This is a genomic window from Streptomyces sp. JJ36 (assembly GCF_021696945.1).
In the GTDB taxonomy this organism is placed as follows: Bacteria; Actinomycetota; Actinomycetes; order Streptomycetales; family Streptomycetaceae; genus Streptomyces.
Genome location: NZ_JACYHE010000046.1, coordinates 1 through 46,473 on the forward strand (window position 1 = coordinate 1; position 46,473 = coordinate 46,473).

The 46,473-nt window shown below is 74.5% G+C and carries 46 protein-coding genes and 1 tRNA gene; 22 read left to right on the plus strand and 25 right to left on the minus strand.

Annotated elements, in window-relative coordinates; genetic code table 11:
• Both HOY81_RS17570 and HOY81_RS17575 read left to right on the plus strand, forming a co-directional pair.
• The coding region (locus tag HOY81_RS17570; RefSeq protein ID WP_237321385.1) for a class E sortase at positions 1-789 on the plus strand (789 nt) is incomplete at its 5' end.
• Positions 790-814: 25 nt separating this feature from the next.
• Positions 815-1,651 carry a class E sortase gene (locus tag HOY81_RS17575; RefSeq protein WP_237321386.1) on the plus strand — a complete coding sequence of 279 codons (837 nt, stop codon included), beginning with the start codon at positions 815-817 and terminating at the stop codon, positions 1,649-1,651.
• Positions 1,652-1,856: 205 nt separating this feature from the next.
• Here HOY81_RS17575 and pknB read toward each other — a convergent pair whose 3' ends face one another.
• From pknB to HOY81_RS17605, 6 genes are all read right to left on the minus strand, one after another.
• Positions 1,857-3,875 carry a Stk1 family PASTA domain-containing Ser/Thr kinase gene (gene pknB / locus HOY81_RS17580; protein ID WP_237321387.1) on the minus strand — a complete coding sequence of 673 codons (2,019 nt, stop codon included), beginning with the start codon at positions 3,873-3,875 and terminating at the stop codon, positions 1,857-1,859.
• A 134-nt stretch (positions 3,876-4,009) separates the two neighbouring features.
• Entirely contained in the window at positions 4,010-5,479 is a 1,470-nt protein-coding gene (locus HOY81_RS17585; protein ID WP_237321388.1) for a penicillin-binding protein 2, read from the minus strand.
• Positions 5,476-6,873, minus strand: a complete 1,398-nt coding sequence (locus tag HOY81_RS17590; RefSeq protein ID WP_237321389.1) for an FtsW/RodA/SpoVE family cell cycle protein — start codon at positions 6,871-6,873, stop codon at positions 5,476-5,478. The genes HOY81_RS17585 and HOY81_RS17590 overlap by 4 nt, the downstream gene beginning before the upstream one ends.
• Before the next feature lie 15 nt (positions 6,874-6,888).
• Entirely contained in the window at positions 6,889-8,508 is a 1,620-nt protein-coding gene (locus HOY81_RS17595) for a Stp1/IreP family PP2C-type Ser/Thr phosphatase (protein WP_237321390.1), read from the minus strand.
• A gap of 27 nt (positions 8,509-8,535) precedes the next feature.
• Entirely contained in the window at positions 8,536-9,045 is a 510-nt protein-coding gene (locus HOY81_RS17600; protein ID WP_237321391.1) for an FHA domain-containing protein, read from the minus strand.
• A gap of 10 nt (positions 9,046-9,055) precedes the next feature.
• Positions 9,056-9,862, minus strand: coding sequence for a DUF3662 and FHA domain-containing protein (locus tag HOY81_RS17605; RefSeq protein ID WP_237321392.1), 807 nt, complete (start codon positions 9,860-9,862; stop codon positions 9,056-9,058).
• A gap of 375 nt (positions 9,863-10,237) precedes the next feature.
• Here HOY81_RS17605 and HOY81_RS17610 point away from each other — a divergent pair.
• Together HOY81_RS17610 and HOY81_RS17615 are read left to right on the plus strand one after the other, a co-directional pair.
• Positions 10,238-10,324, plus strand: a tRNA-Leu gene (locus HOY81_RS17610).
• 234 nt (positions 10,325-10,558) lie between these two features.
• Positions 10,559-11,437: a universal stress protein gene (locus tag HOY81_RS17615; RefSeq protein WP_237321393.1), complete on the plus strand. Its 879-nt coding sequence runs from the start codon at positions 10,559-10,561 to the stop codon at positions 11,435-11,437.
• Between the two features lie 139 nt (positions 11,438-11,576).
• Here the strand turns inward: HOY81_RS17615 and HOY81_RS17620 are convergent, their stop codons facing one another.
• Together HOY81_RS17620 and HOY81_RS17625 are read right to left on the minus strand one after the other, a co-directional pair.
• The gene (locus HOY81_RS17620) at positions 11,577-12,029 is read right to left on the minus strand and encodes a cyclic nucleotide-binding domain-containing protein (protein WP_237321394.1); all 453 of its coding nucleotides are present in this window, start codon (positions 12,027-12,029) and stop codon (positions 11,577-11,579) included.
• A 370-nt stretch (positions 12,030-12,399) separates the two neighbouring features.
• A complete protein-coding gene (locus tag HOY81_RS17625) occupies positions 12,400-13,083 on the minus strand; it encodes a CBS domain-containing protein (RefSeq protein ID WP_237321395.1) in 684 nt (227 codons plus the stop codon).
• A 350-nt stretch (positions 13,084-13,433) separates the two neighbouring features.
• Between HOY81_RS17625 and HOY81_RS17630 the strand changes: the two genes are divergently transcribed.
• Positions 13,434-14,441 carry a nitroreductase family protein gene (locus tag HOY81_RS17630; RefSeq protein WP_237321396.1) on the plus strand — a complete coding sequence of 336 codons (1,008 nt, stop codon included), beginning with the start codon at positions 13,434-13,436 and terminating at the stop codon, positions 14,439-14,441.
• A gap of 228 nt (positions 14,442-14,669) precedes the next feature.
• The gene (locus HOY81_RS17635) at positions 14,670-16,394 is read left to right on the plus strand and encodes a GAF domain-containing sensor histidine kinase (RefSeq protein WP_237321397.1); all 1,725 of its coding nucleotides are present in this window, start codon (positions 14,670-14,672) and stop codon (positions 16,392-16,394) included.
• A gap of 118 nt (positions 16,395-16,512) precedes the next feature.
• On the opposite strand, the gene HOY81_RS17640 is transcribed toward HOY81_RS17635, so the two are convergent.
• From HOY81_RS17640 to HOY81_RS17655, 4 genes are all read right to left on the minus strand, one after another.
• The gene (locus tag HOY81_RS17640; protein WP_237321398.1) at positions 16,513-17,670 is read right to left on the minus strand and encodes a hypothetical protein; all 1,158 of its coding nucleotides are present in this window, start codon (positions 17,668-17,670) and stop codon (positions 16,513-16,515) included.
• Positions 17,671-17,892: 222 nt separating this feature from the next.
• Positions 17,893-18,600 (minus strand): response regulator transcription factor, encoded by a 708-nt coding sequence (locus HOY81_RS17645; RefSeq protein ID WP_237321399.1) that lies wholly within the window; start codon positions 18,598-18,600, stop codon positions 17,893-17,895.
• Positions 18,601-18,744: 144 nt separating this feature from the next.
• Positions 18,745-19,440 carry a CBS domain-containing protein gene (locus HOY81_RS17650; RefSeq protein ID WP_237321400.1) on the minus strand — a complete coding sequence of 232 codons (696 nt, stop codon included), beginning with the start codon at positions 19,438-19,440 and terminating at the stop codon, positions 18,745-18,747.
• Positions 19,437-19,913: a Crp/Fnr family transcriptional regulator gene (locus HOY81_RS17655; RefSeq protein ID WP_237321401.1), complete on the minus strand. Its 477-nt coding sequence runs from the start codon at positions 19,911-19,913 to the stop codon at positions 19,437-19,439. Before HOY81_RS17655 ends, HOY81_RS17650 begins: the two co-directional genes overlap by 4 nt.
• Before the next feature lie 330 nt (positions 19,914-20,243).
• Here HOY81_RS17655 and HOY81_RS17660 point away from each other — a divergent pair, with 330 nt between their 5' ends.
• Together HOY81_RS17660 and HOY81_RS17665 are read left to right on the plus strand one after the other, a co-directional pair.
• On the plus strand, positions 20,244-21,155 hold the full coding sequence (locus tag HOY81_RS17660; RefSeq protein WP_237321402.1) for a universal stress protein: 912 nt from the start codon (positions 20,244-20,246) through the stop codon (positions 21,153-21,155).
• Positions 21,156-21,289: 134 nt separating this feature from the next.
• Positions 21,290-21,910: a hypothetical protein gene (locus tag HOY81_RS17665; RefSeq protein ID WP_237321403.1), complete on the plus strand. Its 621-nt coding sequence runs from the start codon at positions 21,290-21,292 to the stop codon at positions 21,908-21,910.
• 87 nt (positions 21,911-21,997) lie between these two features.
• On the opposite strand, the gene HOY81_RS17670 is transcribed toward HOY81_RS17665, so the two are convergent.
• A complete protein-coding gene (locus HOY81_RS17670) occupies positions 21,998-22,648 on the minus strand; it encodes an FMN-dependent NADH-azoreductase (protein WP_237321404.1) in 651 nt (216 codons plus the stop codon).
• Positions 22,649-22,945: 297 nt separating this feature from the next.
• On the opposite strand from HOY81_RS17670, the gene HOY81_RS17675 reads away from it, so the two are divergent.
• The 4 genes from HOY81_RS17675 to HOY81_RS17690 all read left to right on the plus strand — a co-directional run bounded on the left by HOY81_RS17675 (position 22,946) and on the right by HOY81_RS17690 (position 26,469).
• Positions 22,946-23,311, plus strand: a complete 366-nt coding sequence (locus HOY81_RS17675; protein WP_237321427.1) for a helix-turn-helix domain-containing protein — start codon at positions 22,946-22,948, stop codon at positions 23,309-23,311.
• Positions 23,312-23,550: 239 nt separating this feature from the next.
• Entirely contained in the window at positions 23,551-24,939 is a 1,389-nt protein-coding gene (locus HOY81_RS17680) for a DUF2252 domain-containing protein (protein WP_237321405.1), read from the plus strand.
• 136 nt (positions 24,940-25,075) lie between these two features.
• Positions 25,076-26,122, plus strand: coding sequence for a hypothetical protein (locus HOY81_RS17685; RefSeq protein ID WP_308341097.1), 1,047 nt, complete (start codon positions 25,076-25,078; stop codon positions 26,120-26,122).
• A 5-nt stretch (positions 26,123-26,127) separates the two neighbouring features.
• A complete protein-coding gene (locus HOY81_RS17690; protein WP_237321406.1) occupies positions 26,128-26,469 on the plus strand; it encodes a rhodanese-like domain-containing protein in 342 nt (113 codons plus the stop codon).
• A 177-nt stretch (positions 26,470-26,646) separates the two neighbouring features.
• Here the strand turns inward: HOY81_RS17690 and HOY81_RS17695 are convergent, their stop codons facing one another.
• From HOY81_RS17695 to paaA, 5 genes are read right to left on the minus strand one after another with little or no spacing between them, the layout of a single operon-like run.
• Positions 26,647-27,708 (minus strand): 2Fe-2S iron-sulfur cluster-binding protein, encoded by a 1,062-nt coding sequence (locus HOY81_RS17695; protein ID WP_237321407.1) that lies wholly within the window; start codon positions 27,706-27,708, stop codon positions 26,647-26,649.
• Between the two features lie 4 nt (positions 27,709-27,712).
• Positions 27,713-28,273: a 1,2-phenylacetyl-CoA epoxidase subunit PaaD gene (gene paaD / locus HOY81_RS17700; protein WP_237321408.1), complete on the minus strand. Its 561-nt coding sequence runs from the start codon at positions 28,271-28,273 to the stop codon at positions 27,713-27,715.
• A complete protein-coding gene (gene paaC, locus HOY81_RS17705; RefSeq protein ID WP_237321409.1) occupies positions 28,267-29,034 on the minus strand; it encodes a 1,2-phenylacetyl-CoA epoxidase subunit PaaC in 768 nt (255 codons plus the stop codon). Before paaC ends, paaD begins: the two co-directional genes overlap by 7 nt.
• Positions 29,031-29,315, minus strand: a complete 285-nt coding sequence (gene paaB, locus HOY81_RS17710) for a 1,2-phenylacetyl-CoA epoxidase subunit PaaB (RefSeq protein WP_237321410.1) — start codon at positions 29,313-29,315, stop codon at positions 29,031-29,033. The genes paaC and paaB overlap by 4 nt, the downstream gene beginning before the upstream one ends.
• Positions 29,312-30,277 carry a 1,2-phenylacetyl-CoA epoxidase subunit PaaA gene (paaA, locus tag HOY81_RS17715; protein ID WP_237321411.1) on the minus strand — a complete coding sequence of 322 codons (966 nt, stop codon included), beginning with the start codon at positions 30,275-30,277 and terminating at the stop codon, positions 29,312-29,314. Before paaA ends, paaB begins: the two co-directional genes overlap by 4 nt.
• 142 nt (positions 30,278-30,419) lie before the next feature.
• On the opposite strand from paaA, the gene HOY81_RS17720 reads away from it, so the two are divergent.
• The 3 genes from HOY81_RS17720 to HOY81_RS17730 all read left to right on the plus strand — a co-directional run bounded on the left by HOY81_RS17720 (position 30,420) and on the right by HOY81_RS17730 (position 33,374).
• A complete protein-coding gene (locus HOY81_RS17720) occupies positions 30,420-31,091 on the plus strand; it encodes a DUF5819 family protein (RefSeq protein ID WP_237321412.1) in 672 nt (223 codons plus the stop codon).
• Between the two features lie 119 nt (positions 31,092-31,210).
• Positions 31,211-32,464, plus strand: coding sequence for an HTTM domain-containing protein (locus tag HOY81_RS17725; RefSeq protein WP_237321429.1), 1,254 nt, complete (start codon positions 31,211-31,213; stop codon positions 32,462-32,464).
• A gap of 115 nt (positions 32,465-32,579) precedes the next feature.
• Positions 32,580-33,374, plus strand: coding sequence for an RNA methyltransferase (locus tag HOY81_RS17730; protein ID WP_237321413.1), 795 nt, complete (start codon positions 32,580-32,582; stop codon positions 33,372-33,374).
• 153 nt (positions 33,375-33,527) lie between these two features.
• On the opposite strand, the gene paaN is transcribed toward HOY81_RS17730, so the two are convergent.
• Positions 33,528-35,219: a phenylacetic acid degradation protein PaaN gene (gene paaN / locus HOY81_RS17735; RefSeq protein WP_237321414.1), complete on the minus strand. Its 1,692-nt coding sequence runs from the start codon at positions 35,217-35,219 to the stop codon at positions 33,528-33,530.
• A 148-nt stretch (positions 35,220-35,367) separates the two neighbouring features.
• Between paaN and HOY81_RS17740 the strand changes: the two genes are divergently transcribed.
• A complete protein-coding gene (locus HOY81_RS17740; RefSeq protein ID WP_237321415.1) occupies positions 35,368-35,976 on the plus strand; it encodes a TetR/AcrR family transcriptional regulator in 609 nt (202 codons plus the stop codon).
• Between the two features lie 116 nt (positions 35,977-36,092).
• On the opposite strand, the gene HOY81_RS17745 is transcribed toward HOY81_RS17740, so the two are convergent.
• The 4 genes from HOY81_RS17745 to HOY81_RS17760 all read right to left on the minus strand — a co-directional run bounded on the left by HOY81_RS17745 (position 36,093) and on the right by HOY81_RS17760 (position 40,864).
• Positions 36,093-37,904, minus strand: coding sequence for a putative PEP-binding protein (locus HOY81_RS17745; protein ID WP_237321416.1), 1,812 nt, complete (start codon positions 37,902-37,904; stop codon positions 36,093-36,095).
• Positions 37,901-38,527: a dihydroxyacetone kinase subunit DhaL gene (gene dhaL / locus HOY81_RS17750; protein WP_237321417.1), complete on the minus strand. Its 627-nt coding sequence runs from the start codon at positions 38,525-38,527 to the stop codon at positions 37,901-37,903. The genes HOY81_RS17745 and dhaL overlap by 4 nt, the downstream gene beginning before the upstream one ends.
• Positions 38,528-38,672: 145 nt before the next feature.
• Positions 38,673-39,716: a dihydroxyacetone kinase subunit DhaK gene (gene dhaK, locus HOY81_RS17755; protein WP_237321418.1), complete on the minus strand. Its 1,044-nt coding sequence runs from the start codon at positions 39,714-39,716 to the stop codon at positions 38,673-38,675.
• Positions 39,717-40,051: 335 nt separating this feature from the next.
• On the minus strand, positions 40,052-40,864 hold the full coding sequence (locus tag HOY81_RS17760; protein ID WP_237321419.1) for an IclR family transcriptional regulator: 813 nt from the start codon (positions 40,862-40,864) through the stop codon (positions 40,052-40,054).
• Positions 40,865-40,955: 91 nt separating this feature from the next.
• On the opposite strand from HOY81_RS17760, the gene dhaM reads away from it, so the two are divergent.
• Positions 40,956-41,348, plus strand: coding sequence for a dihydroxyacetone kinase phosphoryl donor subunit DhaM (gene dhaM, locus HOY81_RS17765; protein WP_237321420.1), 393 nt, complete (start codon positions 40,956-40,958; stop codon positions 41,346-41,348).
• Positions 41,332-41,592, plus strand: a complete 261-nt coding sequence (locus tag HOY81_RS17770; protein ID WP_237321421.1) for an HPr family phosphocarrier protein — start codon at positions 41,332-41,334, stop codon at positions 41,590-41,592. The genes dhaM and HOY81_RS17770 overlap by 17 nt, the downstream gene beginning before the upstream one ends.
• A gap of 149 nt (positions 41,593-41,741) precedes the next feature.
• On the opposite strand, the gene HOY81_RS17775 is transcribed toward HOY81_RS17770, so the two are convergent.
• The gene (locus HOY81_RS17775) at positions 41,742-42,152 is read right to left on the minus strand and encodes an organic hydroperoxide resistance protein (RefSeq protein WP_237321422.1); all 411 of its coding nucleotides are present in this window, start codon (positions 42,150-42,152) and stop codon (positions 41,742-41,744) included.
• A 178-nt stretch (positions 42,153-42,330) separates the two neighbouring features.
• On the opposite strand from HOY81_RS17775, the gene HOY81_RS17780 reads away from it, so the two are divergent.
• Entirely contained in the window at positions 42,331-42,840 is a 510-nt protein-coding gene (locus HOY81_RS17780) for a MarR family winged helix-turn-helix transcriptional regulator (RefSeq protein WP_237321423.1), read from the plus strand.
• Between the two features lie 76 nt (positions 42,841-42,916).
• On the opposite strand, the gene HOY81_RS17785 is transcribed toward HOY81_RS17780, so the two are convergent.
• On the minus strand, positions 42,917-43,456 hold the full coding sequence (locus HOY81_RS17785; RefSeq protein ID WP_237321424.1) for an Lrp/AsnC family transcriptional regulator: 540 nt from the start codon (positions 43,454-43,456) through the stop codon (positions 42,917-42,919).
• A 190-nt stretch (positions 43,457-43,646) separates the two neighbouring features.
• Between HOY81_RS17785 and pdhA the strand changes: the two genes are divergently transcribed.
• From pdhA to HOY81_RS17800, 3 genes are all read left to right on the plus strand, one after another.
• Positions 43,647-44,876, plus strand: a complete 1,230-nt coding sequence (gene pdhA, locus HOY81_RS17790; protein WP_237321425.1) for a pyruvate dehydrogenase (acetyl-transferring) E1 component subunit alpha — start codon at positions 43,647-43,649, stop codon at positions 44,874-44,876.
• Entirely contained in the window at positions 44,873-45,925 is a 1,053-nt protein-coding gene (locus HOY81_RS17795) for an alpha-ketoacid dehydrogenase subunit beta (RefSeq protein WP_237321426.1), read from the plus strand. Before pdhA ends, HOY81_RS17795 begins: the two co-directional genes overlap by 4 nt.
• On the plus strand, positions 45,925-46,473 hold a 549-nt coding region (locus HOY81_RS17800; protein WP_306423501.1), incomplete at its 3' end, for a biotin/lipoyl-containing protein. The genes HOY81_RS17795 and HOY81_RS17800, both read left to right, overlap by 1 nt.

Consider the following 46,473-nt stretch of genomic DNA (forward strand, 5'->3'; position numbering starts at 1 on the left):
GACGGCACGGCGGCAGCGGGTGCCACGGCCACCGCGAGCCCGCCGGGCGCGGGCACGCCCCCGCGCCCGGGTTCCCGGCTGGAGGCGCGGCGGGCGGCGCGGGCGGCGAAGGACGGCCCGGCGGTGCTGCTGAGCCGGTTCATCGGTGAGGTCTTCATCACCTGCGGGGTGGTGATGCTGCTCTTCGTGGCCTACCAGCTCTGGTGGACCAACGTGCTGGCGGACCGGGCGGCGGGGAACGCCGCGCACGATCTGACGGAGAAGTGGAAGGAGAACCCGGAGCGGAAGCCGGGGAGGTTCTCCGCCGGCCAGGGCTTCGCCCTGATGTACATACCCAAGCTGGACGTCCGGGTGCCGGTGGCGGAGGGCATCGACAAGGAGTCCGTGCTGGACCGGGGGATGGTCGGGCACTACGACGAGAAGTCGGGCCTTCCCACGGCGATGCCCTGGGACGAGAAGGGCAACTTCGCGGTGGCGGGCCACCGCAACACGCACGGCGAACCGTTCCGCTACATCAACAAGCTGGTCGCGGGCGACGAGATCGTGGTGGAGACGGCGGACACCTACTACGTCTACGAGATGCACAGCAGGCTGCCCTCCACCTCGCCCTCGAACGTGAGCGTGGTCGAGCCGGTCCCGCCGCAGTCCGGCTTCGAGAAGCCCGGACGGTACGTCACCTTGACGACGTGTACGCCCGAATTCACCTCCAAGTACCGTCTGATCGTCTGGGGCAAAATGGTCGAGGAGCGTCCGCGGAGCAAGGGCAAGCCGGACGCCCTGGTCGAGTAGCGGAAGCGGGAACAGGCGGTCGAGGGTGGCAGAGCAAGCGCAGGAGGCCGGGGCGGACCGGTCCACGGAGGACCCGTACCTCGCGGAGGCTGCGGAGACTGCGGAGGCCGCCGGCGACCGCGACGGTCCGCCCGCGCGCCGGGCCCGCCCGGTCCGTACCCGCGCCGGGCGGGGCCGTGGCCGGATAGCCGCCACGGTCAGCGTCTTCGGGGAACTGCTCATCACGGCGGGCGTCGTGCTGGCGCTGTTCGTGGTCTACTCGCTCTGGTGGACGAACGTGATAGCGAACCGGGCGGCGGAGCGGCAGAGCGACGAGGTCCGCGACACCTGGGCGGCCGACCGCACGGAGCCGGGCGAGCGCGGCCCGGGTGAGCGGAACCTGAGGAACGGCATCGGCTTCCTGCACGTGCCGGCGATGACGGACGACGACATCCTGGTGACCAAGGGCACCGACACCGACCACCTCAACAAGGGCGTGGCGGGCTACTACACGAAGCCGGTGAAGTCGGCGCTGCCGTGGGACCGGTCCGGGAACTTCTCGCTGGCCGCGCACCGGGACGGGCACGGCGCCAAGTTCCACGACATCCACAAGATCGAGGAAGGCGACCCGATCGTCTTCGAGACCGAGCACACCTGGTACGTGTACACGGTCTACGCGATCCTGCCGGAGACCTCGAAGTACAACGTGGACGTGCTGGACGCCGTGCCGGAGGAGTCGGGGAAGACGGAGCGCGGCCGCTACATCACGCTCACGACGTGCACGCCCGTGTACACCTCCAAGCACCGCTACATCGTGTGGGGCGAGCTGGAACGTACCGAGCGGGTGGACGGCGACCGCACCCCGCCGGAGGAGCTGCGCTGACGCGCAGCCCGGCAGGCGACGGGGCGCACGGCGCTCCACGCCACGGAGCGCACGGCACACCAGGCCACGGAGAGCCGGCGCTCCACGCGGCGCAGCACCCGGCCGCTGCGCGAGGCACCGGGCACGACGGAGGGGCGGCCGCCCCGGGCGCCCGCCCCTCCGTCGTGCTCACCGCCGTCCGGCCCGCGGCCGCCCGGCGGTCCGCTCAGTCACGCCCGCGGAGGCCGCCGAAGAACCCGCCGTCGTCGCCTCCGCCGCCGGCGTCACCGCCGCCGTCACCGCCGGTGGGCGGGCCCGGGCGGGCGACGATGGTGACGGTGTCGCCCTTCTTCCCCTGGGTGCCCGCGGGCGGGTTGGTGGCGATCACGGTGGCGTTGTTCTCGTCCGGCGCGTTCTGCACCTGGACGGTGAAGCCGGCTTGCTGCAGGGTCTTCCGGGCGTCCTTCACGAGCTGGTTGGTGACGTCCGGCACGGTGGCCGGCTGGGCTGCGGGCGCCTTGGCCACGGTCAGGGTGACCTGGCTGCCGTCGGCCGCCTGCGCGTTGGGCGCCGGGCTCTGCTCCAGCACCGTGCCGGGAGCGGTGTCCTGGCTCTCCTTGTCGATCCGGGCGACGGTGAACTCCAGAGCCTTGAGCTGCGCCTCGGCCTCCGTGAAGGACTTGCCGACGACGTTCGGCACCGTGCTGGTGCTCTGGGTCGCCACCGTCAGGGTGATCGTGGAGCCGCGCTTGACCTGCTCGCCGCCGGCCGGGTCCTGCTCCAGCACGGTGTCGGGCTCCGCCTCGGAGGTCTCCTCGTCGACGCGCTTGACCTCGAACCCGGCGTCCTCCAGCTCGTCCTGTGCGTCGTCGAAGGTGTCGCCCTCGACGTCGGGGACGTCCAGTGGTGCGGTGCCCTTGGAGATCAGGGCGGAGACCTCCTGGCCCTCCTCGATCTCCTCGCCGGCCGGCGGGTTCGTCTCGCAGATGGTGCCCTTGTCCTGCTTGCAGTACTTCTTCTCGCCCTTGACCAGGGTGAAGCCGCGGTCCTCGGCCTGCTGGGCGGCGTCCTGGTAGCTCATGCCGGCGTAGTCCGGCAGGTCGAAGCGGCCGTCGTCCTTGTCCCCGAAGATCGCCTGGCCGATGAAGATCGCGCCGATGAGGACCAGCACCAGGGCGACGACGAGCAGCACCGTGGAGGTGTTGCTCTTCTTGGGTGGGCGGCGGCGCCCGCCGCGCCCGTCGTCGTCGTAGTAGCCGCCGTCGTCCTCCCGCATCGGCGGGAGCATGGAGGTGCGGGCGTCCTGGGCGCGGAGCGCGGTGGTGGGCTGGTCGTCGGCGTGGCCGGCGTAGCCGCTGCCGCCGGCGTAGCCGACGGAGCCCATGGCGGCGGTGGCGGCGACGGGCTGCCCGTCGAGGCTGGCCTCGATGTCGGCGCGCATCTCGTCCGCGGTCTGGTACCGGTAGTCCGGGTCCTTGACCAGGGCCTTCATCACGATGGCGTCCTGGGCCGGGGTGATCTCCGGGTCGAAGACGCTGGGTGGCTGCGCCTCCTCGCGTACGTGCTGGTAGGCGACGGCCACCGGGGAGTCGCCGACGAACGGCGGGCGGACGGTCAGCAGCTCGTAGAGCAGGCAGCCGGTGGAGTAGAGGTCGGAGCGGGAGTCGACCTGCTCGCCCTTGGCCTGCTCGGGGGAGAGGTACTGAGCGGTGCCGATGACGGCCGCGGTCTGCGTCATGGTCATGCCGGAGTCGCCCATGGCGCGGGCGATGCCGAAGTCCATGACCTTGACCTGGCCGTTCCGGGTGAGCATGACGTTGGCGGGCTTGATGTCCCGGTGCACGATGCCGTTGCGGTGTGAGTACTCCAGGGCCTGGAGGATCCCGATGCACATCTCCATGGCCCGCTCGGGCAGCAGCTTGCGCCCGGAGTGCAGCAGCTCACGGAGGGTGGAGCCGTCGACGTACTCCATCACGATGTAGGGGATGGAGACCCCGTCGACGTAGTCCTCGCCGGTGTCGTAGACCGCGACGATGGCGGGATGGTTGAGCGAGGCGGCCGACTGGGCCTCACGGCGGAAGCGGGCCTGGAACGTCGGGTCGCGGGCGAGGTCGACGCGCAGCGTCTTCACCGCGACCGTGCGGCCCAGCCGGGTGTCGTGCGCGATGTGGACCTCGGCCATGCCTCCGCGGCCGAGCACCGTGCCCAGCTCGTACCGGCCGCCGAGGCGACGCGGCTCTTCCATAGTCTCCAGCCCTCTCCGTTCGTCCGGTGCCGCGCCTGGCGTGCGGGCGCCGACGGTGTGGTGCTCGGGATACCGTACCCGCCCCACCGGACGGGCCCGGCGTGACCGGGCTCACGCGGTGGTGTGCCGGGTTTTCACTGCTTTCCTTCAAGTACGGTCTGCATGACGGCCTTTGCCACGGGTGCGGCCTGTGCGCTGCCCGCGATCTCGTCCCGGGCTGCGTCGGAACTCTCAATCACGACGGCCACGGCGACCGGCGAGGAGCCGTCCTCGGCCTTGGCGTATGAGATGAACCACGCGTACGGCTTCTCGCTGTTGTTCTCACCGTGCTGGGCGGTACCGGTCTTGCCGCCCACGGTGACGCCGGGAAGCTGGGCCGTGGTTCCGGTGCCCTCCTCGACCACGGTCTCCATGGCTTCCTGGAGCTGCTGGGCGGTCTCCGAGGACATCGGCTCGCTGTACTGCTCGGGCCTGGTCCGCTCGACGACGTTGAGGTTGGGCGCGACGAGCTTGTCCACCATGTACGGCTTCATCAGCGTGCCGTCGTTGGCGACGGAGGCGGCGACCATGGCCATCTGGAGCGGGGTGGCGCGGTTGCTGGCCTGGCCGATGCCGGCCATGGCGTTCTGCGGGCGGTTGTCCTCGGGGTAGACGCTCTCCGCAGCCCGGACCGGGATGTCCAGTTCGTCCTCGTTGTACCCGAACTGCTCGGCGAACTCCTTCATCTTCTCGTTGCCGAGCTCGTTGCTCATCTTGGCGAAGACGGTGTTGCAGGACCACTGGAGGGCGACCCGGACGGAGGCGTCCTCGCAGGGGTGGTTCCCGTCGTTGCCGAGGTCGACGGTGGAGTCCGGCAGCGGGTACGGGTCCGGGGTGTCCGTCTTGCCGTCCAGCGTGTACTCGCCGCTCTCCAGGCCGGCCGCCGCGGTGACCACCTTGAAGGTGGAGCCGGGCGGGTAGGTCTGGCGCAGCGCCCGGTTCAGCATCGGCTCGTCCGGGTTGTTCTCCTTCTGGAGGGACTTCCAGGCCTCCTGGTCCTCGTCCGACATCCCGGCGAAGCGGGACGGGTCGTAGGAGGGCTTGCTCACCATCGCGAGGACGGCCCCGGTCTGCGGGTCGAGGGCGACCGCCGCGCCCTTCTTGTCGCCCATCGCGTCGTAGGCGGCCTGCTGCACCTTGGAGTTGATCGTGGTCACCACGTTGCCGCCGCGCTGCGGCTTGCCGGTGAGCATGTCGATGGTGCGGTTGAAGAACAGCCGGTCGTCGTCGCCGGTGAGGATGCCGTCGTAGAGGGCCTCCAGCTTGGAGGTGCCGAAGATCTGCGCGGCGAAGCCGGTGACGGGCGAGTACAGCTCACCGTTCTTGTAGGTGCGCTTGTACTGGAAGTCGCTGCTCTCGGTCTTCTTCGAGCCGGTCATGGGCTTGCCGTCGGCGGTGAGGATGTTGCCGCGCGGCTGGCTGTAGCGCTCGATGAGCACCCGGCGGTTGTGCTTGTCGTTCTGGAGTTCGTCGGCGCGGACGAACTGGATCCAGTTGTCCCGGATCATCAGGGCCATGATGAGCAGCCCGCAGAAGACGGCGATGCGGCGCAGGGGTTTGTTCACGGTCGGACCACCTGGGTCATCTCGGCGTCGGGTGACGGGGCCGGGGACGGTGCGGGCCTTCTGGCCGCGTCGCTGATCTTGAGCAGCACGGCCACCAGCGCCCAGTTGGCGATCACGGAGGAGCCGCCCTGGGCGAGGAACGGCATCGTCATGCCGGTGAGCGGGATGAGGCCCATCACACCGCCGGCCACCACGAAGACCTGGATGCCGAAGGCGGCGGAGAGCCCGACCGCGAGCAGCTTGCCGAACGGGTCGCGGGCGGCCAGCGAGGTGCGGATGCCGCGTTCCACCAGCAGGCCGTAGAGCAGCAGGATCGCCATCACACCGGTGAGGCCCAGCTCCTCGCCGACGGTGGCGAAGATGTAGTCGGACTTGGCGGCGAAGCCGATGAGCCGGGAGTAGCCCTGGCCGAGTCCGGAGCCGAGCACGCCGCCGGAGCCGAAGGCCCACATGGCCTGGGCGGGCTGGTTGGCGTTGCCGGTCTCGCGGACGGTGTGGAAGGGGTCGAGCCAGTCCTCCACGCGCTGCTGGACGTGCGGCTCGAAGCTGGCCACGGCGACGGCGCCGACGACGGCCAGGGTGAGGCCGAAGACGATCCAGCTCGTGCGCTCGGTGGCGACGTAGAGCATCACCACGAAGAGGCCGAAGAAGAGCAGCGAGGTGCCCAGGTCGGTCTCGAAGACCAGGATCAGGATGGACAGGCCCCAGATCACCAGGATCGGGCCGAGGTCCCGCCCGCGCGGCAGGTACAGGCCCATGAAGCGGCGGCTGGCCAGGGCCAGCGCGTCCCGCTTGACCATCAGGTAGCCGGCGAAGAAGACCGCGATGATGATCTTCGCGAACTCGCCGGGCTGCACGGACATGCCGCCGATGGTGATCCAGATCTTGGCGCCGTTGACCGCGGGGAAGAACATCGGCAGGACCAGCAGCACCAGTGCCACGGCCATGGAGATGTAGGTGTAGCGCTGCAGGATGCGGTGGTCCTTGAGCAGGACCAGCACCGCGACGAACAGCGCGATGCCCAGCGTGGACCACATGAGCTGGGACGGCGCGCTGGCGGAGCCGAGGGTGGGCTCCAGGTCCAGCCGGTAGATGAGCACCAGGCCGAGCCCGTTGAGGAGGGTGGCGACGGGCAGCATCAGCGGGTCGGCGTACGGCGCCCAGCGGCGTACGGCGAGATGCCCGACGCCGGCGAGCAGGCCGAGCCCGAGGCCGTAGCCCAGCATCCCGGCGGGCAGCTCGCCCTCCTTGGCCAGGCCGACGTTGGCGTAGGCGAAGACGGGCACCAGCACGGCGAAGACGAGCATCGCCAGTTCGGTGTTGCGCCGGCTGGGCAGGCCGCCGGAGGAGACCGTGGTGTTGCTGCCCGTGTTGAGGTGGAGATTACTGCTCATAGGCTGCGCGGCCCCCTACGGCGCGGTGCACTGCTTGGCGAGCTCACGCTGCTTCTCCGAGAGGCTGGGCCCGGGAGAGGGAGCGTCGGGGCTCGGGCTGGTGGTGGGGTCGGCACGCAGGCCGGCCTGGTCCCCGGCCGCCGCGCCGTCGCCCTCGCGGCCGCTGTCCGGGCCCTGCGACTCCCGCGGGTCCTTCTGGTCCTGCTTCTCGTCCTGCTGCTTCCGGTCGCGGTCCTGCTCCTGCCGGTTCTGTTCCTGCCGCTCGCGCTCCGCGACCATCCGGCACACCTCCGCCTGGGCGCGGAGTTCGCCGATCTTGTCCTTCGCCTGGCCGAGGCCGTCGGCGGCGATGGTCTCCTCGACCCGCTGGCGCTGGAGGAGCGGGAGGTACTCGAGTTCGATCTCGGGGTGGTCCTGGTGCACGCTGCTGAGGCTGATGCCGGCCAGTTCCTGGCTGATGCCCTGGTAGAGCGCGACATGGTCGCCGTTGACGCCCACGTAGTACTGCTTCTGGGTCCACGACCAGCCCGCGTAGAGGCCGCCGCCGACGACGGCCAGGGCGACGACGAGGAGCAGCGTCGTCCGGAGCCATCTGCCCTTCTTGCGGGGCTTGACGAAGTCCTGGTCGGTGTAGGGCCCGAAGGCGCCCGCGGCGGGCGGTGCGCCGGGGCCGCTGCCGCTGCCGGGCGGGCCGAAGCCGCCGGCGGGGGGCTCCTCGCCCTGCTGCTGCGGGGGCACCTGGCGGCCGAGCTCGGCCGCGCGGGCCGCGGGGGTCCGGGCGTCGCCGCCGAGCGGCTGCTGGTTCTCGGCGACCGCGCCGACGATCACCGGGGTGTCGTTGAGCTGCGCGGCGTGGGCGTCGCCGGCGTCGACGTCCAGCACGTCGGCGACGATGCAGGTGATGTTGTCGGGGCCGCCGCCGCGCAGGGCGAGCTGGATCAGCTCCTCGACCGTCTCGTGCGGGCCCTGGTAGGTGCCGAGGGTGTCCTCCAGGGTCTGGTGGGAGACCACTCCGGAGAGCCCGTCGGAGCAGACCAGGTAGCGGTCGCCGGCGCGCACCTCGCGGATGGAGAGGTCCGGCTCGACGTGGTCGGAGCTGCCCAGGGCCCGCATCAGCAGCGAGCGCTGCGGGTGGGTGGTGGCCTCCTCCTCGGTGATCCGGCCCTCGTCGACGAGCTTCTGCACCCAGGTGTGGTCCTGGGTGATCTGGGTGAGCTGCCCGTCCCGGAGCAGGTAGGCGCGGGAGTCGCCGACGTGCACCAGGCCGAGCCGCTGGCCCGTCCACAGCAGGGCGGTGAGGGTGGTGCCCATGCCCTCCAGCTGGGGATCCTCCTCGACCATGCCGCGGAGCTGGTCGTTCGCCCGCTGCACGGCGCCGCCGAGCTCGGTGAGGATGTCGGAGCCGGGGATGTCCTCGTCGAGCTCGACGATGGTGGAGATCACCTCCGAGCTGGCGACCTCGCCGGCGGCCTGGCCGCCCATGCCGTCGGCGACCGCCAGCAGCCGGGGCCCGGCATAGCCGGAGTCCTCGTTGTGCTCGCGGATCATGCCGTCGTGCGATCCGGCGGCGAAACGCAGTGCCAGGCTCATGCGCACCTCGCCTGTCGGCTCCGGGTACATCCGCACGGTGCCCACCCTCCGGTCGTCATGTCGTCGGCCTGTCTATTTCCGCAGCTCGATGACCGTCTTGCCGATACGGATCGGCGCTCCGGGCGGAATCGGCGTCGGTGTGGTGAGTCGGGACCGGTCCAGGTACGTGCCGTTGGTGGACCCGAGGTCCTCGACGATCCACTGGCCGTCCCGGTCCGGGTAGATCCTGGCATGCCGGCTGGAGGCGTAGTCGTCGTCGAGGACGATCGTGGAGTCGTGCGCCCGGCCCAGGGTGATCGTCTGGCCCTGCAGCGCCACGGTGGTGCCGGTGAGGGAGCCCTCGCTGATCACCAGCTTGGTGGGCGCGCCACGCCCGCCACGGCCGCCGCGGCGGCCGCCCTGCTGCTGGCGCGGCGGTGCCTGTTGCCGCTGCTGCGGTCGTGCCTCGGTGCGCCGTGCGGCGCGCTGGGTCACGCGGGTGCCGAAGAGGTCGCTGCGGATGACCTGGACGGCCACGATGACGAACAGCCACAGAACGGCGAGAAATCCCAACCGCATGACCGTCAGGGTCAGCTCTGACATGGCCCCCGCTTCACCCTTCGGCTTGCCGGTAAATGATCGTCGTGCTGCCCACGACGATGCGTGAGCCGTCGCGGAGCGTAGCGCGAGTGGTGTGCTGTCCGTCCACCACGATGCCGTTCGTCGACCCCAGATCCTGCACGGTGGCGGCGCTGCCGGCGGTGCGGATCTCGCAGTGCCGCCGGGAGACGCCCGGGTCGTCGATGCGGACGTCCGCCTCGGTGCTGCGGCCGAGCACGAGGGTGGGCCGGGACACCTGGTGCCGGGTGCCGTTGATCTCGATCCAGCGCCGGACCTGGGTGCTCGGCATCGGGCCCGCGCCGCCGGGGGCGTACGACGGGGGGGCGGGCGCGGTGGACGGCATGGGCGGGGCGCCGGCGGGGCGCGGGGGGAAGCCGCTCTGGCCGCCCGCGGCGGCGCCGCCGGCCGGCGGCGCCTGCGAGGCGGAGGCGGCCAGGGTGCGGCTGCGCACCCGGTAGAGCCCGGTGTCCAGGTCGTCGGCCTTCTCCAGGTGCACCTTGATGGTGCCCATGAAGGTGTAGCGCTGCTGCTTGGCGTAGTCCCGGACCATGCCGGCGAGCTCGTCGCCGAGCTGGCCGGCGTAGGGGCTCAGGCGCTCGTAGTCGGGGGCGCTCAGCTCGACGATGAAGTCGTTGGGGACGACGGTGCGCTCGCGGTTCCAGATGGTCGCGTTGTTGTCGCACTCGCGCTGCAGGGCGCCCGCGATCTCGACCGGCTGCACCTCGGATTTGAACACCTTGGCGAAGGTGCCGTTGACGAGACCTTCGAGTCGCTGCTCGAAGCGCTTCAGAACTCCCACGGTGCACCTCCTTCCCAACGGCTGCCGCTCGGGTACGGCGCCTGCGGCCACGCTCCAGTGTGACGGAACGCGCGCATACCGCTCTGCGGTACTGCTTACTGATCGTATCCACGCTCGGGGTGAACGCCTGGTTCCCCATCCTGCCCCCGTGCGCGGGTGTCACCCCTCACAACACCCTCACACGATGATGGTAGAGCCGCCGGTGCGGGTTCCGGTGCCGGTCCCGCCTTCGCGCTCCGTCCCGCGGCCCGCCGGCGGCCTGCGGGCGGCCCGGGGCGGGCCCGCGGGAAGCGGATGTGAGGACGGCTCCGGCAGCGTGTTAGTCTTCTGGATGTCGGCAGGCGCCCGGGCGGGTGCCCACCGGCCAGACCCGATGCGCGGGTGGCGGAATAGGCAGACGCGCTGGATTCAGGTTCCAGTGTCCGAAAGGACGTGGGGGTTCAACTCCCCCCTCGCGCACCACACAGGCGGCGGGCCGCTCCGGGTGAGGAAACTCACGGGAGCGGCCCGCCGTCGTGCGTACGCGCGTACCCGCGGCCGTGCCCGCCGTCCTCCGTCTCCGCGGCCGGGGCCGGGGGCCGTTCGGCCCGGACGGGTGGCCCCGGTGCGGAACCCTGCCGGGGACCTGTGGCCCTGCCCCGGCGCGGGGGTCGCACCGGAGGGTGGGAAGCGTCACCCATCCGGCAGGAGGACACCATGACCGCATTCGTGACCGCGGGCCTGGACGGCTCGCCGGAATCCCTCTCCGCCGCCGACTGGGCCGCGCGTGAGGCGCTGCTGCGCGATGCGACCCTGCGCCTGGTGCAGGTGCGGGTGCCGCACTCGTCCCGGTACGCCCCGGTGCTCGACGCGGAGACCGAGCAGCACTGGGCGGAGCGGGTCTCGCGGGAGACGGTCGAGGAGCTCACCAGCCGCTATCCGTCGCTGCGGGCCACGACCGAGACGCCCGAGGGCCAGCCGCCGCGGGTGCTCACCGAGGCCGCCGCGGACTCCGCGCTGCTGGTCGTCGGCTCCCGCGGGCTGGGATCGGTGCTCGGCTTCCTCGTCGGCTCCGTGGCGCTGCCGACGGTGGCGCACGCTCCGTGCCCGGTCGTGGTGGTACGGGCGCACAAGCCCGGCGAGGACACCACGGACGCCCCGGCCGAGCCCGGCGACATCGTGCTCGGCCTGGACCTGGAGCACCCGGCGGACGAGCTGCTCGGCTTCGCCTTCGACGAGGCCGGTCGCCGGCAGGCCCGGCTCCGGGTGCTGCACGGCTGGGACCTGCCGCCGGCCTACGGCGTGCGGCCCATCGCCGCCCAGCCGGGGCTCACCACCGACCTGGCGGAGGAGAAGACGGCGGCGCTGAACGGCATGCTGCAGCCGTGGCGGGAGAAGTACCCGGGGGTGGAGGCGGACGCCCAGGCGCTCATCGGGCGCCCGGCCCGGCACCTGGTGGAGTCGGCCCCCGCGGCCTCGCTGGTGGTGGTGGGGCGCCGTATGCGGCGCCATGTGTTCGGCACGCACATCGGTGCGGTGGCGCACAGTGTGCTGCACCACGCCGACGCTCCGGTCGCGGTCGTGCCGCACGGCTGAACGGGCCCGGCCCCGCTTGCGTGATGTGCTCCGGCGCCCGCGCCCCCGTGCGGGCGGCGGAGCGCGCGCAGTGCGCCTGCCTGCCGCGGCCCGGCTCGCCGGGGTGCCGGGAGGCACCGGGCTGCCGGGGCGAGCGGCGTCAGAGGATCCCGTGCGCGGCCATCAGGTCGAGCAGCCGGTTCCGGGAGGCCCGGAGCCGGTGGGCGACCACGCGGGAGACGTAGTGGCAGAGCGCCAGGTCCAGCTCCGGGTCGGCCGCGCAGAGGCGGCGCACGGCCTCGATGTCGAACTCCTCGGCCCGCACCGGGCTGGCGGCCTCCGCGCCCATGTGCCACTGGTGCGGGGGCACCAGCGCCGACCAGCCGAGCAGCTCGCCCGGGCCGAGGCTCTCCATGACCACCGGAAGCCGGCGCCCCGGCACCCGCAGGTCCAGCGAGACGGTGCCGCTGTGCACGGTCCAGAACCGGTCTGCCGGTCCGTCCTCCTCGAAGATGCGGGCCCCCATGGGGAAGAACCGCTGTCGCGCCAGCGCCGCCAGCTGCTCCCGGTGGCCGGCCGGCAGGCCACCCATCACTCCGCTCCTGGTGTGCATGGCGGCGCTCCTTTCCGTACGGCGTCCCGTACGCGTCTCCGGGCGGCCCGGCGACGCACCGCGTCCGCGCCACCGTGCGGTCGTGACGGGTGCCTGGCGGAGGACCGTGGTGGGCGGTGCGGCGGCGGGGCGGGCGCACACCCGCTCGTACGTACGTTCCCCCGTGCTCTCCATCGTCGGCGCGTCCCGGTGCGGTGGCAAGCGGATCGTGAGGGGTGCACCGGTGAAAGTCCGCGCGAGGGCCGGGTGAGGACCGGGGGGCGAAGGCAGGGCGCGGTGCGCCGCAGTGGGGCCCCGCCCGATCGGGGCTCCCCGTCGCGGCTCCCCACCCGGTCCCGGCGCGGAGCCCCGACCCGGGCGGGCTTCCCACTCACCCCGGACCGGCGGTTCCGGCGCCCCTGGTGTCGTCCGTCCGGTACCCGAGGTGCCGCTCGTCGACGGAGACCACACCGTCCACCGACCGGCAGAGCCGGGCCACCACCGGGACCATGCTGCGGGTCTCGACGGTGCCGTACAGCTCCACCCGGCCACCGGACACCTCCGCCGTGACCTCGTAGCGGCTCAGGCCCAGCGTCCGCCGCAGCACGTCCAGGTCGATCTCGTCGCGGATCGCCTGGTCCCGGCGGAGGAAGACCCGCAGCAGGTCGCCGCGGCTGACGATGCCCAGCAGCCGGTCCGTCTCGTCCACCACCGGCAGCCGCTTGAGCCCCTGCACCTCCATGAGCTGCGCCGCCTCGACCACGGTCCACTCCGGGCGGGCGCAGACCGCGGGCGCGGACATCAGCTCCTCGGCCCGGGCGCCCTCGGCCCTGGCGCGCTCCCACGCCTCCAGGTGGGGCAGCGGGGCACCTCCCGAGGGGTCGGACAGGTCGCTCGCCTTCCGCAGCAGGTCCGCCTCGGAGACCACGCCCAGCGGGCGGCCGGCCCGGTCCACCACGGGCACGGCGGTCACCTCGCGCTCGGCCAGCAGCCCGACGAGTTCCTTGAACGGCATGTCGTAGGGGGCGGTGACCACGTCCCTGGTCATCAGGTCCCGGACCGTCCGGTGCTGCACGGTGAACCTCCTGGTGGCGCTGGGCCCGGCGGGGCGGCGGCAGGCACGGCCGGTGCGTCCGGGCGCGTCTTTCCGCTGTCCCGCCGGCTGCGGTCGTACGGTCCAGGCTCGTACCCGGCCCGGCGCGGGGCGAGGGCCGGGCGGGCCGGGTACGGGGCCGGACGGCCCTTGCCGTCGCGTTCCACCCGGTATGTACTGGAACCGGGTCGAGGGTCACCGAGAGACGCGGAGCAGCGGCCCCGCAGCCGTTCACCGCGCAATCCGGGTCCGCGAGAAGCGGGCGGCCCTCGGCCCGCCCCCTGCGGCGCGGTAGGCGGGACCGTACGAGAGGCCGTACGAGAGGAAGTCCGGTGACCACTCCGCTCCCCGACACCATGGCCCGGCTGCTCGCCGACGCCGCGGCCGCGGCCCCCTCGCTGCACAACGCGCAGCCGTGGCGTTTCCGCCACCACCGCGGCAGCGGGGTCTTCGAGGTCCACGCGGACTTCTCCCGGGCCGTGCCGGAGGCCGACCCGGACCAGCGCGAGCTGCACCTCGGCTGCGGCGCGGCGGTCATGAACCTGCGCGTCGCCGCCGCGCACCACGGGCTCGCCGCCGCGACGCGGCTGCTCCCGGACCCCACGGAGCCCGGGCTGGTCGCGGCCGTACGGCTCCGGGCGGCCGGGGAGGAGGACGGCGAGGGCGTGGTGGAGCAGGACCTGGTGCCGCTCTTCCCGGCCGTGCACGAGCGGCACACCAGCCGCTACCCGTTCGCGGAGGCTCCGCTCCCGGAGCGGGTGCGCGCCGCGCTGACCGGGGCGGCAGCCCGGGAGGGCGTCTCGCTGAGCTTCCCCTCGCCCTGGCACCTGGAGTGGGTGCTGGAGCTCACCGAGGAGGCGGAGGCACGTACCCGCGCGGACGCGGACCGGGAGGCGGAGCTGGCCCGCTGGACCCGGCTGGGAGCGGCCGAGGCGGACACGGCGGCGGACGGCGTGCCGGAGTACGCCTTCGGGCCGCGGCGGCGCGGCGGCCGGGCGCCCGTACGGGAGTTCGGCGAGGACCGGCGGACCGCCGACCTGGGGAGCGTCCCCTTCGAGGAGCACCCGCAGCTCGCGCTGCTGACGACCCCCGAGGACCGCCGGGAGGACTGGCTCCGGGCCGGGCAGGCCGTGCAGCGCGTGCTGCTGCTGGCCACCCGGGAGGACGTGGCGGCCTCCTTCATGACCGGGGTGCTGGAGTGGTCCGAGACCCGGTGGCCGTTGCGGGACCCGGCGTCCTCCGAGGGCTTCGTGCAGATGGTGCTGCGGCTGGGCTACGGGCCGCGCGGGCCGAAGACCCCGCGGCGGCCGAGCGGCGAGGTGCTGGATATCCTGCCCTGAGGGCACGGGCGACCGGACGGGGCCCACGGGATCCCGCCGGGCCGGTGCCGTGAGCCCGCGGAGGGCGGCCGGCCGCAGACCCCGGCCGCGTGCCCTCCGTACGGGCACCGACGTCCGCGGCGACACTGCACGATCACCTCTTCGGCACAGAACGCCCCCTGCTCCGTCGCACCCGGGTACCGTGGGAGGGGAATCACGGGCCGTTTGCCCGGACCCGAGGAGGACCCGGTGGGCGACCAGAGCGGTGCCGCGGCGTCCGAGCCCCTGCCGCGGCTGCATCTCGACGAGCTCCTGGACGAACTGCAGACGCGCATCGACGCGGTGCGCGGCACCCGCGACCGGGTGCACAGTCTGCTGGAGGCGGTGCTCTCGGTGGGCAGCGAGCTCGACCTGCCGCACGTGCTGCGCCGGATCGTCGAGGCCGCCACCGTCCTGGTGGACGCGGAGTACGGGGCGCTCGGGGTGATCGGTGAGGACGGCCGGCTGGCGCAGTTCGTGCCGGTCGGGATGGCGGAGGAGCAGGTCCGCGAGATCGGTCCGCTGCCGACCGGCCACGGTCTGCTCGGCGAGCTGATCCGGCACCCGGAGCCGCTGCGCATCCCGGATCTCTCCCAGCACCCGGTCTCCAGCGGCTTCCCGCCGCACCACCCGCCGATGCACTCCTTCCTCGGGGTGCCCGTCCGCATCCGCGGCGAGGTCTTCGGCAACCTCTACCTGACCGAGAAGCGCGGCGGCCGTGAGTTCGACGCCGAGGACGAGACGGTGCTCTCCACCCTCGCCGTCGCGGCCGGTGTGGCGGTGGAGAACGCCCGGCTCTACGAGCAGACCCGGAACCGCGAGCGCTGGCTGGCGGCGAACGCCGAGGTCACGGCCAGCCTGCTGTCCGGTTCCGGTGAACCGGAGGTGCTCCGGCTGATCGTCGAGCACGCCCGCCACATTCTCCGCGCCGACCTGGGCGTGCTGGCCACCCCGGTGAACGGCCGGGACGGGCTGCGGGTGGCGCTCGCCTCCGGTACCGCGGCGGAACTGCACCAGGGGCTGCTGCTGCCCCGGGACGGGTCGTTCGTCGGCGCCGCCGTCGCGGCGTCCGGGCCGATCACCAGCCCCGACATCTCCCGCGATCCGCGGATCACCGCCGGTCCGCCCCGCTGGGAGGGCCTGGGCCCGGCCGTCGCGGTGCCGATGGGCACCCGGGACGGCGTGCGCGGGGTGCTGCTGCTGGCCCGCGAGGACCCGCTGTCCCCGTTCACCGGGACCGAGACGGCACCGCTGCTGGCGTACGCCGGGCAGGCCGCACTCGCGATGGAGCTGGCCGACCGGCGCCGGGACGCCGAGCAGATCGCGCTGCTGGAGGACCGCGACCGGATCGCCCGCGACCTGCACGACCTGGCCATCCAGCGGCTGTTCGCCACCGGGATCTCGCTGCAGAGCGCGCTGCGCTTCGTGGACCATCCGCAGGCGAGCGAGCGGCTGCTGCGCGCGGTGGACGACCTGGACGAGACCACGAAGATCATCCGCTCGACGATCTTCGGTCTGCGCAGCAGGGAGAACGCGCTCCGGGGGCACGGGCTGCGGGTGCGGGTCGCCGAGGAGGCGGAGAAGGCGGTGCACGCGCTGGGCTTCACGCCCGCGTTGCGCACCGAGGGCCTGGTGGACACGGCGGTGCCGTCCGCGGTCGGCGACGACGTGGTGGCCGTCCTGGGCGAGGCGCTGAGCAACGTGGCGCGGCACGCCCGGGCCACCGCGGTCGAGGTGGCGCTGGCCGTCGGCGAGGGCCGGGTCACGCTGACCGTGCGGGACAACGGGGTCGGCATCCCGGAGGGCGGCCGGCGCAGCGGTCTGGCGAACCTGGCCGAGCGGGCCGAGAAACGCAGCGGCTCCTGCACCACCGAGGCGGGCGCCGAGGGCGGCACCCGCCTGGTCTGGTCGGTGCCGCTGCCGCGGGAGGAGTGAGCCGCGGGCGGAGCGCGGCGGCACCCGGCAGCCCCCAGCGGGGCGGGCCCGCACACCGGGGCGGGCCCGCACACCGGCGAGCGGAGTCCCGCGGAGCCCCCCTCGGAGTCCCTCGCGGTCAGGACGCGGGTGGGCGTGGGGTGCGCCGCGTCACCCGGTCCGGGACGGGGTGGCCGTTGGCCCAGGCGGGGGCCGAACCGTTCACCGCCGGCACCTCGCGCACCGTGCGGTGGGGCGTCGCCGGGCCCTCCGGCCCGTACCCGAGGCGGATGAGCATCTGCGGGTGGTGCACGAGACCGTTGTGCCGCGGGTGCAGGGCCATCCGCAGGTCCGGCCACTCCACGGCCTGGTGCAGCAGCGAGCTGCGGATCCGGTGCGCGGTCGCGACCAGCAGCACGTGCTGCACCGCCTGCCCGGCCCGCAGCCAGTCCGCGCGGCGGTCGTGCGGAGTGGTCAGCAGGGCCAGCGCCGGCGGGTGCTCGAGAGGCACCGGACGGGGACGGTCACCGGCGTCCGGGCCGGTGTCCGGTGCCGCCTCCAGGCCGGTGTCCGGGGTCGCCTCCGCGCCTGCGTACGGGCCGGCGTACGCCGCCCCGGGGCCCCGCCCGCCGCCGCCCCGGGCGCGGGCGGGGACGCCCGTCGGGCCCCAGTCGGGTCGCCCGTCCCGCACCCGGGAGCGGGTCTCCGTGTGGTTCCGGCGCTCGGCGCCGGCACGGTTTTCCGCCGCCTGGTGCCCGGCGGCGGTGCGGCGCTCGGCCTCGGCGGTGAGCTGGAGCAGCCGGACGGACTCCTCCCGCCCGGGGAGGAAGAGCGCGGCCCCCTCGGTCTGCGCCGCGTCGGCCAGCTCCGCCAGCACGTCCGGCGGCACCGGCGGCCCGGAGAACGGCAGCGGGCTGCTGTGCTGCCGCCACAGCACGTCGTACAGGTCCGGGCGGCCCCTGCCACGCCGTCGCCGGGACCGGGGCGTCAGCCGTACGGTGGCCAGCAGCCCGGGCTCGCCGGGATCCGGGACCAGCCGGATCAGCGGCTCCCAGCCGGCGTGCACGGCCGCCACCCGCAGGTTGAGCAGCGCCGCGCCGGCCGAGACGTGCAGCGCCCGGCCGCTCGGGTCGGCTGCCCGGCGCGGGGCCCGTTCGGCGGCCGCGTGCAGCTCCAGCTCGACGGTGTCGGGATCGAGCCGGTAGCGCCAGGGCTGGACGTCGTGGACCGAGGGCGCGGCGCAGGCGGCGGAGATCAGGTCTTCCAGGGTGGCTGCGGTGAGTGTGGTGGGCGGCATTCGGTGGCCTCCCGTCCGGCAGGGGAGCGGGTCGTGCGTTCCCCACGGTGCGGCGGGGAGCGGGGGCGCGGGCAGGGCCCGAGGGGGTCGTCGTGGGGGCCGACCGGCCCGGGCGGGGCGGTCCGTTCGGCCGCCTTCCCTCCCGGCTCCGGTGCGCCGACCGGTGCGGGGGGCCGGGTCTCGTGCCACGTGGCCGCGGTCACCCGTGCCACATGGCCGCGGTCACCCGTGTCCGGGGCGTTGGTCCTCCGGGGCCGACGCGCCGGTCTGGGTGGCGAGGACGGCGGCCTGCACCCGGCGCTCCACCCCGAGCTTGCTCAGCAGCCGGGAGATGTTGTTCTTCACCGTCTTCTCCGACAGGTACAGCCGCCTGCCGATCTGCCGGTTCGTCAGGCCCTCGCCGATGAGGGTCAGGATGTCGCGCTCCCGCGGTGAGAGCGAGGCCAGTGCGGCGTTCTCCGGCTCCGGCTCGCCGCCCTCCCCGCGGAGGCTGCTCATCAGGCGCGCGGTCGTCGCCGGGTCCAGCATGGACTGCCCGGCGGCGACCGTCCGTACGGCCGCGACGAGGTCGGACCCCTTGATCTGCTTGAGGACATAGCCGGCGGCGCCCGCCAGGATGGCGTCCAGCAGCGCGTCGTCGTCGTCGAAGGACGTCAGCATGAGACACGCCAGCTCGGGCATCCGGGAGCGCAGTTCGCGGCAGACGTCGATGCCGTTGCCGTCCGGCAGGCGCACGTCCAGCAGCGCCACGTGCGGCCGGAGCGCGGGCCCCCGCGCGAGCGCCTGTTCGGTCGACCCGGCGTCGCCGACCACGGTGATGTCGGGTTCGGCGTCCAGCAGGTCGTGCAGACCACGCCGGACGACCTCGTGGTCGTCGAGCAGGAAGACCCGGACGGGGTTCTCCGCGGAGAAGGTGTCTTTCTCGGGCATCTGATGTCCTCACGACGCTGCGGTCCGGCCCGTGGACACGGGGGACGTCACCTTCATGGTGGGGGCCCGCCGGGGCCGCTGCCAGGGGCCGTCCGGCCCTGGCCTGCCGGCGTCCGGCCGCGGCACCGTCGGGGCGATGCGGCGTCAGGCGGGCTGCCGTCCCGCGGGGGAGCCGCCGGTGTGCTGCGGGACCGGCGGTCCGGTGAGCTCGAAGGCCACGTCGACCACTCCCTCGACGGAGCGGGCCATGCGCGCGGCCAGCGGCACCAGCGCGGTGTCCCGGAAGTGACCGGTGAAGGTCACCACGCCCTCGGTCACCCCGACGCGCACCGTCGGGGACCCGTTCGGGAAGAGGGGTTCGACGACCTGCCGACGCACCTCCCCGGCGATCTCCTCGTCGTCGCGCAGGAACACCTTCAGCAGGTCGCTGCGGCTGACGACGCCCGTCAGCCGTCCCTCGCCGTCCACCACGGGCAGCCGCTTGACCCGCCGCTGGGCCATGGCGCGGGCCGCCTGTGCCAGCGTGGTCCCGGCACGGACGGAGACCGCCGGGGCGGTCATCAGCTCGCGGGCCGTCACGGCGCTCGCCTTGCCCAGGTCCTCCAGGCGCCGCTGCCGCTCGAAGAGGCCCGGGCCGCCCTCCCGGTACTCCTCCTTGGGCAGCAGGTCGCCCTCGGAGACCACGCCGACCACCCGGCCGTCGCCCTCCAGCACCGGCAGGGCGCTGACCTGCCACTGTTCCATCGTGCGCACGATCTCCTTGAAGGACGCGCCGAGCCCGACGGCCACCACGGTGTGCGTCATCACGTCCTCGACGGTGTGCGGGGAGTCGCTGTTCATGCCGGTTCCTCCAGAGGGGTGCCGGGGCTGGTTCCGTACGGGCCGTAGAGGTCGAGGAGCCGCCGGTGCGCCTGCTGCAGGCGGCGCGCGAGCACGGCCGCGACCTGCCGGGTGAGGGCGTAGCCGGTCTCCGGGTCGGTGTCGCAGAGGTGCCGCACCGCACGGGCGTCGAACTCCAGCGTGTCCACGGGGGCGAGGGTGCGGGCGCCGAGCTGCCAGGCGTAGGGCGGGAGCAGCCAGGAGCAGCCCACCAGGTCCTCGGGGTGCAGGGTGTCCACGGTCATGGGCGGCCGGGTGGGGACCCGCAGCGAGAGGCGTACGGATCCGCGCAGCAGCACCCAGAAGCGGTCCGCCCGCCGGCCTTCCTCGAAGAGAAGCGTCCCCTCCGGGAAGGTGCACTCGCGGGCGTGTTCCAGCAGCCGTTCCCGCGCCCGGTCGGGCAGGGCGCTCAGCGGTGAGCCGGTGTTGTACATGGCGGCGGCCTCCTGACGACGGGCCGGCCTCCGGAGGACGGCCTTCCGGCGGGCGTGCGGACCGTACGGCCGCGGGCGGGCCGCGCGGCGTTCCGGCGGGTCCGACACGGCCAGCGTGGTACCGCGGGGACGGCGACGGGCAGGGCCGTACGGTCCCGGCGGGAGGCCGGAGGTCCCGGGTGCGGGTGCGGACCCGGCGGGTACGCGCCGGGTGAGGGTCCCGCTCCGGACGGGCCGGTCGGCCCGTCGTCGGGACCTGTGGCCCCTCGGCCGCGGGGCCCGCCGGGGCCGACCGTGGTCGTGCAGCACCCCGTCTCCTGGAGGTGGACCATGACCCCGACCGTCACCGTGGGCCTGGACGGCTCGCCCGAGAGCCGCGCGGCGGTCGCCTGGGCCGCCGACGAGGCGGTGCTCCGCGGAGCGGATCTGCGGATCGTGCAGGTCCACGACACCGGGCCGTACCCCTACCCGGCCATCTACGACGAGCAGGCGGAACGCGAGTGGACCGAGCGCACCGGGCGCGAGGCCGCCGCCGCGCTGGCGCGCCGCAACCCGTCGCTCCGGGTCGGCACGGAGGTGGTGACCGGCCGGCCGACGCATGTCCTGACCGAGCTCTCCGGGGAGACCTCGCTGCTGGTGCTCGGCTCCCGCGGGCTGGGCACGGTGCTCGGTTTTGTCGTGGGCTCGGTGGGCCTGCCCGTGGTGGCGCACTCCCGGTGCCCCGTCGTGCTGGTCCGCGCGCCCGAGCAGGAGGGCCAGGAAGACGTGCTGACCGCCAAGGCCGCGGGCGGGAACGGCGACGCGGCGATGGCCAACGACGTGGTGCTCGGGCTCCAGCTGGACCGCTCGGCGGACGACCCGCTGCTGGCCTTCGCCTTCGACGCCGCCGCCCGGCGGTCGGCGGTGCTGCGTGTGGTGCACACCTGGGAGCTGCCGCCGTCCTTCGGTATCCGGCCGTTCGCGGCGGTGCCGGGGACGGCCGAGGAGATGGCGGACGAGAAGACGGAGGCGCTGAGCGACGCGCTGCGGCCGTGGCGCGAGAAGTACCCGGCCGTGGACGTGGAGTACCAGGTGGTGCTGGGGCGGGCTCCGCACCAGCTGGTGGAGGCCGCGTCGGACGCTTCGCTGCTGGTGGTGGGGCGGCGCAACCGGCGGTCGCCGATCGGCACGCACCTGGGCTCCGTCACGCACGCCGTGCTCCACCACGCCGACGTGCCCGTCGCCGTCGTGCCGCACGACTGAGCCCGGCGCTCCGGGGGCCGTCCGTGCCGTGCGAGCGCCGCTCCGGCGCCGCCCGGGCGGTCGTGCACCGCCGGTACGCCGGCGCGGCCGGCCGCCGGACGCGAGAGGCATGCAGGGGAGGCAGGTGAGCAGCCATGGGAACCGCACAGCCGCCGCCCGCGGCACCCCCGCCCGGTGTGCCCGGCAGCAGCCCCACCCCGGCGGGGCACAACCCGCTGCGGCGCCCCTGCGACCGTGCCCAGTCCCGGGTGAACGTGCTGCTCGTCCTGGTGCTGCTGCTCGGCGGGGTGTGGGCGGCGTTCGCGGCCGGGACGGCGGCGCACGACGCACATCTGGAGCAGGCCCGCACGCAGGCGGCGGAACGCACCGAGGTCACCGCACGGCTGACGACCGACGGCAAGGAGGCGACGGGCGCCGACCCCGGACGGGGCGCGGATGTCGCCCAGGTGCGGTGGACCGATGAGGACGGCACCGTGCACACCGGCACGGTCCGCGTCGAGGCCGGTGCGGAGCGCGGCGACCCGGCACGGGTCTGGGTCGACCGGGAGGGGCACCTCACCACGCCGCCCGACTCGCCCGCCTCGGCGGCGATGAGCGGCTGGGTCACGGCCCTGCTGGTGGCGGGCGGTGCCGTCATCGCGGTGATGCTGCTCCGCGCCGTCCTCGCCCGGCTCTTCGACCGGCACCGCTACGCCCTCTGGGAGGAGGAGTGGGCCCGGCTGGAGCCCCGGTGGTCCGGGCGTGCCCGGGGCTGACGCCCACCCGGCCCCGGCGTGCCCCGAGCCGGCCCGGCCTGGGCGCCGTGCGCTGCCCCGGGCCGGGCCGGCCGCCGACGGGCGGACTCAGGCGGCGAGGCGCGAGGCCAGCTTCTTGCCCTGCTCCTGAGCGTCCGCGAGCGCCTTCTCCCGGGAGGCCTCGAAGAGGTGCACCAGGCCCTCCATGCCGGGTGTGTGCGGCGCCAGGGTCAGCTCCGGGACGATGAAGTGCGGCTCCAGGCCCAGCTTGTCGCCGAGGAGCATCTTCAGATACGGCACCGCGTGGTCGTTCCCCTCCTCGGGCGTGCCCGGGGCGTAGGAGCCGCCCCGGGTGGTGACGACGATGACCGGCTTGCCGGCCAGCGTCCGCTCCTCCGTCATGGCGGTGCGGCCCACGGCTATGACGTGGTCCAGCCACGCCTTGAGGCTGGAGGAGATCGTGTAGTTGTACAGCGGCGCGCCGATCAGCAGCGCGTCGGCGGACTCGGCCTCCTCGATCAGCGACTCGCGCAGTGCGACGGCCGACCGCTGCTCCGGGGTGCGCTCGTCCGGCGCCACGAATCCCGCGTAGTAGGCGGGTGCGGTCATGTGGGGCAGCGGGTCCGCCGCGAGATCGCGGTGGATCACCCGGCCGTCCGGGTGCTCCTCCTCCCATGCCCTGCGGAAGGCGGCGGTGACGGCCCGGGAGTGCGAGTGGTCGCCGTTCAGGGAGGAGTCCAGGTGCAGCAGCGTGGCCATGGGGGTGCTCCGATTCACAGAGAGGTGCACGGAGAGGTGCACGGAGAGGTTCACAGAGGGGGGTGCACGGAGGGGGTTCACAGAAGGGGGCGGAGACGGTGCTCCGGCGTGCCTCCGCAGCCCGTTCTCTTTCGTACGTCACTAGTGATACCACAGGTGCTTACTTTTCTGCATCCCCTATCGCGCGGGCAGTACCCTGGAGGCATGGCGGAGCTTCGGGACGAGCAGGGAGACCGGCGCGGAGAGCAGGTGCCGCCGGTGCGGGGCGCCGCGGCACCGGAGGCGGCCCAGGGCGACATGTGCACCCCGCCCGAGGCCGGGATCACCCGGGTCTTCCAGATGCTGGGCAAGCGGTGGACGGGGCTGATCATCGCCGCCCTGATGAACGGCCCCGGTCACTTCGCCGAGCTCCGGCGGTCGGTTCCGGGCATCAGTGAGCGCATGCTCTCCGACCGGCTCAGCGAGCTCGCGGTGCTGAATCTCGTCGAGCGCGAGGTGGAGCCCGGCCCGCCGCTGCGGGTCAGCTACCGGCTGACGCAGGGCGGGCACGCACTGCGCCCCGCGATGACCGAGCTGACCCGGTGGGCGGACGCGCACCTGCCCGAGGAGTCGGAGGCCTGCCCCTCCGAGTTCCGCGACGGCGCCCGCCCGTCCGGCGGCTGACGCCCGGGCGGCTCGGCGAGGCAGGGGCGCGAGCCCGCCGGTGGTGCCGCGGCCGCCCGCTCCCGCAGGCGGACAGCGGGGCGCGGCGTGCGGGCGCTGCGCGCCGGGATATCCACAACGCGTGAGTTGTCCACAGGTCGCGCCGTGGGGGTCGGCGGGCGGTGGCGTCCGCCGGTAACGTCGGGGCGGTCGGAAACGGATCGGCGGCGCTGCCGCACGGTATCGAGGGGGGCTGCGGCATGGTGCGGATTCCAGCGGTGGAGGGCTTCGCCGAGCGGCCGCGCACCGGGTCGCCCAAGCGGGCGGGCAAGGCGCTGCGGGAGGAGGTCCCGCGCGAGGCACATGCCCGTTTCGAACCGGCCCCGGGCCGCCCGGACGCGGTCGAGGCCGTTGCGGAGTCGAATCGCGGACGGCTGCCCGAGCTGACGCCGATCCGCGTCGGCCGGATGGCGGCCGGGCCCTTCTCCTTCCTGCGCGGCGCCGCCGGGCTGATGGCGTACGACCTGGCGCACTCCACGCCGGTCACCGGTGTCGCCGCCCAGCTCTGCGGCGACGCGCACGCGGCGAACTTCGGTCTCTACGGCGACGCCCGCGGCGGCCTGGTCATCGACCTCAACGACTTCGACGAGACCGTGGTCGGCCCCTGGGAGTGGGACCTCAAGCGGCTCGCCACCTCGCTGGTGCTGGCCGGCCGGGAGGCGGGGGCGGGCGAGGAGCAGTGCGGGGAGGCGGCCCGGGACGCCGTGGGTGCCTATCGCCGCACCATGCGGCTGCTGGCGAAGATGCCGGCCGCCGAGGCGTGGAACGCCATCGCCGACGAGGAGCTGGTCTCGCACACCGACGCCCGGGACCTGCTGGGCACCCTGGAGCGCGTCTCCGAGAAGGCCCGGCGGAACACCAGCGCCCGGTACGCCGCCAAGGCCACCGAGGACGACGGCGAGGGCGGCCGCCGCTTCCTGGACGCGCCGCCGGTGCTGCGCCGGGTGCCGGACGAGGAGGCGTCCCGGGTGGCCGCCGCGCTGGCCGACTACGTACGGACCCTTCCGGAGGACCGCCACCCGCTGGTCGCCCGGTACGCGATACACGACGTGGCGTTCCGCGTCGTCGGCACCGGCAGCGTCGGCACCCGGTCGTACGTGGTGCTGCTGCTCGACCACCGGGGCAAGCCCTTGGTGCTCCAGGTGAAGGAGGCGCGGCCGTCCGTGCTCCGTCCGCACCTGGAGGCCGCCGGGTTCGAGGTGCCGCCGGTGCCGCACGAGGGCCGCCGGGTGGTCCTCGGGCAGAAGCGGATGCAGGTGGTCAGCGACATCCTGCTGGGCTGGACGACGGTCGAGGGCCGCGGCTGTCAGGTGCGGCAGTTCCGCAACCGCAAGGGCAGCGTGGACCCGGCCGCGCTCGCCGCGGACCAGATCGACGACTACGGGCGGATGACCGGCGCCCTGCTGGCCCGCGCCCACGCGCACAGCGCGGACCCCCGCACCCTCGCGGGGTACTGCGGGAAGAACGAGGCCCTGGACGAGGCCGTGGCCGCGTTCGCGGTGACCTACGCGGACCGCACCGAGGCGGACCACGCCGAGCTGGTCCGTGCGGTGCGGGAGGGACGCATAGCGGCCGAGCTGGGTGTGTGAGGACGCCATTCCGTAGGCTGCCCGTGGTGCCGTGCCGGGCGGGGCGGGCGGCGCCGCGACAGGGGCGCCGGCCCGGCGGTCCGGAGACCGTCGCGAGGTACGCGAAGGAACGCGAAGGAACGCGAGGAACCAGCCAGTGCGCCAGGAAGCCGAGCAACAGGACGGCAGCGTGGCCGGCGGCCCGGCCGGCAGGACAGACGACCCCGGGTGGTCCGGCGGCGGCCCCGGAGGCCCCGCCGCGGGAGCCGGGGAGCCGCCTCGGGCCGGAGACGAGGGCTCCACGCAGTCCGGTGAGGCCGGGCAGCTCGGGGAGTCCGGTGAGTCCGGGCAGGACGGGCAGGACGGTGCGGCTCGGCAGCCCCGGGAGGCCGGGCCCGGGGACGCCGAGCAGGCCGCCACCGAGCGGCTGGAGCGGGCGGTGCGGGCCGCCGAGACCGCGCTGATCGAGTTCGAGATCGCGGTGGAGACCTTCCGGGTGGAGGTGGAGAACTTCTCCCGGCTGCACCACCAGCGCCTCGGGCCGATGTACACCCGCCTCGACGAGCTGGACGCCCGGATCGCCGAGGCCGTCGCGGACCGGACCGGCGACCCGGAGGACCGGCGCCGCGCCGACGAGGCGCGTGCGGTCGTGCAGCCGATGCCCGGCGTGGACGAGCTGTTCCAGGGCTGGATCGACTCCGACGGGCTCTCCCCCGAGGGCACCGCCATGCTCAACGAGCAGCCCGTCCAGCCACCCGGCCGGGTGCGGCCCGGCGAGGAGGCCCGCCGGGCCTACCGCGAGCTGGTGCGTGAGGCCCACCCGGACCTGGCGCAGGACGAGACGGAGCGTGAGCGCCGCGAGGAGTTCATGGTCCGGGTCAACAAGGCGTACGCCGCCGGTGACACCGAGGCGTTGCAGCGGCTCGCGGAGGAGTGGCGGGCCGGGCCGGCCGCCCGGGAGGCCGGGCACGCGCTCAGCCGGAGCGAGGAGCTGTACGCCCGGCTGGAGTGGCTGGCGCAGCGGAAGGAGATGCTGGCGGGGATGGTGGAGGAGATGGAGAACTCCGCGATCGGTGCCATGCTGAGGATGGCGCCGGACGATCCCGACGCCTTGCTGGACGAGATCGCCGAGCAGCTCCTGGCCCAGGTCGCGGAGCGCGAGGCGCGGCTCGCGGAGCTCACGAACGCAACGTGGAAAGGCTGAGAGGCATGCACAGTCGGGTGCCCGAGGTGGACGTCGCGGAGGTGCCCGCCGCAGGGCTGCTCCTGGACGTGCGGGAGCAGGACGAGTGGGTGGCCGGGCACGCCGAGGGCGCGCTGCACATCCCGATGAGCGACTTCGTCGCCCGCTACGGCGAACTGACCGAACGGGCCGGTGAGGGCGAGCGGGTGTTCGTGGTGTGCCGGTCCGGCGGGCGCTCCGCGCAGGTCACCCAGTATCTGCGGCAGCAGGGCGTCGACGCGGTGAACGTCGGCGGGGGCATGCAGGCGTGGGAGGCCGCCGGCCGCCCCCTGATCACGGAGAGCGGCGCCCCGGCCCACGTCGCCTGAGCTGAGGCGGCGGGTTCCGGCCCTGGGCACGCCGGTCCGGGCGGGGGGCCCGAAGGGCGTGCCTGGCTCCGCCGGGCCCGGCGTGCCCAGGGCCGGAGGCAGGGCTCCCCCGGCGCCGGTGTGCCGAGCGCCACGGCGGCCGCCAGGCCATGCCGAGCGCCGCCGTTGCCGCGTCGCTCAGGAGTCGAAGTCGACCTCGACCGCGGCGGTCACCGGATGGGACTGGCAGGCCAGCACATACCCGGCGTCCACCTCCTCCGGCTCCAGCGCGTAGTTGCGGTCCATCCGGACCTCCCCGGAGAGCAGCCGTACGCGGCAGGTCCCGCACACCCCGCCCTTGCAGGCGTAGGGGGCGTCCGCCCGGTTCCGCAGGACGGTCTCCAGCACGGATTCCCCGTCCGCGACGGGCCAGCTCCCCGAGCGGCCGTCCAGCGTGGCCGTGACGGTCGCCGAGCCCGGCGCGGGGGTGCGGACCGCGGGGGCGGCGGCCCCGGCGGCGGGTTCCTCCGCGTGGAAGATCTCCTGGTGCACGCGGTTCCGCTCCACCCCGAGTCCGCGCAACGCCCGGGTGGCCCCCTCCACCAGCCCGAGAGGCCCGCACAGGTACCACCCGTCGACATCGGTCACCGGCAGCAGCGCCGGCAGCAACCCGGCCAGCCGTTCCTCGTCCAGGCGTCCGGTGGGCAGCCCGCTCTGCTGCTCCTCGCGGGAGAGCGCGGAGACCAGGTGGAAGCGGTCGGGATGCCGGTCCTTGAGGTCAGCGACCTCCTCCAGGAACATCGTGGAGGCCGCGGAGCGGTCGCTGCGCAGCAGATGGAAGCGCGCCTCCGGCTCCCGTTCCAGCAGGGTCGCGGCGATCGACAGCACCGGCGTGATGCCGCTGCCCCCGACGATCGCGGCGTACCGGCCCGGCCGCGGCTCCAGCACGAACCGCCCGCTGGGCGGCAGCACCTCCACGGTGTCGCCGACGGCCAGTTCCTTCAGCGCGTAGGTGGAGAACTCGCCGCCCTCGACGCGCCGCACGCCGATCCGCAGCTCCTCCGGAGCCTCGCTCGCGGGCGCGCAGAGCGAGTAGGTGCGCCGGAGCTCCGTGCCGTCCTCGCCGGTGCGCCGGAGCACGATGTGCTGACCCGGGTCGTAGCGGTAGGCGGTGCGCAGCTCGGACGGCACCGCGAGGGTCACGGCGACGGAGTCGTCCGTGAGCCGTTCGACCGCTGTGACCCGCAGCGGGTGGAACATCGCCTCACAGCTCCTTGAAGTGGTCGAACGGTTCGCGGCAGGTCTCGCAGCGCCGCAGTGCCTTGCAGGCGGTGGAGGAGAAGCGGCTGAGCAGCGTGGTGGCGGCCGAGCCGCAGTGCGGGCAGCGGACCGGTTCGTCCTGCTCCGGCGGGGCGCCGGCCAGCCGGGTGGGGCCGAGCCCGACCGCCACCGGTCCGCCCGTACGGCCGTGCCGGGGCGGCGCGATGCCGTGCTCGGCGAGCTTGCGGCGGCCCTCGGCGGTGATGTCGTCGGTGGACCAGGGTGGGGTGAGGACGGTGTGCACGGTCACTTCGGCGACGCCGTCCTCGGCCCGCAGCGCGCGTTCCAGGTCGGCGGCCATCGCCTCGACGGCGGGGCAGCCGGTGTAGGTGGGGGTGAGGTCGACCTCCACCCGCCCGGGTGCGGTCTCCCGCACGTCGCGCAGCACCCCGAGCTCGGCCAGGGTGAGGACGGGCAGCTCCGGGTCGGGGACCGTGCCGGCCGCGGCCCGCAGCGCCGCCGCCCGGGCGCTCCGGGGCTCCGCCCGCGCTCCCGCCGTCACCATGACGCCCCCGGGTGGCTGCGGTGCAGGTGCTGCATCTCGGCGAGCATCCGCCCGAACGGTTCGGTGTGCAGGCCCTGCCGTCCCGCGCCCGCGGTCCATCCGGTGCCGCCGGGCACCGCGGGCACCTCCAGGCCGGCCCGGCCGAGCACGTCGCCGATCCGTGTGTCCCAGCCGGTGCGCAGCGCCGTCAGGTCGAGGTCCCAGCCGTCCAGCGGCTGGAAGAGTTCGTCGGTGTACCGCCAGAGCCCGGTGAGCGCGCTCTGCATGCGGGCGTGGCTCTCCCCGGTGCCGTCGCCGAGCCGCAGCGTCCAGTGTTCGGCGTGGTCGCGGTGGTAGGCGACCTCTTTGACGGCCTTGACGGCGAGCGGGTGCCCGGAGCCGGTGGCGGAGAGCTGCCCGTAGAGCAGCTCCTGCCAGGTGGAGAAGAGGAGCTGGCGGGCGATGGTGGCGGCGAAGTCGCCGTTGGGCTGCTCGACGAGCTGGCAGTTCCGGAAGGCGCGCTCCTCGCGCAGGTAGGCCAGTTCGTCCTCGGTGCCGAGGTCCTCCAGGTCGGCGTAGAGGGCGCGGGCCTGGCCGAGCAGGTCGAGCGCGAGGTTGGCCAGCGCGACCTCCTCCTCCAGCACGGGTGCGTGACCGGCCCACTCCCCCAGCCGGTGGGAGAGGACGAGGGCGTCGTCGGCGAGCGCCAGCTCGGCCCGGGCCGGTGCGGGCGCGGGGACGGAGGCGGGCGAGGGGGCCGCCGGTGGCACGGTGCCGCTCACAGGTTCTGCACCCCCTCGGGCACCTCGTAGAAGGTCGGGTGCCGGTAGGGCTTGTCGGCGGCCGGTTCGAAGAAGGGGTCCTTCTCGTCCGGGGAGGAGGCGGTGATCGCGCCGGAGGGCACCACCCAGATCGAGACGCCCTCGGAGCGCCGGGTGTAGAGGTCGCGGGCGTTCCGCAGCGCCATCTCGGCGTCGGGCGCGTGCAGACTGCCGGCGTGGGTGTGCGACAGTCCGCGCCGGCTGCGCACGAACACCTCCCACAGGGGCCACTCGCCGTTCATGCGGCAGCCGCCTCCTTCCGTCCGTGCTTACGGGCGTACGCGGCGGCCGCCTCGCGCACCCAGGCGCCCTCCTCGTGGGCCCGGCGGCGCTGGGTGAGGCGCTGCTCGTTGCACGGCCCGGCGCCCTTCAGGACCGCCTTGAACTCGTCCCAGTCGATGGGGCCGAAGTCCCAGTGGCCGCGCTGCTCGTTCCACCGCAGCTCCGGGTCGGGGAGGGTGAGGCCGAGGGCCTCGGCCTGCGGGACGCAGATGTCGACGAAGCGCTGGCGCAGCTCGTCGTTGGAGTGCCGCTTGATCTTCCAGGCCATGGACTGGGCGCTGTGCGCGGACTCGTCGTCCGGCGGCCCGAACATCATCAGCGAGGGCCACCACCAGCGGTCCACCGCGTCCTGCGCCATGGCGTGCTGGGCCTCGGTGCCGCGGCTGAGTTCCAGCAGCAGTTCGTACCCCTGCCGCTGGTGGAAGGACTCCTCCTTGCAGATGCGCACCATGGCCCGGGCGTACGGGCCGTAGGAGCAGCGGCAGAGCGGCACCTGGTTGGTGATCGCGGCACCGTCCACCAGCCAGCCGATGGCGCCGACGTCGGCCCAGGTCAGGGTGGGGTAGTTGAAGATCGAGGAGTATTTCTGGCGGCCGCTGTGCAGCTTGTCCAGCAGGGTGTCGCGGTCCACGCCGAGGGTTTCGGCGGCGCTGTAGAGGTAGAGGCCGTGGCCCGCCTCGTCCTGCACCTTGGCCATCAGGATGGCCTTGCGGCGCAGCGAGGGGGCGCGGGTGATCCAGTTGGCCTCCGGCTGCATGCCGATGATCTCGGAGTGCGCGTGCTGGGCGATCTGCCGCACCAGCGTGGCGCGGTAGGCGTCGGGCATCCAGTCCCGCGGCTCGATCCGTTCGTCCGCGGCGACGGCGGCGTCGAAGGCCGCCTCGTACGCCTGCTGGTCCTGCTCCGGCAGCACCGTTGTCATGCGAGCCCCTCCAGGCTTCGGCATCAACCGACCGACCGATCGTTCGGTTCAATGGTGTGCCGGTTCGCCACGCGCTGTCAAGAGCGCCGGAAAGGTGGCTAACCTCTGGGGGGCAGTGCGGAGCACGAAGGACGGGGAGGGCATGGAGCCTGACGAGCCTGACGAGGAGGCGCGCGGCGGCGTCGCGGCGCTGTCCTGGCCGGGAAGGGTCGTGGTGGCGATAGCCGTGGCGGGCGTCGCGGTGGCCGTCGCGGTACATCTGACGATGGTCTTCCTGCACGTCGCGCCGGAGAACACGCTCAGCACGGAGCACGGCGAGGCGATAGACGACTACGTCTATCCCGAGTTCGAGCAGAACTGGAAGCTCTTCGCCCCCAACCCCCTCCAGCAGAACATCGCGGTGCACGCCCGCGCCGAGGTGGTGCACGAGGACGGCACCGAGGAGACCACCGGCTGGATCGACCTCTCCGCCATGGACGGTGCCGCCATCGAGGGGAACCTGCTCCCCAGCCACACCGCCCAGAACGAGCTCCGTCGCGCCTGGGACTTCTACGTCGGCTCGCACGACGCGGAGAACCGCCCCACGGGGATGCGCGGCGACCTCTCCAAGACCTATGTGAAGCGGATCGTGATGGACCGTCTGGGTACGGAGCGGGACGGCGGCACCGTGGAGCGCATCCAGCTTCGCTCCGCCACCACCCAGGTCGCGCCGCCGGCCTGGAGCGACGAGAAGACGGACACCCGGACCGAGTACCGGCGGCTGCCGTGGTGGGACGTCAACCCGGCGGACCTGTCGGGGGGCGGTGGCGCGTGAGCGAGCAGCGGCAGCGGGCCGGGACCCGCACGGACACCGCACCCGGCACCGGCGGCGACCCCGGGAGGACCCGCTTCGAACGCGCCCTCGAACGCGGGCTCGCCCGCCTCACCGGCGAGGTGCTGGGCCCGTACCAGAGCGCCGTGGTGCGCATCGGCTTCTCCCTCACCTGGCTGCTCTTCCTGCTCCGCGAGTGGCCGCACCGGCACGAGCTCTACGGCCCCGGCAGCCCCTGGGGCCTCGACCTGGCGGAGCGGCTGGTCGCCTCCAACCAGGCGTTCACGGTGCTGCTGTGGAGCGACAGCGAGACCTGGTTCGAGAGCGTCTACGCGCTCGCGGTGCTCTCCAGTGCCGCGCTGCTGCTCGGCTGGCGCACCCGCACCGCCTCGGTCCTCTTCATGGCCGGGGTGCTCTCCCTGCAGAACCGCAGCGTCTTCATGGGCGACGGCGGGGACAACGTCGTCCATCTGATGGCCCTCTACCTCGTGCTCACCCGCTGCGGCCGGGTCTGGTCGCTGGACGCCCGGCGTGCCGCCCGCAACGTCGCCCGGAGCGCCGCCCGGACGGACGTCACCGGGATCGTGCTGTGGGTCCTCGCCGGGCTCACCCTCGCGGTGGTCACCCTGGGGCCGGGGCTGAGCGGCGGCTGGGCGCTGGTGTTCTGGGGGCTGTGGGCCGCGCAGGCGGTCTGGTGGGCGGTGCACCAGCAGCCACCGGGCGAGGCCCGCACGGTCTGCGACATCCTGGCCAACCTGGTGCACAACGGCGCGCTCCTGGTGATCATGGCCGAGGTCTGCCTGATCTACGCGACCGCCGGCTGGTACAAGATCCAGGGTTCCCGCTGGCAGGACGGCACCGCCGTCTACTACCCGCTGCACCTGGACTACTTCGCCCCCTGGCCCGGGCTGAACGAGGTCGTGGCGAGCAGCGGGATGCTCATCCTGCTGATGACGTACGGCACAGTGATCGTGCAGGTCGCCTTCCCCTTCACCCTCTTCAACCGCCGGGTCAAGAACGTCCTGCTGGCCATGATGATCGCCGAGCACCTCAGCATCGCGGTGCTGATGGGGCTGCCCTTCTTCTCCCTGGCGATGATCGCCGCCGACGCCGTCTTCCTGCCCACCGCCCTGCTGGTCTGGGTGGGCGCCCGCTCCGCACGGCTCCGCGACCGGTTCCTGCCCGGTGGAGTCGTACGGGACACGAAGGGCCCGTACGGCACGGACGGCACGCCCGGCACCGGAGCAGGAGAGATCGCCGGGCCCGGAGCCGGTGCGCCGGACGCGCCCGGCGGCGAACCGGAGCCCGCGGCCGCGGAGCGGCCTGCGGACTCCGCGCCCGGCCGGGACGCCCCGGCCGACGCCGGGCTCCGCTGACGCGGGCGCCCGGCCCCGGGCGCGTTCCCGTCCGGCGGCCGGCCGCCCGGCTCGCCCCGCCCCCGGAGGCGCACCGGGCGGTGGGGCCCTCCGGGGGCGCCCGTACGCTGGGGTGATGACCGACGAGGCAACGGAGGGCGCCCCGGACACCGGGACGGCGCACCGCTGGCGCGCGCTCGCGGGGGAGCCGGGCGTCGTCGTGCTGGACGGCTTCCACGCCCTCAAGCACGCGCTGCGCTTCGGCGCGGAGATCCCGCTCGCCGTCAGCGAGGACCCCACGGCCGCGCTGGCGCTCGCCGGCCGGCTCGCGCCCGACCTCACCGACCGCCTCGCCGGCCTGCTGCGACCCGTGCCGCCCGGCACCCTGGGCCGTCTCGTGCCGCGCCCGCACCCCACCGGTGTCGCCGCGCTGGCCGTCCGCGGTACCGGGGAGGCCGGTACGCTCGCGCCGGCCGTGGACACCGGGCGACGCACCGCGCCGCTGGTCGTCCTGGACGCGCCGCGCCACCTGGGCAACCTCGGCGCCGTCGTACGGCTCGCCGCCGGGTGCGGTGCCGCGGGCGTGCTCACCACGGGCACCGTGGACCCCTGGCACCCCGCCGCCGTACGGGCCGCCGCCGGGCTGCACTTCGCCGTCCCGGTGCAGCACCGGGAGCCCGCGGAACTGCCGGCCGGGCCCCTCTACGCCCTCGATCCGGAGGGCGCGGACCTGCGCACCCGCACCCTCCCGGACGACGCGCTGCTGGCCTTCGGCTCCGAGCGGCAGGGGCTGGGCGCGGAGCTGCGGGCGCGGGCGGACCATCTGGTGGCCCTGCCCATGCGTCCGCGGGTCTCCAGCTACAACCTCGCCACCTCGGTGGCGATGACGCTCTATCACTGGAGCGCCCAGCGGCCGCCCGGCAGCGCATGACCGCGCCCAGGGGCGCGTGACCGCAGCCCCGCGCCCCGGTCCGGCCCCGGCCGGCCACCCGCAGCAGGCCCCGGCCGCCGAGCCACCGGCCGGCCGCCGCGGCTCGCCGCGACTCAGGTCGGTCGCCCGCCGCTCAGGTCGGTCGCCCGCCGCTCAGGCCGGTCGCCGCACCTCCACCGTGCGGAAGCGGTTCGCCACGAAGGCGCCGTCGCAGAGGGCGGCGTTCGCCGCCGGGTTGCCGCCCGAGCCGTGGAAGTCGGAGAAGGCGGCGGTCTGGTTGACGTACACCCCGCCGGTCAGGTTAAGCGAGAGCTGCGCACACTCCTCCAGGCAGGCGTCCTCGACCAGCCGCTCGGCCTCCGGGGAGGTGGTGTAGGCGCCGACCGTCATCGCGCCCTTCTCCCGCACCGTGCGCCGCAGCAGCTCCACGGCGGCCTCCGTCGAGTCCACGGCGACCGCGAAGGACACCGGACCGAAGCACTCCGCCAGGTACGCCGCCTCGGCCTCCGGCTTCGCCGCCTCCAGCTTGAGGATCAGCGGGGTGCGGACCGTGGCGCCGGGGAAGTCCGGGTGGGTCAGGGCGCGGGAGGGCAGCGCCACCTCGCCCAGCGACGCCGCGGCGTCGAGGCGCTCCGTGACCTGCGGGTTCACCAGGGCGCCCAGCACCCCGGCGGCCCGGGCGTCGTCCCCGAGCAGCGTGCCGACGGCGCCGGCGAGATCGCTCACCACCTCGTCGTAGGACTTCTCGCCCTCGTCGGTGGCGATGCCGGTGCGGGGGATCAGCAGGTTCTGCGGGGTGGTGCACATCTGGCCGCTGTAGAGCGAGAGCGAGAAGGCGAGGTTGGCCAGCATGCCCTGGTAGTCGTCGGTGGAGTCGACGACGACGGTGTTCACGCCCGCCTTCTCGGTGTGCACCACGGCCTGCCGGGCGTGGGTCTCCAGCCAGTCGCCGAACGCCGTGGAGCCGGTGTAGTCGATGATCCGGATCTCCGGGCGCACCGCCAGCTCCTTGGCGAGGCCCTCGCCGTCGCGCTCGGCCGCCAGCGCGACCAGATTCGGGTCAAAGCCCGCCTCGGTCAGCACCTCGCGGGTGATGCGCACGGTCAGCGCCAGCGGCAGCACGGCCCGCGGATGCGGCTTGACCAGCACCGGGTTTCCGGTGGCCAGGGAGGCGAAGAGGCCCGGGTAGCCGTTCCAGGTGGGGAAGGTGTTGCACCCGATGAGCAGTGAGACGCCGCGCCCGACGGGGGTGAACTGCTTCCGCAGCGTCAGCGGGTCCCGCTTGCCCTGCGGCTTCGACCAGTCCGCGCTGTCCGGGGTGCGCACCTGCTCCAGGTACGCGTACGCCACCGCCTCCATGCCGCGGTCCTGCGCGTGCGGGCCGCCCGCCTGGAGGGCCATCATGAACCCCTGCCCGCTGGTGTGCATCACCGCGTGGGCGAACTCGTGCGTGCGGGCGCTGATCCGGGCCAGGATCTCCAGGCACACCGCCGCCCGCGTCTCCGGCCCGGCCTCCCGCCAGGCGGGCATCGCCGCGCGCATCGCCGGCAGCAGCACGTCCGGGTCCGGGTGCGGGTAGGCGATGTCCATCGGGATGCCGTAGGGCGAGGACTCGGTGGCCGGCCAGTCGTCCGTGCCCGGCTGGTCCAGGGCGAAGCGCGTGCCGCGCAGCGCGTCGAAGGCCGACTGCCCCTCCGCTGCGCTCAGCGAACCGTCCTCGCCGTAGGCCTTCGGGTGCTCCGGGTGCGGCGACCAGTAGGCACGGCTGCGGAGGGCCTCCAGCGCCTGGTCGAGGGTGGCGCGGTGTTTCTCGATCAACTGCACGGGCGAGAGTCCGGGGGTCACGGTGACCAACTCCTCGTCGAGCTGGGTGGCTGACAGCGGGGCAATGGGTAGATACTGCTACCGAACGATCGGTCGGTGCAAGGGGGCCAGGAACGTGACCGCACACACCGGGGACGGCTCACCCGAACGCCCCGCTACGATCGGCGGCATGCCCGCCGCCACGCCCGCGCCGCCGCCCGCCCGGCGCGACACCTACACCCCGGAGTCCCTGCTCACGGTCGCCGTGCAGGTGTTCAACGAACGCGGCTACGACGGCACCTCCATGGAACACCTCTCCCGCGCCGCGGGCATCTCCAAGTCCTCCATCTACCACCACGTCCGGGGCAAGGAGGAGTTGCTGCGGCGGGCCATAAGCCGCGCCCTGGACGGGCTCTTCGCCATCCTCGACGAGCCCGCGGCCCGGGAGGGCCGGGCGGTGGACCGGCTGGAGCACGTCGCCCGGCGCACCGCCGAGGTGCTGACGGCCGAGCTGCCCTACGTGACCCTGCTGCTGCGGGTGCGCGGCAACACGGGCACTGAGCGCTGGGCGATGGACCGGCGCCGCGAGTTCGACCAGCAGGTCGCGGAGCTGCTGAAGGAGGCGGCCGCCGACGGGGACCTGCGCGGGGACGTGGACGCGCGGCTGGCCACCCGGCTCCTCTTCGGCATGATCAACTCGATCGTCGAGTGGTACCGGCCCGGCCGCGGCCACGTCACCGGAGCCGAGGTCGCCGACGCCGTCGTCACCACCGCCTTCGCCGGTCTCCGCACCCACTGAGCGCACCCACTGAGCGCACCCGCTGAGCGCGCCTACTGAGCGCGCCCCCGGGCGCCGGCAGCCGCCCTCCGGCAGCCCCGCGGGTGTCCCCGCGACGGGCGCCTCGCGGCTCCGGTTCAGGCGGTCTCCCCGGGCCCCCCGGACAGACCCGCCTGCCCGACCAGGGCGTGCACCTCCTCGGGCGTGCTGAGGGCGAGGGCCCGCTCGGCGAGGACGCCGCAGGTGGCGCGGTCCAGGCCGCGGATGCGGGCGCGGACCTCGTCCAGTGCCGCCGGGGCCACCGAGAGGGCGTCCACGCCCAGCCCGAGGAGCAGCGGGGAGACCAGCGGGTGGGCCGCCGCGTCACCGCAGACCGAGACCGGGCGGCCGTGCCGGTGCCCGGCCGTCACCGTACGGGCGATGGCGCGCAGCACCGCCGGGTGGGCCGCCAGGGCCGGGGTGGCCGCCGGGTCCCGCCGGTCCAGGTCGAGGAGCTGGCAGGTGAGGTCGTTCGAGCCGATGGAGAGGAACGCGGCCTCCGCGGCGAGGTCGCCCGCCGCGGCGACCGCCTCCGGCAGCTCGATCATGACGCCCAGCGGCGGCGCCGTGACCCCGGCCTCCGCGGCCGCACGGTCCAGGAGCTCCCGGCAGGCACGCAGCTCCGCGAGGCCGGCCACCATCGGGATCATGATGCGCAGGCCGGTCTCCGCGCCGGCCTCCAGCAGCGCCCGGAACTGCTCGGCGAAGGCGTCCGGCTCGGCCAGCATCAGCGGCAGGCCGCGCCCCAGCCGGCCGCCGGCGGCCTCCCGCCCGGCCACCAGGAAGGGCGGCAGCTTGTCGTCGGCGTAGTCCAGCGTGCGGACCGTCACCGGGAGGCCGGCGAACCGCCGCAGCACCGGGGTGAGCGCGGCGGTGTGCTGCTGCCGGGTCGGCCAGGTGCGGGCGTCAAGGAACGGCAGTTCGGTGCGGAGCAGCCCGACGCCCTCGGCCCGCGCCTCCAGCGCGGTGTCGGCGTCCCCGGGGGTGGCGGCGTTGGCGAGCAGGCCGACGCGGTGCCCGTCCCGGGTCTCCGGCGGCAGGTGGCGCTGGGCCGCGGCGGCCTCCCGCCGGGCCCGCGCGGCGGCCATGGCGTCCCGGGCGGCGGCCTGCTCGCCCGGCTCCGGGTGGACGACGGCGTGCGGCACCGCGGTGTCCACCAGCAGCTCCGCGCCGTCGGCCAGGTCCAGCACCGCCGGGTCGGCGTCCAGCAGCAGCGGGATGCCGAGGGAACGGGCGACGATCGCCGCGTGCGAGTTCGGCCCGCCGGTGCGGGAGACCGCGCCCAGCACCGTGCGGCCGGGCTCCAGCAGGTCGGCGGCGCCGATCTCCTCGGCGACCAGGATCAGCGGCTCGTCCGGCGACGGCAGCGGCGCCCCGCAGAGTTCGGCGAGCACCCGGCGCCCCACCTGGCGGACGTCGGCCGCGCGCTCGGCGAGGGTCGGGTCGTCGAGGGCGGCGATCAGCCCGGCGTAGGCGTCCACGGCCTGCCGGACCGCCTCCGGAGCCGTCAGCCCGGCCTCCGCACCGCTGCGGGCACGGGCCACCAGGTCGGCGTCCTGCGCCAGGAAGCCGTTGACCTCCATGATCCCGGCCTGGTCGTCCTTCTGCTCGTCCCGCAGCCGGGCGGCGAGCTGGAGCAGCCGCACCGCCACGGCCTCGAACGCGGCCGTGATACGGGCGGCCGCGTCCGCCGGGTCGCTTCGTCGCCCGGGCGCCGTGCCGGTCTCTTCCGCGAACGGGCGGTCGGTGCGGTGCAGCACCCCGAGGGCGGTGCCGTCGGAGGCGGGGCGGCCGCCGAGGGCGCGGCGGGGCGCCGCCGCCCCGGCGGGCGTCTCCGCGGGGGGCGCGGTGGTCTCGGGGTGGGTGCGCGCGGGCGGACTGGCGGGCCGGCTCGCAGGCAGCGGGGTCATGCCGCGTCCACCACCTCGGCGAGGGCCCGGAACACCAGGGCGGTGGAGGTCGCGCCCGGGTCCTGGTGACCGACGCTGCGGGGGCCCAGATAGGAGGCGCGGCCCTTGCGGGCCTGCAAGGGGGTGGTGGCGCGCATGCCCTCCTCGGCGGCCTCGGCGGCGGCGGTGGCGGCGGCCGCGAAGTCGCCGCCCTCCTCTGCCACCCGGCGGAACGCCTCGGCGGCGGGGGCGTAGGCGTCGACCATGGTCTTGTCGCCGGGAGCGGCGGCGCCGAGCCGCTGCAGCGCCTCCAGGCCGGAGCCGAGCGCGGCGCCGAACTCCCGGGCGTCGGCCGTGGCGCCGGGCAGGGCCTTGCCCACGGTGCGGAAGACGCTGCCGTAGAGCGGCCCGGAGGCGCCGCCGACCTTGGAGACCAGGGTGGTGCCCGTCTTCACCAGCACCTCGCCGACGCCGGCCGGCTCCAGGCCGTCGAGGGCCTCGGTCACCGCGGTGAAGCCGCGGTGCATGTTCGTGCCGTGGTCGGCGTCGCCGATGGCCGAGTCGAGCTGGGTGAGATGGTCCTTCTGCGTGTCGACGGCCGTGGCGACGGCCTGCACCCAGGAGCGGGCGAGGGCGATGTCCACCGGGAACTCCTTCGTCTGTGGCGGCTTCTTCAGCGGCGGGGCGGGTCGGGTGGCGGTCCGGAGGTCCGGGCGGTCCCGGCGCGGGCCGGGTGCGGGGCGCTCGTACGGCTCCCGCGGGACGCGTACGGGCGTCGCGCGGCCCGGCTCAGACGCCCCAGCGCAGGGCGGGGGTGTCCACCGGCGCGTCCCAGAGCTCCAGCATCTCCGCATCCGCCCGGCAGAGCGTCAGCGAAACTCCGGCCATGTCCAGGCTGGTGACGTAGTTCCCGACGAGCCGGCGTGCGATGCGGATCCCGCGGTCGGCGAGGGCCTCGGCGACCTCGCGGTAGACCACGTAGAGCTCCATCAGCGGGGTGCCGCCCAGGCCGTTCACCAGGACCAGGGTCTCCTCGCCCGGGTCGAGCGGGCGGTCGGCGAGCAGGGCGTCCAGCATGCCGGTGACGATCTCTCGGGCCGGGCGGACCGGCTCCCGGCGGCGCCCCGGCTCGCCGTGGATGCCGACACCGACCTCCATCTCGTCCTCCGGCAGGTCGAACCCGGGGCGGCCGGCGGCCGGGGTGGTGCAGGCGGTGAGCGCGACGGCGAAGGAGCGGGACGCGGCGTTCACCACGCGAGCGGTGCGGGCGACCTCCGCCAGTCCGGCGCCGCGCTCCGCGAGCGCGCCCGCGATCTTCTCCACGAACAGGGTGGCGCCGGTGCCGCGGCGGCCCGCGGTGAAGGTGGAGTCCTGGACCGCGACGTCGTCGTCCACCAGCACCGTCTCGGTGCGGATGCCCTCGTCCTCGGCGAGTTCGGCGGCTACCTGGAAGTTGAGCACGTCGCCGGTGTAGTTCTTCACGACGAACAGCACGCCCGCGCCGGAGTCGACGGCACGGGCCGCCGCCACGATCTGGTCCGGCACCGGGGAGGTGAAGACCTCGCCGGGACAGGCCGCGTCGAGCATGCCCGGGCCGACGAAACCGGCGTGCAGCGGCTCGTGTCCGGAGCCGCCGCCGGAGACCACCCCGACCTTCCCGGCACCGGCGGGCACGTCGGTGCCGCCGTGGGCGCCGCCGGCCTCCCGGGTGCCGTACGTGCCGCGGGTGACGATGCGGACGGAAGGGTCCACGCCGAGCCCCGGGTGGGCCGCGGCCATCCCGGCAAGGGCGTCGTCGAGGACCGACTCGGGCGCGTTCACGAACTTCTTCATGCCGGGCTCCTCGGGGGGCTCCTCGCTGTGGCGTTCATCATGAATGAACGATGTTCGGAAGCTAAATGTCCAGCTCGTGACTGTCAAGGGGGGAGGACCGGCCCTGGGGAAACCCGGCCGCAACGCGCGCGGAAACCCGGGCGCAACCTGGGCGACGGTCCGTGCGGACCCGTGCGAACCCGGGGCCGGGCCGCCGGAAGGTCCCCGCCGGACCGCTCCGGACGGGGGCCCGGTGCCGCGCTCCCGTCCAGGGGCGGGCGGTGCCGGGGAGGCGACGGATGCGGGGCGCGTGCACGGAGGTAGCCGGCCGGTACGCACCCGCCCGGCCGCCGCCGCTACGCGCTCGTCCGCCCGCCGGTGCCGCGGGGCGCCCCCAGGTCGCGGGAGAGGCTGCGGGCGGTCTCCCGCACCGCCACCGCGCGGTCCTGCCAGCTCCGTCCACCTGCCGCGCCCGGCGCCCCCGCCTGCTCCGCCCCGGCCAGCACCCGCTCCACCGGCCCGACGATGCCCAGGGCCCCCGCCACCTCGCCCGAGCGGTCGAAGACCGGCGCCGCGATCCCCGCGTCGCCCAGTGCCGACTCCTGGTCCTCCAGGGCGTACCCGGTGCGCCGCACCTGCTCCAACTGCTCCGCGAGGACGTGCGGGTCCGTGATGCTCGCGCCGGTGAGCACCGCCAGTTCGCCGTCCAGCAGCCGCACCCGCTCCTCCTGCGGAGCGAACGCCACCACGGCCTTGCCGAGCGCGCAGGTGCTCCACGGGATGCTGGCGCCGACCTCGAGGATCTGCACCGCCCCCTCCGGGCGGAAGGCGTGGTGCACCACCAGCATGTGGTCGCCGTTCAGCACCGCCACCCAGACCGCCTCGCCGGTCTGTGAGGCGAGCATGTCGGCCCAGGTCACCGAGCGGGTCCGGAGCTCCTGGGTGTCCAGGTAGGCGTTGCCGAGCAGCACCAGGTCGGGCCCGAGCTGGTATTTGGCGCTCTCCCGGTCCTGCACCACCAGCCCCTCGGCCTCCAGGGTGCGCAGCAGGGCGTGGGCCGTCGGCTTGGCGACGCCCATCCGGTCGGCCAGCTCGGTCACGCCCAGTCGCGGACCGCCGGTGGCGAGCTCCCGGAGGATGCGCGCTGCGCGCTGGACGGCCTGGACCATGTGGCGTCTCCCGAGTGAGCGGCCTTGAGGTTTCCCGGTTTTCCGGGTTCGGTATTGCTGAACGGGGTTCCGGAATTTAGTATCCCCGTTCATGACCAGTTCAGTCGGCATCGTACTCGTGTCGCACAGTGCGGAACTCGCGCGCGGAGCACGCGCGCTGGCCGGGCAGATCGGCTCGGAGTCCGTGCCGCTCGCCGTCGCCGGCGGCACCGACGAGGGCGGGATCGGCACCAGCTACGAGCTCGTGCGCGCCGCCCTGGAGGAGGCAGACCGCGGGGCGGGCGTCGTGGTCCTGCCGGACCTTGGCAGCTCCGTCCTCACCACCCGCACGGTCCTGGAGGACCACCCCCGTCCCGACGTCCGGATCGCCGACGCCCCCTTCGTGGAGGGGGCGGTCGCCGCCGTCGTCACCGCCGCATCCGGCGCCGGTCTGGATGCCGTCACCCGCGCCGCCGAGGAGGCCCGCCATGCCGACAAGCTCTGAGACGAGCGTCGTGCTCCCCGCCCACCTGCACGCCCGTCCCGCCGGGCAGCTCGCCCAGGCCGCGGGACGCTTCAGCAGCGCCGTCCAGCTCGACTACGAGGGGCAGACCATCAATCCCACGGGTGTGCTGGCCGTGATGGCGCTGGGAGCGACGGCGGGGAAGACCGTGGTGGTGCGGGCCGAGGGGGAGGACGCCGAGGAGGCGGTCTCCGCCCTGGCCGAGATCCTGACCCGCGCCGAGTAGTCCCGCGGACCTCCGCCCCGCGCCCCGCTCGCGGCCACCGACGACGTGGGCCCGCGCCCCCGGCCGGGGGCGCGGGCCCACGTCGTCGGCGCGCGGCGGCGTTCATGCGCGCCTCGTTCGCGCGCGGCGCCGTTCACTTCCCCTGCCGGTCACTCCACGACGATGTCGACCGGGATGTTCCCCTGCGTCGCCCGGGAGTACGGGCAGACCTGGTGGGCCTGCTTGACCAGCAGCCGGCCCGTCTCGCCGGCCAGCGCCTCCGGCAGCTCGACGCGCAGCGTCACGGCGAGGCCGAAGCCCGGGCCGTCCTTGTGGAGGCCGACCTCCGCCGTCACCGAGGCGTCGCCGGTGTCGGCCTTCGCCTGCCGTCCGACCAGCGCCAGCGCGCTGGCGAAGCAGGCCGCGTAGCCCGCGGCGAAGAGCTGTTCGGGATTGGTGCCCTGGCCGTCGCCCCCCAGGGCCGGCGGCATGGCCAGCGGCACGTCCAGCCGGCCGTCCGAGCTCACGGCCCGTCCGTCCCGGCCTGCGGCGGTGGCGACGGCGGTGTACAGCGCGTCCATACGGAGTGCTCCTTCTTCTCGTCCGGCGACTCGCCGGCCTCTCCCGTCCGGGGTCCCGGCAGGTCTCGTCCGGTGTGCGGGGGCGGTGGCCGGTCGTCCGGCACCGCCACGCCTCCCAGGGAGTAGAGCACACAATTAAGTTGTGCACAACTAAATCGCGCAGGCGTATCCTGAGGGCATGACGACGCTCCCCGAGGTCCCGGACGAGGAGCTGCTGCGCCTGGACCACCAGCTCTGCTTCTCCCTGCACGCCGCCTCACGGGCCTTCGGCAGCCGCTACCGCGTCCTGCTGAAGGAGCTCGGTCTGACCTACCCCCAGTACCTGGTCATGCTGGTGCTGTGGGAGCACGGAGAGCTGCCCGTGAAGCAGATCGGCGCGCACCTGCGGCTGGACTCCGGGACCCTCTCGCCCCTGCTCAAGCGGCTGCAGGCGGCCGGACTCGTCCGGCGGGCGCGGAGCGCCGAGGACGAGCGCTCGGTCACCGTCGCGCTCACCGAGGACGGCGCCGCCCTCCGTGAGCGGGCCCGCCTCGTCCCGCGGCGGATCCTCGCCGGCACCGGCCTCTCCCTGGAGGAGATCCGCACCCTGCGCGGCCTCGTCGACCGCGTGACCGCGGAACTGGACGCGGCCGGGGACGCCGCGGATCCCCACCACGCCGGGGACGCACCGGACGGCGCCGGCCACTGAGCCTCCCCGGGGCCCGCGCGGCCCGTACCCGTCCCGTAGCGGTGCGCAGCGCGGCCCCGGGCTCCGCCGCGGACCGTCACGGCTCCGGGTCGAGGTCGGTCTCCTCGAACACCAGCAGCGTCCGCGTGCTCAGCACCTCCGGGATCGCCTGGATGCGGGTCAGCACCAGGTCGCGCAGCGACCGGTTGTCCACCGTGTGCACCAGCAGCAGCACGTCGAAGTCGCCGCCGACCAGCGCCATGTGGGCCGCCCCGGGCAGCTCCCGCAGCCGCTCCCGCACGGCCCGCCAGGAGTCCTGCACGATCTTCAGCGTGATGTACGCCGAGGTGCCGTGCCCCGCGCGCTCCTGGTCTATCCGGGCGCTGAAACCGCGTATCACCCCGTCGTCGAGCAACCGGTTGATGCGGGCGTAGGCGTTGGCCCGGGAGACATGGACCTTCTCCGCCACGGACCGCACCGAGGCACGCCCGTCCGCGCGCAGCAGCCGGAGGATCTCCCGGTCCACGGCGTCCAGCGGCCGTACGGGCGGCCGGGGCGGCTCCTCCGCTCCGGGACCGGCCGCCGCGCCGGCGCCGATCCCGTCACCCGTGAAGCTGGCCATTTGTTCGTCCGGCATGCCGGAACGCCTCCCCTCCGTGGACGCCTTGCCCTCAGGGAACGGCCTGTGCAGCCATTTGTCCACAGGCCGCCCGCGGGCGTAGCCAAAATGTGCGCGCGACCGAACAATCGGTAGGGGAGCCCACGAGGCCTCCCGTCGCTGTGCTCTGCCCTGCCTGCGGCCGCCGCCCACGAGGAGGTGCTCACCCATGACGGTCCTCGAGCAGCCCGGTACCTACCGGCTCTCCCCGCCGCCCGCCTGGCGTCCCCGCCGGGAGCCGGGCCCCCTGCTGCCGGACGCGGAGCCGTACCGGCTGCTGGGCACCGACGCGGAACTCGACCCCGAGCTGCTGCTGCGGCTGCACCGCGCCCTGGTGCACGGCCGCCGCTACAACCAGCAGGCCACCGCCCTCACCCGGCAGGGCCGGCTCGCCGTCTACCCCTCCTCCACCGGCCAGGAGGCGTGCGAGATCGGCGCCGCGCTGGTGCTCCAGGAGCGCGACTGGCTCTTCCCGAGCTACCGCGACACCCTCGCCGCCGTGGCCCGCGGCCTGGACCCGGTCGAGGTGCTGTCGCTGCTCCGCGGCGACTGGCACAGCGGCTACGACCCGCGCGCGACCCGCGTCGCGCCGCTGTGCACCCCGCTGGCCACCCAGCTCCCGCACGCCGTGGGCCTGGCGCACGCCGCCCGGCTGCGCGGCGACGACGTGGTGGCGCTGGCCATGGTCGGCGACGGCGGCACCAGCGAGGGCGACTTCCACGAGGCGCTGAACTTCGCCGCCGTCTGGCAGGCCCCCGTCGTCTTCCTGGTGCAGAACAACGGCTTCGCCATCTCCGTCCCGCTCGCCAAGCAGACCGCCGCCCCCTCCCTCGCGCACAAGGGCGTCGGCTACGGCATGCCCGGCCGCCTGGTGGACGGCAACGACGCGCCCGCGGTGCACGCGGTGCTGAGCGAGGCCGTGGAGCGGGCCCGCAGCGGCGGCGGCCCGACGCTGGTGGAGGCGGTGACCTACCGCGTCGAGGCGCACACCAACGCCGACGACGCCACCCGCTACCGCGGCGACGACGAGGTGGCCACCTGGCGCGAGCACGACCCGATCACCCTCCTGGAGCGCGAGCTGCGCGCCCGCGACCTGCTGGACGACACGACGCAGGAGCGTGCGACGCGGGAGGCCGAGGAGATGGCCGCGGCCCTCCGCGGCCGGATGAACCAGGACCCGGAGCTGGAGCCGATGGACCTCTTCACCGACGTCTACGAGCAGCAGACCGCCCAGCTCCGCGAGCAGGCCGCCCGGCTGCGCGCCGAGCTGGCCGCCGAGGCCGCGGAGGCCGCCGGGACCGCCGGTCAGGGCGCGACCGGCCACGGCGAGCAGACCGGCCACCGGCAGCAGGCGCAGGGAGAGCAGGGAGAGCAGGGACCTCAGGGAGCAGCCCGATGAGCACCACCACCGCGGACGCCGGCCGCACCGCCACCGCCGTGCCCAAGCCCGCCAGCATGGCCCAGGCGCTCAACCGCGCCCTGCGCGACGCCCTCGCCGAGGACCCGGCCGTGCACGTGCTCGGCGAGGACGTCGGCACCCTCGGCGGCGTCTTCCGGATCACCGACGGGCTCACCGCGGAGTTCGGCGAGACCCGCTGCACCGACACCCCGCTGGCCGAGGCGGGCATCCTCGGCACCGCGGTCGGCATGGCCATGTACGGGCTGCGGCCGGTGGTGGAGATGCAGTTCGACGCCTTCGCCTACCCCTCCTTCGAGCAGCTCGTCTCGCACGTCTCCCGGATGCGGAACCGCACCCGCGGCGGCCTGCCCATGCCGATCACCGTCCGGGTGCCGTACGGCGGCGGCATCGGCGGCGTCGAGCACCACAGCGACTCCTCCGAGGCGTACTACGTGGCCACACCCGGCCTGCACGTCGTCACCCCGGCGACGGTCGCCGACGCCTACGGCCTGCTGCGCGCCGCCATCGCCTCCGACGACCCGGTGATCTTCATGGAGCCCAAGCGGCTCTACTGGGGCAAGGACACCTGGGACCCGGAGGCCCCCGCCGAGGTCCCCGGGATCGGGGAGGCGGTGGTGCGCCGCAGCGGTTCCTCCGCCACCCTGGTGACGTACGGGCCGTCGCTGCCGGTGTGCATGGCGGCGGCCGAGGCTGCCCGGGAGGAGGGCTGGGACCTGGAGGTCGTGGACCTGCGCTCGCTGGTGCCCTTCGACGAGGAGACCGTGATCGCGTCCGTACGGCGGACGGGGCGCGCGGTGATCGTCCACGAGGCCGCCGGCTTCGGCGGACCGGGCGGCGAGATCGCGGCCCGGGTCACCGAGCGCTGCTTCCACTACCTTGAGGCCCCGGTGCTGCGGGTCACGGGGTTCGACGTCCCGTACCCGCCGCCGATGCTGGAGAAGCACCACCTGCCCGGCGTCGACCGCGTGCTGGACGCGGTCGCGCGGTTGCAGTGGGAGAGCGAATGGGTCGAAGGGGGCGGTCGGTGATGGCGGAGGTCCGCGAGTTCGCCCTGCCGGATCTCGGCGAGGGGCTGACCGAGGCGACGATCACCCACTGGCTGGTGGACGTCGGCGAGGTCGTCGCCGTGGACCAGCCCGTGGTCGAGGTCGAGACGGCCAAGGCGATGGTCGAGGTGCCCTGCCCGCACGCCGGCGTGATCACCGCGCGCTACGGCGACGAGGGCGACGAGGTGCCGGTCGGCACCCCCCTGGTGACCGTCGCCGTCGGCGCCGAGCCCGGCACCGCGGCGGCCGCCCCCACCTCCGGGAACGGCGCCGAACCCGCCCGCACCGCCGGTGAGCGGACCGGGGCGGACTCCGGCGAGCAGGGCTCCGGCAACGTCCTCGTCGGCTACGGCACCCAGGCCCCCTCGGGCCGCCGCCGCGGCCGGGTCCGGGGCGGCCCCCACCCGCCCGGCGGGCCCGCGGTCACCCCGGGCCGCACCGCCACGCCCCCCGCCGCCCCGCAGCCCGCCGCCACCGCCCCCGGGGACGTGGGCGGCGAGGCCGCCGCAGGCACCGCGCCCCCCGGCGCC

Coding starts and splice junctions, on each gene's coding strand:
- pknB (WP_237321387.1), bottom strand. CDS start 3,875: ATGGAAGAGCCGCGTCGCCTCGGCGGCCGGTACGAGCTGGGCACGGTG.
- HOY81_RS17590 (WP_237321389.1), bottom strand. CDS start 6,873: ATGAGCAGTAATCTCCACCTCAACACGGGCAGCAACACCACGGTCTCC.
- HOY81_RS17600 (WP_237321391.1), bottom strand. CDS start 9,045: ATGTCAGAGCTGACCCTGACGGTCATGCGGTTGGGATTTCTCGCCGTT.
- HOY81_RS17615 (WP_237321393.1), top strand. CDS start 10,559: ATGACCGCATTCGTGACCGCGGGCCTGGACGGCTCGCCGGAATCCCTC.
- HOY81_RS17620 (WP_237321394.1), bottom strand. CDS start 12,029: ATGCACACCAGGAGCGGAGTGATGGGTGGCCTGCCGGCCGGCCACCGG.
- HOY81_RS17640 (WP_237321398.1), bottom strand. CDS start 17,670: ATGCCGCCCACCACACTCACCGCAGCCACCCTGGAAGACCTGATCTCC.
- HOY81_RS17645 (WP_237321399.1), bottom strand. CDS start 18,600: ATGCCCGAGAAAGACACCTTCTCCGCGGAGAACCCCGTCCGGGTCTTC.
- HOY81_RS17650 (WP_237321400.1), bottom strand. CDS start 19,440: ATGAACAGCGACTCCCCGCACACCGTCGAGGACGTGATGACGCACACC.
- HOY81_RS17655 (WP_237321401.1), bottom strand. CDS start 19,913: ATGTACAACACCGGCTCACCGCTGAGCGCCCTGCCCGACCGGGCGCGG.
- HOY81_RS17660 (WP_237321402.1), top strand. CDS start 20,244: ATGACCCCGACCGTCACCGTGGGCCTGGACGGCTCGCCCGAGAGCCGC.
- HOY81_RS17665 (WP_237321403.1), top strand. CDS start 21,290: ATGGGAACCGCACAGCCGCCGCCCGCGGCACCCCCGCCCGGTGTGCCC.
- HOY81_RS17670 (WP_237321404.1), bottom strand. CDS start 22,648: ATGGCCACGCTGCTGCACCTGGACTCCTCCCTGAACGGCGACCACTCG.
- HOY81_RS17675 (WP_237321427.1), top strand. CDS start 22,946: ATGTGCACCCCGCCCGAGGCCGGGATCACCCGGGTCTTCCAGATGCTG.
- HOY81_RS17680 (WP_237321405.1), top strand. CDS start 23,551: ATGGTGCGGATTCCAGCGGTGGAGGGCTTCGCCGAGCGGCCGCGCACC.
- HOY81_RS17690 (WP_237321406.1), top strand. CDS start 26,128: ATGCACAGTCGGGTGCCCGAGGTGGACGTCGCGGAGGTGCCCGCCGCA.
- HOY81_RS17695 (WP_237321407.1), bottom strand. CDS start 27,708: ATGTTCCACCCGCTGCGGGTCACAGCGGTCGAACGGCTCACGGACGAC.
- paaD (WP_237321408.1), bottom strand. CDS start 28,273: ATGGTGACGGCGGGAGCGCGGGCGGAGCCCCGGAGCGCCCGGGCGGCG.
- paaB (WP_237321410.1), bottom strand. CDS start 29,315: ATGAACGGCGAGTGGCCCCTGTGGGAGGTGTTCGTGCGCAGCCGGCGC.
- paaA (WP_237321411.1), bottom strand. CDS start 30,277: ATGACAACGGTGCTGCCGGAGCAGGACCAGCAGGCGTACGAGGCGGCC.
- HOY81_RS17720 (WP_237321412.1), top strand. CDS start 30,420: ATGGAGCCTGACGAGCCTGACGAGGAGGCGCGCGGCGGCGTCGCGGCG.
- HOY81_RS17730 (WP_237321413.1), top strand. CDS start 32,580: ATGACCGACGAGGCAACGGAGGGCGCCCCGGACACCGGGACGGCGCAC.
- HOY81_RS17740 (WP_237321415.1), top strand. CDS start 35,368: ATGCCCGCCGCCACGCCCGCGCCGCCGCCCGCCCGGCGCGACACCTAC.
- HOY81_RS17745 (WP_237321416.1), bottom strand. CDS start 37,904: ATGACCCCGCTGCCTGCGAGCCGGCCCGCCAGTCCGCCCGCGCGCACC.
- dhaK (WP_237321418.1), bottom strand. CDS start 39,716: ATGAAGAAGTTCGTGAACGCGCCCGAGTCGGTCCTCGACGACGCCCTT.
- HOY81_RS17760 (WP_237321419.1), bottom strand. CDS start 40,864: ATGGTCCAGGCCGTCCAGCGCGCAGCGCGCATCCTCCGGGAGCTCGCC.
- dhaM (WP_237321420.1), top strand. CDS start 40,956: ATGACCAGTTCAGTCGGCATCGTACTCGTGTCGCACAGTGCGGAACTC.
- HOY81_RS17770 (WP_237321421.1), top strand. CDS start 41,332: ATGCCGACAAGCTCTGAGACGAGCGTCGTGCTCCCCGCCCACCTGCAC.
- HOY81_RS17775 (WP_237321422.1), bottom strand. CDS start 42,152: ATGGACGCGCTGTACACCGCCGTCGCCACCGCCGCAGGCCGGGACGGA.
- HOY81_RS17780 (WP_237321423.1), top strand. CDS start 42,331: ATGACGACGCTCCCCGAGGTCCCGGACGAGGAGCTGCTGCGCCTGGAC.
- HOY81_RS17785 (WP_237321424.1), bottom strand. CDS start 43,456: ATGCCGGACGAACAAATGGCCAGCTTCACGGGTGACGGGATCGGCGCC.
- pdhA (WP_237321425.1), top strand. CDS start 43,647: ATGACGGTCCTCGAGCAGCCCGGTACCTACCGGCTCTCCCCGCCGCCC.
- HOY81_RS17795 (WP_237321426.1), top strand. CDS start 44,873: ATGAGCACCACCACCGCGGACGCCGGCCGCACCGCCACCGCCGTGCCC.